The organism is Achromobacter sp. 46006 (genome assembly GCF_059761975.1).
Window position 1 is genome coordinate 1 of sequence record NZ_JCBANN010000040.1, and the last position, 49889, is coordinate 49889.

Below are 49889 nucleotides of genomic sequence, written 5' to 3' on the forward strand. Positions count from 1 at the left end.
GTTCGGCCGGGCGGGCCGGCGCGTCGGCCAGCGCCGGCGCCTGGTCCGGTGCGGGCGCGGCCTTGGGCGCGCGGGCGGCGCGCACCACGCGCGCCCCGAGCCAGAAGGCGGCCAGGATCGCCAGCGGCAAGGCGAACAGATATAGCCCGATGTCGACGCCGGTGGGTAGTGTGCGGGATTCCTGCCACCAGATGATGACGGCCAGCCACACCACGGCGAACAAGGCCAGGACCAGCAGCCCTTTCTTGAGCACGCGAACCATTATTGCGTGGCCTCCCGCGCGCGTTGCATGACGCCCGGCCGGCGCAGTTCCACGTGGCCGAAGTCCATCATCTTCCAGCGACCGCCCCAGGTCAGGCCGACCAGTTCGGCCGTCTGGCCGAACAGTTCATAGCCGCGCATGGCCCACGGATCCTTTTCGGAGATCACGATCTTGCCGTCGCGATAGAACGCGCTGTCCGCGGCCAGGCCAAACTGGTGGTAGCTCTGGAAGGCGCCGGCGTTCGTCACGTGCGATCCCAGGCCCGCCAGTCCTTCCTGGCGCTCGGGGCTGCGATAGCCTTCGATCAGCGCCATTTCGTAGCCGTGCTGTTCCCGCATGATGCGATAGGCCAGCAGCAGCCGCTGGCGGAAATCGGCATCCAGCAGATCCCAGTTGCGGCTCGCGCCGCCCAGCTTCGGACGCACCAATTCGACCTCGCGCGTGGTGAAGGCTTCGGGCGGCAGGGCCGGGGGTGGCGCCAGCCGTTCGCCCTCCAGCAGGGCCTGGATCCGGCGGTCCGGACCGGTGGTCTGGGTGCTGTAAACGAATGTGTGATTGTGTCGCATGACGAAAGCAAAAAGTGACGGAAGCGACACAACTGCCAGCCCGATCGCCACCTGCCAGCGATACCTTCCGACCCAGTCCAACGATGCGCCGACCCTCTTGCCAATCGCGCCGGCGGTGCCGCCGACCGCGCCGCCAGCCTGGCTCGCGCCACGCGTCGCGCCCCTTGCCACGCCCGCTACGCACGCGCGCACACCCCGGACCGCGCCTTGGCGCAGAGCCGGGAAAAACAGGAGAGCGGAGACGCCCACCGCCAGTAAAAAATACAGAGGCAGCAGTAACAGCAAAGTAGGTCCCTCATGTGAAGGCGTAATCTTTTGTTCTATTCGCGCATGAGGCAAGCGATCCGGCGTTGCAAACAGCGTCCGACCCTTAGGAATCGTAACAAGGAGCAATGATCGAGATAAGCCTATCGGGTATTCTCGTCGGGCTTGGTTACAGGGGGGCTGCACACGCCTCCTGCTGACACGGGAATCCGCATGGCAGAAGAGAAAGAAAAAGCTCGCCCTACGATGACCGCGCCGAGTCTGCTCAGCGCCTCTCCGGCCGCGCGTGGCGAGGCCGACTCGTCGCGCATCCTGGCCGCGCTGGAAGGACGCGCGCCGGAAGCCGAGGTCAAACACATGGCAACGCCGCGCGCTTCGCGAGCGCGGCGCTGGACGGCGCTGGCATTGGTGCTGGCGTTGCTGGCGGGGGGTATCACCTGGGTGATCCACGACGAAGGCGCGGCGCCCATGGTGGCGCTGGCGCCCGCTGCCGCGCCCGCGCCGGCCGCTAGCGCTTCGGCTGGCGCGTCGTTGCCGCGGGCGGAGCTCGCGCCGGCGGCCGCTGGCGACAATCCGCTCGGCGCCCTGATCGCGCCGCCCTCGGTGGCGTCCATCATCGACGAGGCGCCGCCCGCGCGCGATGCGGATGTGGGCCGTGGCGAACCCGAGCCGGCGCGCGAGCCGACCAATCCCCTGTCCGTGCTGGCCATGACGCCGCCGGTGGCGGCCGCGGCGCCGGCGCCGCCCGGCCCCACGCGCCAGGCCGCGCAAGCGGCGAATGCGTCGCGCGCGGCCAAGCCCGCCGCCGGGCCGCGCAAGAGCGCCAAGCCCGCCGATACCGATGCCGCGCTGTTGTCGGCGTTGATGAGTTATGGCCTGCCGCCCGCGTCGCCGCCCGGCACGCGCGTGTACAAATCGGAGGGCATCTTCATGCGCGAGATGCCGGGCTCGCCCTTGTCCGAGCGGCTGAAGGAATGCCGCCGCCTGAGTTTCATCGAGAGCGAGCAATGCCGCCTGCGCGTGTGCGCGGGCCAATGGGGCACCGCGGTGGAATGCCCGACACCGCAGGCCAACATCGAACCCTGAACTTTTTCCGGCCGGCAGTGGCCGGCAATGCTCACGTCCGCACGAGGTTTTTGTTCCATGGCTGTCAACGCTAGCAACGGCAGTTTCAGCGCCGAGTCCCGTCTCTACCGCCTCGATGGCGAGGGCGCGCTGTCGACTCTGCAGGTCGAAGGCTGGGTGGCGCGCGAGGGCCTGTCCACGCTGGGCGAGATGCGGGTGGTGGCGCTGGCCGAAGACGCCGCGCTGGATCTGAACGACATGGTGTCGCGCCCCGCCACCCTGTGGACCACGCGCGCCGATGGCAGCGAGGCCGGCCGCAGCGGCGTGGTGCGCGCGGCCGAAATGCTGGGCGGCAATGCGGGCATGGCACGCTACCGCCTGACGCTGGCGCCATGGCTGTGGCTCGCCACGCAGCGGCGCGACAGCCGCATCTACGAAAACCAGTCCGTGCTGGACATCGTGCGCCACGTGCTGGACGGCTACGAGGGCTATACCTACAAAGTGTCCCCTGACGTCGAGGACCACCTGGCCGGACTGCCCGCGCGGGCCTACACCACGCAGTATCGCGAAACCGATTACGCCTTCCTGTCGCGCCTGCTCGCGGAAGCCGGGCTGGGCTGGACCACGGTCGAAGACGACAGCGCTCCGGCGCGCCACGCCGTGCTGATCTTTGCCGACAGCCGCGGCCTGGCCGAGGACGCCGAGTCGGCGGGCGCGGGCGTGCGCTTCCAGCGTGCCCATGCCAGCGAATCGCGCGATGGCGTGCAGGCCATTGCGCGCCGGCGCCGCCGGACCGTGGAACGGGTGACGGTGCTGGCCTGGCACGAGAGCGGCAAGTACGCCATCACCGGCCAGGCTTTGGCCGGTCCCGCCAGTGGCGCCGATGACGAGAGCGCGGGGCTGGAGTGGTTCGAGCCGCTGGGGCAGGGCGGGCTGCTGAACCAGGCGCATGCCCAGTTCCAGGCCAACCTGCTGATGCAGGCGGTGCAGGCCAGCGCCGAGACCTTTATCGGGCGTGGCAATGTGCGCACGTTCCGTTCGGGTACGCGCTTCACGTTGCGGGATATGTCGCCGTTGGGGCCGGCGGGCGAGCCGGGGTTTGAACCCGTCTTCGCGCTGGATCGCGTGGAGCATGTGGGTGTCAACAATCTGCCCGGGCAGAACGACGCCAGCCTGGCGCAACGGTTGGGCGCGCTGGATGATTTTCTCTGCTTCGAAGACGAGGACGCATCGCGCGACGCAGACGAAGCGCAGGACGGTCCAGACCTGGCGCGATCGCGGGACGACGATGGGGCCGCATTCGACGCGCGGCGCCCGGATGCGGCCGTGCTGGCGCGCGCGCACGACATCGGCTATGCCAACCGCTTCCGCGCGCTGCGCTGCGATCGTCCCTGGCGCGCGCTGCCGCCGGCCGCGCGCGGCGCCAGGCTGGCGGGCGCGCCGTCTGCCGTGGGCGTTCACACGGCCATCGTCACCAATGCCGAAGGCGCCACCGAGGCCAGCGGCGAGGACGAGATCCACCGCAATGCGCGGGGCGATGTGCGGGTGCGCTTTCATTGGCAATCGACAGGCGAGGGGCTGGCTCCAAGCCGCTGGGTGCGGGTGGCGCAGCGCCAGGCGGGCGCCGGCATGGGGATGAGTTTCGTGCCGCGCATCGGCCAGGAAGTGCTGGTGCGATTCCTGGATGAAGACATCGACCAGCCCCTGGTTGTCGGCGCGCTCTACAACGGGCGCGGCGAAGGCGGGATTCCGTCCACGCCCGGTGGCAGGGCGGGCGAGCCGATGAATACCGAGGTGTATGCGGCTGCCTCCGATGGCAAACCCAGCGCGCAGGCCAATCTGGCCAGCGGCAATGCGCCCGCTTGGCACGGCGCGGCGGCCGGTGACGACCAGCATCGCAACGCGGCCGCCCTGAGCGGTTTCAAGAGCAAGGAATTCGGCGGCGACGGCCATAACCAGATCGTGTTCGACGACAGCGACGGCCAGTTGCGCATGCAGATCAAGTCGACGCAGGCCGCCAGCGAATTGAATCTGGGACACCTGATCCACCAGAGCGGCAACTATCGCGGCAATGTGCGAGGCGTGGGCGCCGAACTGCGCACCGACGCGTTCGGCGCCGTGCGCGGCGGGGGCGGCGTGCTGCTCACCACGTATGCCGCCAGCGGCAGCGAGCCCGCGGGCGACGCGGCCGCGCCGCTGGCGCTGGCCGGCCAGGCCGACATCATGGCGCAGTCGTTCGATGGGGTGGTCGGCGCGCACCAGGGCGTGCGGCTGGCCTCGGCGCGCGGCACCGCCGCGGCGGGCGCGAGCCGGCTAGATGGCGAACACCCGCCATTGGCCGCCATGACGCGTGCGGTTTCTGGCACCGTGGCGGGCGAGGCGGTGGGCGGCGCGGTCGGCGATGCGTCGGCCAAGCATACCGAGGTGGCCGACGGCAAGGTGCCGCACCTGACCGATCCGCTGGTGTTGATGGCGGGCCGAGCGGGCCTGACGCAGGCGGCGGGGCGCAACGTGCAGGTCGCGGCCGGCGAACTGGTGCACTGGTCTGCGGGGCAGGACCACAACCTGGCCGTCATCGGCGCGTTGCGCGTGCATACGGGCCAGGCGCTGGGCATCGTGGCGGGGGTGCAGAAAGGAGGCGCGGAATCCGGGCTGGATCTCATCGCCGGCGGCGGCGAGATCGATGTCATCTCGCAACATGACGTGTTGACCGTGCAGGCGTGGCAGGATCTGCGCATGGTCAGCGCCAATGCCGGCATCGAATACGCCTCGCCCCAGCGCATCCGCATCGCGAACGCGGCGGGCGCCAGCATCGTGATCGAAGGCGGCAACATCACCGTGACGGCGCCAGGCCGCATCGATGTCAAGACCGGCAACAAGCAATTCGCCGGGCCGACGCAGATGCCTTACCCGTTCCCGCAGTTCACCGTCTGCAAGACCTGCATTCTGGACGCCCAGGAGAGCGTGCAGTCCATCACCGACAAGGCGTGACGGCGATGCCTTATTCCTGGCAGGACGCGCTGCTGTCCACCTTCGCGGAATTGCCGCATCATCGCGGCCCCCACGGCGAAGCCGCGCGCGCCTACGCGATCATTGACTTCCGCGGGCACCCCGATCTGCTGGCGCGCATCCGCGCCACGCAGGACTTGAGTTTCGGTTCGATCTGGGGGCAGACCGGGCTGGACATCTACGCCGACGTGGCGCCCCTGCTGATCGAAATCGATGGCGCGTCGCAGGGGGTATTGCGGGGACCGCGCTACGCCGGCTTCAACACCGTGCTGGTGCGCGTGCTGGAAGCGCTGCACGAGCGCGCAGGCGGCCGCTACGCGATGCTGTGCTTTGCGTCGGCGGTTCCGCTGGAAAAGCTGATCGCGCACTTCGGCCCGTTCTGCGACTACGCACTGCCGGACGCCAGCGAGTTCTTCCTGCATTGGTATGACAGCCGTATCCTGGCGCGCGCGCTGCAGGTCTGGAGTCCGGAGCAGCGCGCGCGGTTCGTGGCGCCCGTGGTCACGCTGCGCTATGCACTGCGCGATGGCTCGCTGGCCGAACTGGCTGGCATGGGCCGGCTGCCCGCGGCGCGCGCGCCAGGCATCGAGCGCTTCACGCCCGAACAGCACCAGATGCTGTTCGATCTGGATTACCCCGACAAATTGGCGGTGCAGTTGCGCCGCCTGTATCCGGGCCTGTTGCCGGGAAATCCCGACCAGGATGCGCTGGTGCCGCGCGTGCAGGAACAGTTGGAGCGCGCGCGGGCGCATGGCGTGGCGGGCGACAAGGACACGTTCGACTATGTTGCGTGGGGCGTGTCGATTTCGCCGCGCTTTGACGAGCACGCGCGGATCCGGGAATGCCTGCGCGGCTATCGGCCGGGCGCCGACGGCGCGCTGGCCAAGGCGCTGCAAGATGTGCCGGACGCGGTATGGGACGAGGTGCAGGCGCGGCAGCGCGCCGGCCAGGAGATCGGCGATGCGTGAAGAACCGTCGCGGCAACGAGATGGCGTGTGGCAGGAAAATTCGGGAGCAAGGTATGCGTAAAGGCTTGATCGGCGTGCTGATATGGCTGGGCCTGTTGGCGGGCTGCAATGGCGAACCCACCTATCAGGGGGTCAGTTTCGTTGCGTACAACTACACGCCGTGGGAGCTGTCCTCGGTACGCCTGGTTGACGCGTCGGGGGGCGCCGCCGGCACGTCGGCCATTGCCTCCGGCGGAGGCGAGGGCAGCGTGACGTGCTGCTACACCCTCAAGGGCACCGAATTCACCGTCAGGTGGCGCGGCGGCGACGTGGACGAGATGCGCAAGCACCTGTTCGACGGCAAGCTCGACGAGGTCGTGTTCAACAAGGAAACCAAGGTGCACTTTCCCGCCACGAAAGTGCCGGACGGCGAAGGCCCGGTGATCCTGGAACTGCATATCTATCCCGACGAGCACATGGAACTGGCATTGAGCCGCAAGCTGTTCGGACAGGTGCGGATTCCGATCGTCGACACCACGCGCTGGCTCTATGAAAACCATCGCGATGCGCTCGGCGCCTACCGCAGCATCCATGAAGTCGGCAATGTGCTGGGCAAGGTCGCCAAGCAGGCCTGGACGCGTTATCGCATCGAGAATGGCGAGGACATGCGCGCCTACATGTATCTGTATTTCGTTGTCGCGTCGGATTTCGACAAGGATGCGGCGCTGGCCGCCCTGTTGAAGGACGACAAGCGCAAGCCTGGCGACTTTGGCCGCGCGGTGGCCGGGCTGTCCAAGGACAGGATTGCGCAAATCAAGGCGGCGGGAAGCGCGCCCGGAGACAAGAATGTCTGAACTGCAAGTGCCAGAGCAGGACCGCACGCCCGCGTCGGTGTTGAAGGCAATGGCCGAGAATGCGGCTGCCTATCCCAAGGATTCCTGCACCGAGTGCGGGTTGACGCTGCGCATGGGGTTCTTTTTCGACGGCTTCGGCCGGAACAAGGATCTGGATGAAGCCAACCCCACTTTCCTGTCGAACGTCAGCCGGCTGTGGATGGCGCACTTCTCCGAGGCTGACCGCGACCGGCCGAAGAAGCAGCATTGGCTGCGCTTCTATTATTCCGGCATCGGCGTGGAACTGAACGAGGACGCCAAGCGGGATGTGATCATCAACGCCATGGCGATCGCGGGCGGGCAGATGGCCGACAAGGCGGTGTCCAGCGTGAAGGACGCGGCGAAGAACATTACGCGGCTGGACGAAGTGCCGGACATGGATGGCACGGGGCGGCTGAAGAAGGCCACCAAACAGTCGATCAAGGATGGTTCCTACCAGCCGATGGTGAAGGCATACAAAGACGTCATCAAGGACGTCAAGAGCCTGCCCGAGAAGACGGTGCGGATCTGGAACGCGATGGATCCGGAACGGCTGGGCAACCGCGCGCGGGCCACGGTGCGCGGGTTCTGGTCGGACTTCAAGAAAAATCCGCTGAAAGTCGCCTGGACCGTGGCCAAGAACGCCGCCAAGGCCACGCTGCTGGAGGGCGTGCCGGTGGTGCGGGACAACGAGACTGTGGCCTACCTGATGGGAACCGGCGTGGACACGCGGCTGGAGGCCGCCAAGCGCCAGTTCGAGCAGGCCTACGAGCAGGCCAATGCCGGTACGGAAAAGGTCGTGCGGATCGAAATATCCGTGTTCGGCGGCGACCGGGGTGGCGTCATCGCCAAGCAGTTCGTCAACGATATCGTCAAGAAGTACAAGCGCCGCCATGACCAGGACCTGGCGATTCCGGGGAAGGACGGCGCGCCGAATGCGCAGATCCGCGTCCGCTTCCTGGGGCTGTTCGATTCGGTGGCCTCGATCATGGACGAGAACACCTTCCTGGGGTTCCTGCCGGTTACCGACCTGATCAAGCAAAGCCACAAGGACCGCACGCTGACGGTGCCCGCGGCGGTGGAAAAGGCGGTGCACTTCGCGGCCGCGCATGAACTGCGCCGCAACCAGCGGATGGATTCGCTGGAAAAGACGCGCGGCCTGCAGTATCTGTATCCCGGTTCGAGTGGCGATGTGACGGGCGTGGCGCCGCAGGGGTCGCTCGGGACGCGGGCCTCGCTGTCGCGCGTGCCGCTGCGTGAGATGATGAACCTGGCGATCGCCCAGGGAGCCGCGATCCATTGCATGGAGTCGCTGTACGAGAGCAACATCACGGCCTACAGCCTGCTGTCGCTGGCCAGCCCGATCGAGGCCGAAGGCCAGAAGCACTATGTGCAGGAGCTGGTGGCCGCCTATCGCGAACTGGTCAAGTACGAGCCAGGCTGCGATTTCGCGCCGCACATGGAGGTGTTCCTGCGCTGGCTGGCGGTGCGCTACCAGGACCCGGTGTTTCGCGCCGGCCTGTCCGATCCGGCCGAGAAATGGATACAGGACCGCGATTTCTTCACCCCGGAACAGGAGCTGATGCAGGAGCAGCGCCGCCTGTCGATGCTGTCGTCGGAGGAACTGGCCAAGCCCGAGACCACGGCGCGCGCACGCGAACTGGAAGCGCTTGTCAAGGAGCGCCGCGAACGCGCCGACGCCAGCCGGGGCGAGGCGCCGCCGCAGCGGTTCAAGCCGCTGTGGGAGCGCCTGGAGGCGGAATACAAGCACCTGGAAGACAGCGAGCGCCAGGACGCGGCGACCGAACAGCGGCGCCAGGACCTGGAGCGCAATCACCCGCAGGTCCTGCGCAGCATGGAACAGATGGAACAGGACCGGCGCGACCGCGAGGCCATGCGCGATGAGATGATCCGGCGTGGCGGCGGCACGCCTGAAAAGCGGGCGGATCCGCTGGCCGACATGAAGGCCGAGCGCGCGCTGCAGCAGCGCCTGCTGACGGCCTGGCGCGAGGCGCGCGATGGCAAGACGCAGTTGCCGGCCAAGGTCATGACGCTGTTCGACTGGCTGGTGCACGATGCCATGCTGAGCAGTTGGCCTGACCATCTGCTGGCCAGCACCACCCTGTATTTCCGCGTACGCGACAAGGACGTGTTCGCCAAGACCGATACCAAGGGCGAAATGGAACAGCGCGCCAGGGACATGCGCACCGCCGAGAGGATGGAGGAGCAGGCCGCGCGCACTGAGCAGAACCTGCGGCAGATGACCCCGGCGCGGCCCTGAGCGCGGCACGGCGGCGAGGATTGCGGCCCCGGTCACCGGGGCCGCTTTTGCTTGGTCGGCGTCTTAGCCGGGGCCGCTCTCGACCTCGATGGTCACCGTATTCGATTTCACGTCCTCGGCCTCGATGTAGACCTCGTACGTGGCCGGCGTGGCCGGCAGGCGCAGCACGCCGGCCATGTCGGTGGTGAAGCGCGTTTCGACCGTCATGCCGGGAGGCAGCGCGATCCTGGGCGGTTTTGGGCCGTTGCTGGGATCGACGGCAACGTTGGGCAGCTTGGGGCGCGCGTAGTTGAACGCGATGCCGCGATAGACCTTGCCGCTGCGCGTATCCACCGCCACGAAGCGCGGCAGTTGCGGGTTGTCGACCGCGGGCAGGATGCCGCGCGCGCAGATGGGAATCGTCAGGGTATTGCCGTCGCGGATCTTCACACGGGAAGGCGCGGCGATGCGCATCTGCGCGTCATAGCCTTGCAGCGGCGGCATGCAGGCGTGCTCTTGCTGCGAATGCGAGGGCACCGAGGCGAAGGTGGCGGGTTCGATCCAGTCGGTAGTCATGATGGGCATGTCGTTATCGTGTCAGGCGGCGAGGCGCTGCGGTAGCGGGAGTGACGGCATCAGAATGAAGTCCAGCCTTCGGAGCAGTCCACCTTGCGCACGGCTTTGCTGCAGCTCGGGCAGAAGTGGATGTTGGCGCAGGTGATGCCGTACATCACGCATTGCCCGATCTCGTCGCTGTATTCGCCATTCTGGTCGGGCAGGCCAAAGTGGCAGTGGCCTCCCATGTTGTAGTAGAAGTGCGAGGGCGGGTCCAGTTTGGAATCGTCGGCCGAAGGGTCTTCGTTGCGCAGTCCGGGCCAATCGGGGCCGCTGGGCACCATGCCGAGCAGGTGGCCCATTTCGTGCGCCAGCGTTTCCGTCAGGTAGGCCTGCGAGTTGGGTTCGTAAGGGTCCAGCGTGGACACGAACAGCAGGTTGGTGCCCGTGATGGCCAGGCCGGCGTAGCTCGCGGCCACGGTGTTGAACTGGATATTGAGTATGCCGCGCAAGGGCGTGGGCGAAATCTGCGTCAGGTCGACGGTGACGGAGAAGACGGCGCCGGAGCTGTCGCGAACCGGCGTCATCAGGTGGCGCGGAATCGGGATCGACCGCTCCACGCCCGAGGCGTCCGTATGGATGTAGCGGGCATGCACCAACCAGTCGTCGCTGTCGTCGAATTCGTACCAGAGGCTGGCATACGTGCGGTCTTCGTTGAGGATGGGGACGGTCATGACGCGCCCGCCCGGCCCGGCGGGCACGGGCAGGCGCATGTCGCCGCTGGTGCCGGGGGCGGCCAGTCGGTCGACGTGGCACACCACCAGGGTGTAGGGCTCGCGCTGCTTGCCGGGGGAATTGGCATACACGCGGCGCACGGCGTCCATGATGGCTTGCTGAGAGGCGGCGCTGTCGGCCGCGTCGACCGCCGAGCGGCCACGGAATTGCAGGCGCGGCAGTTGAATCATGTCGATGCCGTGCAGCGCGAACTCCGCCGTGACCGGGGTGACGTCGGCCAGGTGGCCCGCCGGACGCGCGCTCATGCACATGACTTCCTGGATGTACAGGCGACGCGCGGTTTCGACGCGCTCGGTCTTGATGAGCTGGCCGCGTTCGTCGCGCACCTCGAACAGGTAGACATTGCGGCCGGCGGCGGGCAGGGCGATGTCGTCGACGATGCGGGTGCCGTCCGCATCCGTGACGTAGCTGCGCGGATTGGCGTGCGGCTCCTGGTAGCTGGCGCGGCGGCCGCGCTCGCGGCCGGAGTAGGCGATGTTGCCGGGGTCGGCCTTGACGGTGATGGTGAACCGGTGCGCGCCGGGACGGTTGAATTCCACGTGGATGCGCGGGCGGCGGGTTTGGCGCTCGGTGGTGGTGAGGACGTTGCCGTCGTTCCAGCGTTCTTCGGCGCGTTCCAGGTTGACGTATTGCAGTCGCGCGCCGTCCTGGCGGCCGCGATAGGTCGAGACGCCGGGCACGACCCGGCCGGCCTCGCCGGCCGAGGGCGCACCGCCAGGCAGGTTGGTGCCCTGCGTGCGCGCCACGGGGCCCAGGCCGATGGTGTCCAGGACATCGCGGGCGATCTGCGGCAGGGGCGAATCGGCCACGCCCGGAATCTTCATCAGCACCTCGGCCACCTTGGGCAGTGTTTCGGTGGCCAGGGTGGGCGATTGCAGGATGGCGCCGACCACGCCCGGCACCGCGGAAGAGGACAGCCCGGGCATGCTGAGGATGGCGCCGGCCACGGCCGGGATGTTGGCCTGCTTGACGTCGGGCAGCGTGAACAGGGTGTCGACGGCGGACCCCAGGGCGGCGGCCCGGTCTCCGGCGCTGTTCAGCGCCTGCGTCATGACGGGCACGATGGCCGCGCCCACGTTGGCACTGACGCCGCCGGACAGGAACGTCGATGCGCCGCTCATGGCCGTGGAAGCGGCGCTGGCCTGTTGCGCAACGGTGGTGAGGCCGCCGCCAGCGGCCACGGCACCGCTGGCCGTGGCGGTGCCGGCGATGGCACTGGCGCTGCCAGCCGCGCCCGTGCTGGCCACCGCGCTCGCGCCGCTCGTGGCGGACAGGTCGGTGGCGCTCTTGGCCGGCGCGCTGGCGCTCATGCCGGCCGCGCGCGCCGTGGTGCTGCCGAGGACGGTATCGGGACTGGCGGCGGGGGAGGCGGCGCTGGCGGTGTCCGTGGCTGCGGCTGGAGACGCGGGGATCGAAGCGCCGGAGGCCACGGCAGTGGCGCTTACCGGCGAGGCGCCGCCGGCCGCGCGCGCGGTACTCGCCGCGGGATTGGCCGCGACGGCGGCGCTGCCTTCGAGCCCGGCTCCCGCGCCAGCGCTGGCCGCGCCCAGGCCTGTCGTCGCGCCGGCGTCCGTGCCTGGCGCGGATGCCATGGTCGGCGCCGCGCCTGCCGTCGCGTTGCCGCCCGACGTCGCGGCATTGCCGGCGACTCCGGCGGCGGCACCGCCGCCAATGCCCGTGATGCCGGCGGCAGGCGTCGATTGCGCGCCGGGCAGTCCCGCGCCTTGCGGCAGGGCCGACGCGCCGGAACCGGGCACGAAGCCCGGCGTTTGCACCGAGGCTTCCGCCAGCGACGGCGCGGCGCCGGCCTGCGCGTCAGGGGCGCCGAGGGCGGGCGAGCCCCCGCCGGGCGTGGCGTCCGGCGCGGGGATCGCGGAAGCGCCCAGCACCTTCGCGTCGGGAGCGGACAGGGCGGCTGACGCCTCGCCTTGCGGTACGGCGGTGGAGAGGGGGAGTGACGCCTCGCCTTGCGGTACGGCGGCGGAGAGGGGGAGTGACGCCTCGCCTTGCGGCATGGCGGCGGAGAGGGGAGGGACCGTTTCGCCTTGCGCCATGGCGGCAGGCGGGAAGCCGCTGCTCACGACGCCGTGCGCAGCGGCGCCTGACGGTGCGGAGAGGGCTGCCGGGTCCGCGGCGCCAGGCAAGCCGCCAGCGGGCGTCGGGGTGGCGCTTGCCCATTGTCCCGCTTCGCTGGCGGCCGATACCGTGGCGCCGAGCAGGCCGCTCGCGCCCACGGCGAGCGATGCGAGCAATGCCGCGTCCGGCGCCGTGGCCGCGGGCGGCCGGACAGCGCTTTCCGATGCCGCATGTTGCGCATGGCGGGCGGGGTTGTGTGGCCGGTCGTTGGCAGTCGGCGCGGACCCGGCGGCGTCTTGGCGGGTGGGCTGGCCGGCGGCCGGCGAAGCCGGCGCGTGGGCATGAGCGGGGGGATGATCGGCGGTGAACCGTTGCAGCGCGGCCTGCGTGGTTTGCCGGGCCTGCCCCGATCCGGCTGTGGGCGCGTGGGCGGGCGGGATGGCGCCGGCGTGTGCGGCGACAGCGGCTGGCGTCGCGCTGGCGGAGAGGGCGAAGGCCGCCGGCGTGGCGCCTGGTGCCGGCGTGGCGAAGGCGGCGGTGGCCGAGGCGGGTGACGTGCCCGCCTGCGTGTCGGCGGTCATGCTCGTGGCGACGCCGGGCGCGGTGCGCGCGGCCGGGGTGGCCGGTCCGCCCGAGGCGCCGTGGGCGTGGGCGGTACCCGCAGCAGCGTCGCGCTTGCCAGCGGTGCCGTCGCCGTCGTCTGCGGCGCGCGCGCGCACGGGGCCGCTGGCTGCCATGGCGGCGGTCAGCATGCCGGCCGCCGCTCCCGGCGCACCGGCGTGGTCCGCAGCGCGCGAGGTGGCGCCTTCGAGGCGGGCTGTGGGGAGCCCGGCGCCAGCGGCGGCGGAGTCCGGCGCGGCAGCGGGATCGATAGGGGGCGAGGGCGCGGCGAGCATGCCGGTCGCCGGATTGGCGGTGGCGATGAGCGCGGCCGGAGCCAGGCTCGCGGCGTTCGCCGCGAATGCGCCGCCGCTCGCGGGCGCCTCCGGGGCGAGCCCGGCCTGGGCCGCGTCGCTGCTGGAATCGATCATGGATGCCGCCTGCGAAACGTCGCCATCCGTTGCCCAGACCAGCTCCGCCGGGGTACGGGCGCCCGCGGTTGCCGAGGCCAGGTCCATGCCGCCGTTGGCATCAGCGAGAACCTCCGCGGCGTTGTGGAGGCCAGGCCCCGAGGGGGGCAGGCCAGCGCCCGCCAGGGTGGCGCTGGCATCCGAAGAGAGGTTCGCTTCAGTGCCGGCCGCCAGCGCGCCAGCGGCCAGGCCCGCGCCGGCGCCTGCCGGCGGGGTGCCGGCAGCGCCTGCCGATGCCGCGCCCACGGCGGCGAAGGCAGATTCGCCCGCGCTGGATGTTGTGGCGGCTGTGGCGGCGGTGGGGCCGGCGCTTGCGCCGCCGAAGGCGGTGTCCGCCGCCGCCGAGGCCGGGATGGAGGAGGAAGGCGTCATGGCTGCCTGCAGCGGCGTCGTGGCGGGTGTCGCGAAGGCCGTGGCGCTTGCTGCCGGGAGAGCCGAAGGCGCCGTGGCGTCGGAAGCCGTTGCCGGCGCGGCGGCGAACGCCGTTGCCGAAGCCTGGGCAGGCGTCGGTGCGGGTGCGGCAGCCGCGGCGGCAGTCGCCGTGGCGGTCGTCGCGTTGCCCGGCGCGCCGTTCGTGCCCGCGCCGGTTGCGGTAGCGGTGCCGGTGCCGGCGCCAGCGTTGGCGTTGGCGCCGGCGCCGGCATCGGCGTCGGTGGAGGCGGCGGAAGAGCCAACGGCGGCGGAAGAGCCAACGGCGGCGGAAGAGCCAACGGCAGCGGAAGAGCCAACGGCAGCGGAAGAGCCAACGGCGGCGGGAGAGGCACCTGCCGCTGGAGCGGCGGCTCCGGCGCGCGTCGCGGTATCCGCGCCCATGGCGGTGCCTGCGCCAGCGGTTGCCGCATCCATACCCGCCAGCCCTGCCGCGCCGCTGATCATCGAGGACGCGCCTTCTGGCGCGGCCGCGGCCAGCATGTCGGTGGTGGCTGGCAGCGCGGACATCGGGTTCTCGATGAGCGCGGCCGCCTTGGCAACGGCGCCCGCGGTGGAGGCGGCGCCGTCCAGCATGCCGCTCGCGCCGGGCGCCATCGTGCCAAGCAGGCCTTGGGCCGCCGGCAGCGCCGACATCGGATTCGCGGCCATCGCCTGCGCTTGCGACACCAGGCCCATGGTGTTCCTGGCCTTGGCCAGCAGGCCGCTGGCAGCAGGACTGGCCTCGCCCAGCAGGCCGGGGGCAGCCGACAGCGCGTTCATCGGATTCTTCGCCAGGCCGGCCAGCGCATTCGCCTGGCCAGCCAGTTGCGACAGCTTGCCGGCGGCGGTCTCGCCCAGGCCATCCGGCACGATATCGCCCAGGGCGCCGGTTGCGCCGCTGAAGCCCGCCATCAGGCTGGCCCCGGCTTTCTTGGCGGCCGTGGCGAAGGCGCCGTCCTTGTGCACCAATTCCGCGCTCACGATGAGCGGATCATCGACGGTGGTGCTGGGTAGGGCCGGCAGGCTGGCGGCGTCACTGCCGGGGCCGACGAAGTTGTGCGTCGCGCCCTTGACCGAAAACAGGCCGGGGCCCTTGAACACGATGTCCGCGCCATCCAGCGTCACGCTGCCACCCGCCGCCTGCAGGGTGACGCGTTGATTACCCAGGATTTCGATGCCCTCGGCCGATGACGTCACGGTGATGTCCTGCCCCGCCAGCGCTTCCAGGATATCGGTGTGCGCATGCAGCGATACGGGCGCCTGCGCCGAGATTGCGCGGATCGGCCCTTGTTGCGCGAACACGCTCGCGGACCGGGCCGAGACAGCGGCGTACGTCTGCGTGGCGGCCACATGCGCATCGGATTGCGCGGTGGCGTGCAGATGCTCGCCCGCATGCAGCACGGCGCTGGCCGGCGTGGCCAGGTTCAGCGAATTCGGGGCGTCCACCAGCAGGTGCGGGCCGTTGATGCGTTCGATGGGGGCCGCGGCCGAGCGTTGGCCGTTGACGGCCTTGCCCGCGGCCTGGCCATTGACTTGGGGCGCATAGCGGCCGTCCTGTTCCGGGTCGAGGGCCTGGATGAGTGCGTCGTAGCCCGCGGCGGCGGCCAGGGGGCGGGCCTGATGCTGGCCGGCGCTGTCGTTGAGCCGGCGCGAGGCATCCTGCGCGCCGCGCAGCAGCAGCAGTGCCTCCTGGGCGTCGGCCTGTGTCGACTTGCCTTGTTCGCGTGCCGTGGCCGACACCAGCATGCCCTGGCCCGAGCGCGCGACCGCCCAGGCGTCCGAGCGCAGTTCGAAACCCGTGCCGCGCCACGCCCCCCGGCTGGCGTCGTCCAGGCCCTGCTCCACCAGATAACCCAGGCCCAGTTGTGTGGACGCGGTGGAGCTGGCCAGGCGCGTGCGCAGCTTGCCCTTGGTGTCGTCAAAGAGCCATTGATTGCGGCCCGCTCCATCCAGCCCCTGGCTATGCCAGCCGCTCAACACTCCCGCGTGATTGGCTTCGCCATCCTCGCCGGCGGACCAGGGCGGCAGGTCGGCGTCGTTGTAGAGCTGGCCCGCGACGACAGGCTGGTCGATATCGCCGTCGAGGAACTCGACGATGACTTCGGTGCCGCCGCGCGGCAGATGATGGGCGCCCCAGTTCGGTCCCGCCTGGGCGCTGACCACGCGCAGCCAGGTGCCGGAGCGGTCGTCGCCGGGCGCGTTGCCGCTGCTGTCGCCATGGGTGCGGTGCGGCAGGCCGCCGCTCAGCGGCTTTTCGCCGCGCTGCCAGGGGAACTGCACCTTCACGCGCAGGTCGCGGTCGGAGGTGATGGGTGCATCGTTGGCGCTGACCACCACGGCGGCCAGGCCCTCGGGCGCGGTTGGGCGCGGGCGCCAGGCCGGCACCAGCGCCGCCGCTTCGGGCTGCGCGCTGAACCGGTTGCGGTAAGTGCCGCGCTCCATGTCCGGGGAGGCAAGGACCTGCGCGGCCTTGCCTCCCAGGTTGTTGGTGGCTTCATGCGTGACCTCGAGCAGCACGTACCGATTGTCGGCAAGCTCGTCAATGGCCTGCCCGCCGCCGCCTTGCGCGTAGCGGTCGTGCTGGCTCAAGGCGAATATCCGGCCGGGGGCCAGCGAACGGGCCGTGCCGGCTCCCTCGAAGCGCACCAGCCGCGACTCGTGCGCGCGCAGTGAGCGCGCCGCGCTGCGCTCGGCGGCGTCGTCGTCGGCAAAGCGGCCGTGGCCGGCGTAGTCGTAGTCTTCCAGTTCGGGCAGCGCCTCGACCCGGACCCGCGATTGCGATTGGGCCGCATGCGCAGTCAATGCGCGGTCATTCCAGGCCGCGCGCGCCACGCTGCCCGGGCGCACCGATTGCGCCGCGGCAAAATGCGTGATGCTGTCGCGGGTTTCCGTGGCATCGCTGCGATGGAAACGCAGTGGCGAGGCCGGGTCCTGCGGGCGCGCCGCGTCGGCGTCGAAGATCACCACGCGATGGCGCGCGCCGCCGCCATCTCCCTGGCCCTCATCCTGCTGGTGTTCGAAGCGGTAGCACAGGCCGGCTTCCGCCAGGATGCGCTGCACGAACTCCAGGTCCGATTCGCGGTATTGCGTGCAGAGGGGGCGAGGCTTTAGCGCCTCGGTGAGTTCGAAGGCGAACGCAGCCTGGGGATAATCCGAAAAGATCTCGCTGACGATATCCTGCACCGACAGGTCCTGATAGACGAAGCTGTCGCGGCGCAGGGCCAGCGCCGCCATCCAGGGGGCGGCGTGCAGCCGGTAGCGCGCCAGCCCGCCGTCGGCGCCCAGCGCGTCCACGCCTTCCACCACGGCGTGCCAGCGCCGCATCGAGCCATCGGCCTGCAGCAGGCTGACGCTGATCTCCTGGCCGAGCAAGGCCGCCACGTCCAGTTCGGCGCTGGCCGCCAGGCAATCGAGCGTCAGCGAAAACAGGCGCGAAACTCCTTCGCGCAGGCACATGTGCTCGACCACCAGTTCGGCGTCCAGCGCGGTGCTCAGGCGCAGCATGCGAGCTTGTTGCGACAGGGTGGCGATGTTCAGCGAAGAGTAGGCCGGGGCGTCGGAAGGCAAGGCGTTCATAGGACTGGGCGGTAATCGATCGGCGGGGCCGGAGGCACGTGGGGCGCGCCGGAAGGGTCGGAAACTTGCGTGCGCGCCCCGCGCGGAATGCTGCCGGTGCGCCGATTGCGCGGATGGCGTGATCGGCGCGGGACGCGCGGGACGCGGCTGCTGCCGCTAGGGCAGCGATATCGTCAAATGGGCCGCGCGCGGACCCAGCTTGACGATGTCGTGATAGGGAGCCATCGCGGTCTGCATTTCGCTGTTCAGGAAGTGGCCCATGCCCAGGAACGCAAGCAGGCCGAGCAACGCGAACAGCGCCATGATCGACCAGAGCGGCACATCGCGCTTGAGCGTGTGCGCCACCTTGTCGGGCAGGGGCCAGTGCGGCGCGAAGCCGGTGCGCTTGCCGCGCAACAGCGCGATCTCGTCGCCGAGCCGCGCCGTCAGGTAGCCCAGCTTTTCCTGGCCCTCGATCAGGTACTTGCCCTGGAAGCCCAGCAGCAGGCACATGTAATAGACCTCCAGCGACTGCAGGCGCGGCGCGCCCTGCGCGCGCAGGTCTTCGAGGCGGTTGAAAAAGTTCTCGCCCGCCAATTGTTCTCCGAACAGCGTGAGCTGCAACGGCTGCAGCATCCAGGCGTCGCGGATCGCGAAGCGGGAATTCAGCACGGTTTCGTCCACGGCGGCGCAGAACGCATACTTGGTGGCGTAGACGTCCTCGGCGGCCGCGTCCATTTTCTTGGCGGCGCGCTCATAGTCCGCCAGGAACTGCTGCACGCGCGCGGAGAAGGCGGCCGCGTCGGTGGGTTCCTGCCCGCTCTTGAGCAGGAACAGCATCAGGAAGCCGTCATACAGCAGGTCCAGCAATGACCTGGCGGGGCGGCTGGCGTGAAATTCCGCCGCGCGCGGCGGCAGGGTTGCTGCTGGCATCAGGGAAGGGGCGTCAGCGGTCATGGCGGTATCGTTCCTGTCAGCGGGTCACTGCGATCAGATCCAGTTTGAGTTCGGGAATGCCGGCGGGGGCATAGATGGCGATGCTGCGCGCCTGCAGCATGCGGTCATAGAGCGAGCCGCGGGTCTGCAAGGCGAAATAGACGGCGCCGGGCTTGACCGGCACGGCGGGCGGCACCTGTGGCGTGTAGGCGAGCGGCACGCCCGGCATGGCGGACAGCACCAGCTTGTCGACGTCCTCGGGCGCGCCGACCTTGAAGCGCATGGGCACGCTTTCGGCCAACTCGGCGGCGGGCATCGCGGCCTGCACCGACAGATACAGCGAGGTGGTTTCGTCTAGCTTTTCCGAGTCGAGCCGGCCCATGTGGAACGAAGGGCGCAGTTCTTCCAGGACGATGGAGAAGTACCGTGTCGAGATAACGGTTTCGAGCAGGTCGCGCAGGATCTCGTCCATGCGTGCAAAGGCCGGTCCGGGTGCGTCGTGGCGATACACCGGCAGATCCGCCAGTGTGTGCACCTTTGAGAACGTCATCAGCGCGCCCGCCAGCCGCGCCAGTTCCTGGAACAGACGCTCGGGATGCAGTTGCGGGTGATGGAACAGGTGCGACAGCGTGGCATAGGCCTCGTTGGCGGTGTGCAGCAGCCAGAAGGAGGCGACGTCGCCCGAGCGGAACTCGATGATGTTCTTGCTGGGTTCGCGATGAAAGCCATAGAGCGCGTTGACCTTGGCCTGCAGGGCGTCCAGCAACCGGCGCAACTGCTCGTGCAACGCGCCCGAGGCGGTCAGCGACAGGCTCGGCGGGATGAACGTGCCGTCCAATTCGTAGCCCGCGCTGGCTGTGCGCCGCACGCGCGCGACCGGGATCGCCAGCAGGTCGTCGCGCGGCTCGAACTCGGAAATCAGGCGAACGTCCTTGCGCAGGAAGGCCAGTTCCGCAGTGGTGGCGCCGGTATAGAGGTCGGGCGCGGGCGTGTTGCTGTGCGTGTAGCGCGTGTCGAAGCCGCCCGCGGCCTGGGCATCGCGGTAGTTGCCGCCGATCGCCTTCAGCGGATGGATCGCCAGATAGAACACGGCCTCGGTCACGCCGTCCAGCGCCGTCAGCGCGACCGGGGGCGGCAATTCGTCGCCGTGCGGCGCGCTGTAGAGTTCGCCATCCGGAAACACGGCGCTCATTTCGGTGGCGCGCAACATGCCGTTGGCGAGCGCCGAGACATCGAAGCGCGCGGCGCGCAGCCCCCACGCATAGGGGTGCAGCGCCCGGGCCATCTCGGCCAGCCGGTCTTCATGATATGCGTCCTGCCGCTGGAAGTGCTGCGGACGCAGGAACAAACCCTCGCCCCAGAGGACTTTGGCTGAGTAACTCAAAATAAGCGCTCCCTCTCTCGTCTTTCTCGGTTTCTATGTCGCTATATGTATAGGAGGTTGGATGGACAGCGATGGCGGCGATGCGCGTCAACCCGGGCACTGCACACCGGACAGGCGCGCTGGATCGTAGGCGGGCACGCCCGCCGGCAATGCGGGAACGCCCGTGGCCACGGTCAGCGCGCACGCGTGCGCGCCCAGGACAATACCGCTGTCTTCCACGTCTTCGACCTTGAATACGTACTTCCAACGCATCGGCGCGGGGGCGTAGAACAGCCCGGCTACGCCGATGTAATCCGCCTGCTTGGGGACTTTCTCGACGGTTTCGTAACGTTGCCCCGGCGTGAGCGTGAGCTCGCGCGAACCCAGCATCGATTCCCCCAGCGCCGTTTTCTCCCCGGCAGTGTCTATCAATTGCGTGAGCGGTGCACGTTGGAATGGCTCAGGATTCTTCAGGTAGTATATTTTTGTAACTACAGCCATCGATTGGCCGCTGCCGGCATTCAGATTTTCTCCGGCGTGAATCGCCAGATTCACTTCCACCGGCGCGTTTTCGGGCTTTTTCAGGCCTGCCATCTCCATCGCATTGCCGGTCAAACCGGCGACCGCGCCAATGGCCGATACAGCCGCACATCCAGTAATGGCGCCGCTTGCGAGCATGCAGGTCATCACCGCGAACAAACGTGATAAATGGATATGTTTGGTCATGGCCCTTTATACCGGAAGTGTGTGAAGCAATACAGATCGCGGCATGATGCGTGCAAAATCGACGCAAGTAACATGAAGACACTCGCTGTAGCGCTGCACTAACAAAAGGTTGTTGAAATACGGCCCCTAGTTACAACCTTGCTAGGTGCTTAAAAAATGCCCTTTTCCCGCCTCGTTGTTATTGCAGGTCTCGTTGCATTAATGGCCGGATGCGCATCCGTCAAACCGCAGTCGGAAGCCGAATACAAACAATCCATGGCCGCGGCGCAAAAGACGCTGGAACAGAAAGGCGTCGACCAGGCCGTCGCGCAGTTTGAAGAGATTGCGCAGCGCAATCCCTCCAAGGGCGAGCCGTGGTCGTACATCGCCAAAATCCGTTTCGACGAGCAGAAATACGGCGAGGCCATCGTGGCCGCCGATGAAACCCTGAGCCGCGATCCGGATGACTTCGTGGCCAAGACGGTGCGCGCTGTCGGAGGCCTGCGCGTGGCCATGCAGTCACTGGCCGACCTGCGCGCCGACGCGCTGCTGGCCGGCAATGCCCGCGCCGATGCCGTGGCGCTGGCCGCGTCGATGCGCGAGACGCTGGGCCAGGACGTGCTGTTCCCCGAAGGCCGCCGGCCGCGTCCGCGCCAGCCACGCAAGGCTGAGCCGGCCCCGGCCTCCGCGCCGGTGCCCGCCGCCGGCTCGGCCGCTGCGGCGCAATCGCTGGATCCGTCCGCCGGCGCGCCCGCGAGGGCGCCCGCCGCCACGTCGCCGGCCCAGCCTGCCGCGCAGCAACCGGCCAGCCCGCCCGCCCAGCAGCCCAACCGCGCGCCAAATCCGTTTGGCGACCTGCTTACCAAGTGATTCGCCCGGGAGCGCCGCCCCGCGTGGCGCGCCCGGTCCGACAGACCCGATCCTTTGCACGGAGCCTTCCATGGCCAAGAAAGAAAGCGTTCAGAAACGATTGCAGAAAGTCCGTCCGCCGCGCGTTCAGCTCACGTATGACGTGGAGAAGGGCGACGCCATCGAACAAAAGGAGCTTCCCTTCGTCGTCGGCGTGGTGGGCGATTTCTCGGCGCAGTCCGAGGCCGAGCTGCCGCGCCTGAAGGATCGCAAGTTCGTCAACATCGATGTCGATAATTTCGACGATGTGATGCGCGGGCTGGAACCGCGCGCGGCCTACCGGGTGAAGAACCGCCTGACGGAAGAAGGCGGGACGTTCGGCGTCGACATGAAGTTCCGCTCCATCGAGGACTTCCGTCCGGAAGCCGTGGTGCAGCAGGTGGATCCGCTGCGCGAGCTGCTGGATATCCGCACCAAGCTGGCCGATCTGCGCAACAAGCTGGCCGGCAACGACAAGCTTGAAGACCTGCTGGGCGAAGTGCTGACCAGCACCGAAAAGCTGCAACAGTTGACCAGCGAGACCGACAAGGGAGGCCGCAATGAGTAATTCCGCCGCCGCGCAAAACACCGCCGCTGCCGCCGCCGATGCCCAGGGCGGGCTGCTGGACCAGATCGTCGAGCAAAGCCGCGTCGCCAAGTCCACCGCCGAGCACGATCGCGCCAAGGACATCATTGGCGAACTGGTGCGCGAAGTCATGAAGGGCACCGTGGTGGTGTCCGATAACCTGTCGGCCATGCTGGACGCGCGCGTCGCCGAGCTGGACCGCCTGATTTCGGCCCAGCTCAGCGAAGTGATGCACGCGCCGGAATTCCAGAAGCTGGAAAGCACCTGGCGCGGCCTGCATTACCTGTGCCAGGAGACGGACACCAGCCCGATGCTGAAGATCAAGGTGTTGAACGTCACCAAGCGTGACCTGGTGCGTGACTTCCAGACCGCGATCGATTTCGACCAGAGCCTGATGTTCAAGAAGGTGTACGAAGAGGAGTTCGGCACCTTCGGCGGCGCCCCGTTCGGCGCGCTGCTGGGCAACTTCGAGATCACGCGCCAGCCCGAGGACATGTATTTCATCGAGCAGATGTCGCACGTGGCCGCCGCCTCGCACGCGCCGTTCATCGCCTCGGCTTCGCCAGAACTGCTGGGGCTGGACAGTTTCGCCGACCTCGGCCGCCCGCGCGACCTGGCCAAGGTGTTCGATACCGTGGAATACACCAAGTGGCGCAGCTTCCGCGACTCCGAGGATTCGCGCTACGTCGGCCTGACCATGCCGCGCTTCCTGGGCCGCCTGCCGTACGACCCGGTGGAGGGCACTACGGTCGAAGGCTTCAACTTTGTCGAGGATGTGGACGGCACCGACCATTCCAAATACCTGTGGTGCAACGCCGCCTGGGCTTTCGGCGCGCGCCTGACGGCGGCATTCGCCGACTTCGGCTGGTGCGCGGCGATCCGCGGGGTGGAAGGCGGCGGGCTGGTGGAGAACCTGCCCACCCACACCTTCAAGACGGACGACGGCGAAATCGCGCTGAAGTGCCCGACCGAAATCGCCATCACCGACCGCCGCGAAAAGGAACTGAGCGACCAGGGCCTGATCCCGCTGGTGCATTGCAAGAACTCGGATTACGCGGCTTTCTTCGGTGCCCAGTCGGTGCAGAAGGCCAAGAAGTACAACACGGACAGCGCCAACGCCAACGCGGTGTTGTCGGCGCAACTGCAATACATCTTCTCGGTATCGCGCGTGGCGCACTACCTGAAGGCGATGATGCGCGACAAGATCGGCAGCTTCGCGTCGGCGCAGTCCGTAGAGAGTTTCCTGAATCGCTGGGTGTCGCAGTATGTGCTGCTGGACGACAACGCGACGCAGGAACAGAAAGCGCAGTTCCCGCTGCGCGAAGCTTCGGTGCAAGTGGCCGAGGTGCCCGGTCGTCCCGGCGTGTTCCGCGCCGTGGCGTTCTTGCGGCCGCATTTCCAGCTTGACGAACTCTCGATCTCCCTGCGCCTGGTGGCCGAATTGCCAGCCCAGGCCCAGAAATCCTGAGCGTCATTGCACTGACAACTCATCCATTAAAAGAGGTTATCGACAATGAAGGACATCTACGTCAAGTTCGGCAATCCTGCGCTCAAGGGCGAGTCGCAAGACAAGGACCATCCGGATTGGATCGAAGTCAGCTCGTGGCGCCACGAGATCATCCAGCCGCGTTCGGCCACCGCCTCGACCTCGGGCGGCCATACCGCCGAGCGCACCGAACATGGGGAAATGGTCTTCACCAAGGATCTGGACGTCGTCAGCCCGCTGCTGTATCAGCACGCGTCGGGCGGCACCACCTTCGACGAAGTCACCATCGACTTCCTGCGCGCCGACGGCGAAGGCAACCGCGTCAAGTACCTCGAGATCAAGCTGAAGTACGTGATCATCGCCCGCGTGGCGCCGGAAGTGGTCGCTGAAGGCCTGCCGCATGAGTCCTTCTCGCTGAAGTACGCCGCCGTGCAGTGGAAGTACACGCAGCAGAAGGTGGGCGGCAATCAGGGCGGCAACGCCCAGGGCGCCTGGAGCCTGACCAAGAACGACAAGACCTACTCGGTCTGATCGCGGCCAGTCTGGCTGGAAGACCGCGGCCCGAGCCGGGTCGCTGTCTTTTCTTATTCGAGGCCCCCATGAAAGGATTCGAGCCAAGTCTGTTCGACAAGTTGTTCGAAGCGGAGGGCCAGTCGCCCTATGCGCTGCGGCGCCTGTCGATCGAGGAAATGAAGGAGACGGTGGCGCGCGATATCGAAGCCCTGCTGAACACCCGCATGGTGTTCACCGAGGACGATCTGCGGCGCTACCCGAACTGCCAGCGCTCGGTGCTGACGTATGGGCTGTCGGACTTCTCGGGGCTGAGCCTGGCGAGCCACTACGACCGCGAGTTCATCTGCCGTTCGCTGGAGCAGGCGATCGCGCGGCACGAACCCAGGCTGACGCACGTGCGGGTCATGCTGCAGGTCGACAGCCGGGCGACTTCGGTGCTGTATTTCGCGATCACGGCCATGCTGGACGTGGGGCCCGCCCACGAGCCGGTGACCTTCGACGCGACCTTGCAGCCGTCGACGCTGCAGTACTCCGTGACCAAGGGCTGGGCCAAGAGCCCGGCCACGGTCTGACGCATCGGTCCGTGGCGCAGGCGCGCCGGCGCCCGGGACAGGAAGACATGAATGGAAGAATTGCTGCCCTATTACGAGCGCGAACTTGGTTTCCTGCGCACTTCGTCGCGCGACTTCGCCGAGCGCTATCCGAAGATCGCGGCGCGGCTGGGGCTGTCGGGCGAGACCTGCGAAGACCCGCACGTCGAGCGCATGATCGAGTCGTTCGCCTTGCTGAGCGCCCGCATCAACAAGAAGCTGGACGACGATTACCCGGAATTCACCGAAGCGCTGTTCGAGGTGATGTACCCGCATTACCTGCGGCCGTTTCCCGCTTGCAGCGTGGCGCAGTTCGATCTGGGCGGCGCCGGCGCGCAACTGACCGCGCCCGTGCGCATCGGCCGTGGCACCGAATTGAAATCCCACCCCGTGCGCGGGGTGTCGTGCCGCTTCCGCACGGCCTATGAGGTTACGCTGGCCCCCATCGAGGTACAGCGAGCGGGGTTTGTGTCCAGCGCCAATGCCCCGGCCACGGCCAAGCTGCCGGCCGGCGTCACCGGCCGCTTCTCGGTCACGCTCGGATGCCTGGGCGAGAACTCGCATTTCGGCATGCCGGGCGTCGACCGGCTGCGCCTTTATCTGCATGGCGAGCCGTCGTTCGTGGCGGCGCTGCGCGATGCCTTGTTCCTGCGCGCGGCCGCGGCCTACGTCGAGCTGCAACCGGGGCGCTGGGAGCGCTTGCCGGCGATTCCGCTGGCGCAGGTCGGCTTGGCCGAGGAAGATGCGCTGATCGACTTCCCGGCCAGTTCGCACCCGGCCTATCGCCTGCTGGCCGAGTATTTTGTCTTTGCCGAGAAATTCAATTTCGTCGACATCGACCTGGCGGCGCTGCGCCCCTACCTGGGCAGCGCGCGCCAGTTCACGCTGCACCTGCCGGTGAGCGGGCTGCGCGCCGATTCCAACACCGCACGGTTGCTGGAGTCGACATCGGCCGACAATCTGCGGCTGGGCTGCACGCCGGTGGTGAATCTGTTCAGCCAGCGCGCCGACCCGATCCGCGTGACGCACGCGGCCGAGTCGTATCCCGTGGTGGCCGATGCGCGGCGCGCGTATGGATACGAGGTCTATTCCATCGACCGGGTGCGCCAGGTAAGGCAGAACGCCCAGGGCGACGCGGTGGTGGATTTCCGGCCCTTCTACTCGCTGCATCATGGCGAGTCGCCGGAGTCCGCCGGCCACTACTGGACGATGCGGCGCGATGCCGCCATGGCGCAGCGCAGCCCGGGATACGAGACCGAGATTTCGATCGTGGATATCGATTTCGATCCGTCGGTGCCGCAGACCGAAACCCTGAGCCTGGACCTGACTTGCACCAATCGCGATCTGCCAGCGCAGATCGCGGTGGGGCAGGCGGGCGGCGACCTGTTCCTGGAGGGCGGCACTGTCGCCCGCGCCATCCGTATGCTGCGCCGGCCGACCCATTCGCACCGGTTCCAGCAGGGGCGCGCGGCGCATTGGCGGCTGATTTCGCACCTGGCGCTGAACCACCTGTCGCTGGTGCAGAGCGGGCTGCCAGCCTTGAAGGAAACCCTGCGGCTGTACGACCTGTCGGGGTCGGCGGTGGCGGCGCGCCAGATCGAAGGCCTGGTCGGCCTGGACTACAAGCCGGCCACGCACTGGCTGCCGGGCGAGCCTTTCGCCACCTTCGTGCGCGGCATCGAGATCCGGCTGACGGTCAACGAAGACCACTTCGTGGGCACGAGCCTGCATACCTTCGTGGCGGTCATCAACCGGTTCTTTGGCTTGTACGTGCACGCCAACAGTTTCGTGCAATTGGTTGTGTTGTCGCGCCGCGGCGCGGAGGAATTACTACGATGCCCCCCATGCAACGGCGACGCCATACTAGCGTGATGGAAGCGCTGCTGGCAGAGCCGCAGCGCTTCAAGTTTTTCCAGGCGGTGCGGCTGCTGGAGCAGTGCTTCTCGCGCCAGGAGCGGGGCGCGACCCGCCACCCCGTGCCGGTGCACCTGCGCTTTCCCAATGCGCCCGGGCTGGGCTTTCCGCCCAGCGAAATCGTCGACGCCGTGGCGTACGACAAGAACGGCGAGGCGCTGGCCGACGAGGCGGCGCGCCGGGCCGCCGTGGCCGAAGGGCGGCTGGGCCGCGTGGACGTGACGCCGGCCTTCTTCGGACTGCTGGGCGGCCAGGGCGCGCTGCCGCTGCATTATTCCGAGATGCTGGCGCAACGGGAAAGCCTGCGGCGCGACCGGGGCGCGCGCGCCTTCTTCGACATCTTCTCGAACCGGGCGGCGGCGCTGTTCTACGCCGCCTGGAAGAAGTACCGCATGTCGCTGCGGCATGAAGCCGAACAGGACCATCATTACCTGCCGCTGTTGCTGTCCCTGGGCGGCCTCGGCCATCCGGCGCTGCGCGACCGCTTGCACAACGGCGCCGGCCGGGTGTTCGACGAGTCGGTGGCCCACTACGCCGCGGCGGCGCGCCAGCGGCCGGTGTCGGCGCCTTTCCTGCAGCGAGTATTGCAGGATTATTTCGGCGTGCCGCTGCGGGTGGAGCAGTTCGTGGGCCGCTGGTATGACGTGCCGCCGCAGAACCGCACGCAGTTGGGCCAGCCGGGCGCAGTATTGGGCGTGTCCGCGCTGGCGGGCGACCGCATCTGGCAGCGCGACCTGCGCATCCGCCTGTGGATCGGTCCGTTGTCGGGCCAGGCGTTCGCCGATTTCCTGCCGGGCGGCGAGCGGGCGCAGGCGCTCGAGAAGCTGCTGACGATGTTCGGTGGCATGACCTTCGAATACGAGGTGCGTTTGGTGCTGGCGCGCGAGAGCGTCACGCCCAGCCAGTTGGGCGAGGGCGGCCAGGTACGGCTGGGCTGGAATTCGTTCCTGTGCAGCGGGCCGGCGGCGCAGGATCGCGACGATGCCAGCTACGAATTGCACACCATTCATTGACCCATAAAAACATAGAGATCCATGGCCACACCGTTGAAGACCTTGATCGGGAAGTTGAACCAGACCTGCCGCCAGGCCGCCGAACGCGCGGCCAGCCTGTGCATGGCGCAAGGCCACTACGAGGTGGACCTGGAACATCTGTTCCTGGCGCTGCTGGAAAAGCCGGCCAGCGATGTCTGCATGATCGCGCGGCGCTGCCACATCCACACCGATGCGCTGGAGGCCGACCTGAAGGCCGAGATCGGCCGCTTCAAGAATGGCAATACGCGCACACCCGTGTTCTCGGCGCATTTGCCGAAATTGTTCGAGCACGCCTGGTTGATCGCATCGCTGGATACGCAGACTACCCGCATCCGCTCGGGGCATCTGCTGCTGGCGCTGTTGACGGAGCCCGACCTGGCGCAGTTGGCGCGCCGCGGTTCGCCGTTGTTCGAGTCGTTCCGGCTGGACGAGCTCAAGCATGATTTCGCCGCGCTGACGCAGGGCTCGGAAGAGGCGGGGCAGGCGGTGGGCTTTGCCGATGGCGCTGCGGCTCAGGACGGCGCCGGGCAACCCGCGCCGTCCCTGTCACAGACGCCGGCGCTGGACCAGTACACCACCAACCTCACCGAGCGCGCGCGCGAAGGCCGGATCGATCCGGTGATCGGCCGCGATGCCGAGATCCGCCAGATGATCGATATCCTGACGCGGCGGCGCCAGAACAACCCCATCCTGACGGGGGAGGCGGGCGTGGGCAAGACCGCGGTGGTCGAGGGGCTGGCGCTGCGGATCGTCGCGGGCGACGTGCCGCCGGCCCTGGCCGGCGTGACGCTGCGGGTGCTGGACCTGGGCCTGCTGCAGGCGGGCGCCAGCGTCAAGGGCGAGTTCGAGAACCGGTTGAAGAATGTGATCGATGAGGTCAAGCAGAGCCCGTCGCCGATCATCCTGTTCATCGACGAGGCGCACACGATGATCGGCGCGGGCGGGCAGGCCGGCCAGAACGATGCCGCCAACCTGCTCAAGCCCGCCCTGGCGCGCGGCGAGCTGCGCACCATCGCCGCCACCACCTGGAGCGAGTACAAAAAGTACTTCGAGAAAGACGCCGCGCTGGCGCGCCGCTTCCAGGTCGTCAAGGTCGAGGAGCCGGACGAAGCGTTGGCGGCGTCGATGCTGCGTGGCATGGCGCCCTTGATGGAGCGCCATTTCGGCGTGCGCATCCTGGACGAGGCCATTGTCGCGGCGGCGCGGCTGTCGCACCGCTACATCACCGGCCGTCAATTGCCCGACAAGGCCGTCAGCGTGCTGGATACTGCCTGCGCGCGCGTGGCGCTGGGCCGCAGCGCCACGCCGGCGCTGATCGACGATGCGCGCCAGCGCCTGGCGCGGCTGCGCACCGAGCGGGAGGCGCTGCGGCGAGAAGCCGCCACCGGTGGCCCGCAGGCGCGGCTGGGAGAACTGGACGCGGAGATCGCGGCGGAGGAGGCGGCGCTGGCCGAGGCCGAAGGCCGCCACGCGGCCGAAACCGAGCTGGTCGAAAGGATTCATGCCTTGCGCGCCGAGCTGGAAGCCGCTGCCGGCCAGGCGCAGGACCCGGGAGCCGCGGCGGACAAGGCGCCCGTGGCCGGCGCGAACCGGCGCAAGGCGGCGCCCGCGCCGCTGACGCCCGAGCAGCAACGCCTGGCGGGCCTGATGGACGAATTGCGCGCCTTGCAGGGCGAACAGCCGCTGGTGCCGGCGTGCGTGGATGGGCAGATCGTGGCCGAGATCATCGCGGCCTGGACCGGGATTCCGCTGGGCCGCATGGTGAACGACGAGATCCGCACCGTGCTGCAATTGCAACCGCTGCTGGCCGAGCGCGTCATCGGCCAGGATCACGCGCTGCACGCCATTGCGCAGCGCGTACGCACGGCCCGCGCCGGCCTGGAGGATCCGGACAAGCCCAAGGGCGTATTCCTGTTCGTGGGGCCGTCGGGGGTGGGCAAGACCGAGACCGCGCTGGCGCTGGCCGACATTCTCTACGGCGGCGAGCGCAAGCTGGTCACGATCAACATGAGCGAATACCAGGAGGCCCACAGCATCTCCGGCCTGAAGGGCTCGCCGCCCGGCTACGTGGGCTATGGCGAGGGAGGCGTGCTGACCGAGGCGGTGCGCCGCCAGCCCTACAGCGTGGTGCTGCTGGACGAAATCGAGAAGGCCCATCCCGATGTGCTGGAGCTGTTCTTCCAGGTGTTCGACAAGGGCGTGATGGACGACGCGGAAGGGCGCGAGATCGATTTTCGCAACACGCTGATCATCCTGACGTCCAATGTCGGGTCCGGCGCCATCATGCAGGCCTGCCTGAACAAGCCGGCCGCCGAGCGCCCGTCGCCCGAGCAACTGTCGGAGCTGCTGGCGCCGCAACTGTACAAGGCCTTCAAGCCCGCGTTCCTGGGGCGCATGAAGACGATTCCGTATTTTCCGGTGGATGACGACGCGCTGGCGCACATCATCGGCCTGAAGCTCGGGCGCATCGCCCGCCGCGTCCAGGCCACGCACCGCGCCGTGTTCGAATGGGACGAGGCGCTGGTGGAAGCCGTGCTGGCGCGCTGCACCGAGGTGGATACGGGCGCGCGCAACGTGGACCATATCCTGAACGGCGCCCTGCTGCCGGAGATCGCCGAGCAGGTGCTCGGCCGCATGGCACAGGGTGAAGGCATCGCCAGGGTCCGCGTAAGCGCGGGCAAGAATGGCGAGTTCCGGTTCCGGATGAGCTGACGAGAGGAGACGCCGACATGGCTCTTGAATCCGCCGCCGCCAGCCTGTTGGGCGCAGGCTTCACCCAGGCCGACCGCCTGCTGGACCTGGCCACGCCGCTGGGGCCGGACAGATTGCTGGCGGAGCGGCTGCATGGCACGGAACAGCTTAGCGACGGTGGTTTCGTGCTGCACCTGGACGCCCTGTCCGACGATGCGCACATTCCACTGAAGTCGCTGATCGGCCAGGCCGCGCAGGTGAAGCTGCAGACGGCGCTGGGACGTGATGAACACCGCGTCTGGTGCGGGCTGGTGACCGAGGCGCGCTTCGAAGGCGCCAATGGCGGCTTTGCCCGTTACCGCCTGCGCATCGAACCATGGCTGGCACTGCTGCGCCAGCGTCGCGACAGCTATGCGTTCCAGGATATGTCAGTGATCGACATCGTCGACAGCGTGTTTGGCGACTACCAGGGCCAGGGGGCGCTGGCGCCCCAATGGCGCTGGGAAGTGAAGGATCGCGAAGCCTATGCCAAGCGCAGCCTGACGATCCAGTACCGCGAAACCGACTACGCCTTCGTGGAGCGGCTGCTGGCCGAAGAAGGGCTGTTCTATTGGGTCGAGCACGAGGGCAGCGAGGACGGCCCCGGCACCCATACCCTGGTCATCGCGGACCATAACGGCGCATTCGCCGCGGGTCCGCAGGACAGCATTCCGTTCCAGCGCGCCGACGCCACCGAGGCGCAGGACTCGATCCAGGCCTGGCGCCAGGGCCGCGCGTGGCGCACCAACGGCGTGCGCCTGGCCACCTGGGACTACCGCGCCAGGCAGGCGCGCCAGGCCAGCGCCCAGGTCGAGGACACGTTCGCCAATGCGATGGAGCTGGTCGACTCGGATTACCCCGGACAGTATCTGTTCGAGGATGGCGCGCAAGGCGAGCGACTGGCGCACAACGCGCTGGCGGCGCAACGCGTGCGCCAGTCGCGCTATGAAGGCGAGGGCACCGCGCGGACCCTGGCGCCGGGGCAGCGCTTCACCCTGACGGGGCACTGGGGGCCGTCGCAAGACGCGGGCGCGGAGTTCGTGGTGATCGGCATTGGCCACGAGGCCCGCAACAATTTCGACGAAAGCCTGGGCCGGGCCGTGGCGCAGGCCCTGGGAGCGGCGGGCGGTGCCGGCGACGGCGGGACGGACTTCTACCGCAATCGCTTCGAGGCCATTGCCGCCACGCTCGAATACCGGCCCGCCACGCGCGACGGCTACGGCGCGCGGCTGCATCCACGCCCCACCGTTCATGGCGCGCAGACCGCGCTGGTGGTGGGCGCCGGCGATCCTGTGCATACCGATCGCGACCATCGCATCAAGATCCAGTTCCATTGGCAGCGCGGCAGCGCGTCGAGCAACCGCCAGGGCCATCCGGCCGGCGACGACAATGCGCCGGCCAGCGAGGCCCTGGGGACCTGGGTGCGCGTGGCCGAGCCGGTGGCCGGATCGGACTGGGGCGGACATTTCGTGCCTCGACTGGGGCAGGAAGTGCTGGTGCAGTTCCTGCATGGCGATATCGACCGGCCTGTCGTGGTGGGCGCGCTGTATAACGGCGCAGGCGCCGACAACGCCGCCAACAATCAGGTGCAGGGCGGCGCGGCCAAGGCCACCGGCAACGCCCCGGCCTGGTTCGCGGGCAGCGAGGCGGGGCATGCGCACAACGTGGTGATGTCGGGCTTCAAGACCCAGGCGCTGGCCGCGAGCGGGCAGGGCATGGGCGGCTACAACCAGTTGGTGCAGGACGATACGCCGGGGCAAGCGAGGTTGACGGCATCCACCTCGCAGGCCGAGGCGCGGTTGAATCTGGGACACCTGAAGCAGCAGCGCGACAACGAACGGCTGTCGGATCTGGGCCATGGCGCCGAGCTCGCCACCAGCGAGGCGCTGGCGTTGCGGGCCGGAGCCGGCCTGCTGATCAGCGCCGACAAGCGCGAGGACGCGGCCGGCGGCCTGCTGGACAGCGAAGAGGCCATCAAGCTGATGGAAAGCGCCATCGGACAAGCCGGCGAATTGTCCGCCAGCGCCGGCCGTCAGCAAGCGGGGCTTCCCGGCGACGCGGACAAGCCGCGCGCCCTGAATGAACTGGACGCGGTGCGCGGGATTCTCGAAGGTTCGCAGGCCGAGGCGCAGACCCGTGTGCCCGCCTACACCGTGCCGCACATCCAGGTAAGCGCGCCCAAGGGGATCGGCCAGTACACGCCGCGCAATGCCTACACGGTGGCCGGGGCAACCTTGTGCCAGGTGGCTCCGGACGTGAATTGGGCCGCCGGTGCGCACCTGTCGATGTGCGTGGCGCAAGGGGTGGTGCTGTTCACCAAGGGCCTGGGCGGCGACGGCCGGGCGGTGGACGAGCAAGGCATCCGGCTGCATGCGGCGGGTGGGAAGTTGCGGCTGCACAGCCATAAGGCGCGCATGCGACTGGCGGCGGAGAAGGCGGTGACGCTGGTGTCGGCGCAGGGGGCGGTGGACGTGAACGCGGCCCGCAAGGTCCTGGCCACCGCCGCCGGCGCGTATATGCGTATCGAGGGGGGTGGCATTCAACTGCATGCGCCTGGCAAGGTGGAACTGAAGGCGGGTGTGCACAACTGGGTTGGGCCGCAGAGCGGCGCCGGGCCGGCGCAGCCGCCGCAGGGCGATCTGGAAGGCTGCGCCGCGGCGCTCGAAGACGCGGCCGGCAGCGGCGCGTTGGCGGCATGACGATGGACGTGACGCAACGCCACCCCGATTACTGGACGGCCGGCGCCGAAGCCTGCGTCGAGCGCGCCATCGCGGGCCTGCGCGCGGTGCTGGACGCACGCGCCAGCCGACGCGTGCTGCTGCTGTGTGATTCGACCCTGGCCGATCCGCTGGCCGGGGCGATTGAATCGGCCGGCCTGGCGCGCCGCGCAGTCGACCTGATTTCGCAGGGCGCGACCGCGCCGCCCCTGTACCTGGCCGAAGTGCCGGATGAAGAGCGCCACGAGCGCCTGGTCAACGCCAGCCTGCGGCTGGCCGTGGATGAAGCCGTGCGTCCGGCGCCGGCCGCCAGGCGGGCGCGCTCGATGTCGGCCTGGCTGGCGACGGATCTGCCGCTGGCGGAAGTCGCGCAGCGCCTGATTCAGCGGGCGCGCCTGCGCGATGCGCAGGGGCGCGTGCGCATCCTGCGTTTCTGGGATCCGCGCACCACGCAATTCCAGGCCGAACTGTACGCCGGCGCGGCGCCGGGCTCATGGATACCGGGCGCGACTTGGATGAGCCTGGACGGGTTCGGCCAGTGGCAGGCGCTGCCGGATACGCCCGGCCCGATGCAGACCGTCACGCCCGACTGGCCGCGCCTGGCGCGGCTGGGCCGCGTCAACGCGGTGCTGCAACGGTTGAACGCGGACGGCCTGCGCTATGGCTCGCCAGCGCTGGAGGCGGTGCGGCGCGCGCTGGATGCGGGCGCCGGCTGTGGCATCGACGATGACGAGGACGTGGCGCTGTTCGCCGCCTGGCGCGTGCGCCTGGCAGCGCCGCTGGAGCGCGCGCCTTCGTTCGAGGCCCTGTTGCGCGAAGTGCGCGAGGAAGGCGGCCGCCTCTACCGCGCCGCCGAAGACATGGACGACGAGGATTGGCGGGTGTTCGCGCAAGAGGCGCGGGCACGGGAGGAGCTGCAAGCATGACGACTGACTACGACGCGCTGCCCTGCAAGGGCAAGTTCTGCGGCCGGCCGGGGCTGCCCATCCTGCCGATGCGGATCGCGTACGTGCCGGGCGGCAAGAACGACCTGCCCGACGGCGTGTACATGGACCCGGAGCTGTATTACGAGACCATGCGCCAGGGCGCGTATATGCTGCGCGCGATCACGGCCGGGTACGTGTATATCTGGGACCCGCGCCGCAGCTATGGCTGGCGCGCGTTCGCGGCGACGGCCACGGGCCAGATGAAAGAGGTGCCGGTCGACGACGATAACCGCCCGTCCGAGCAGCCGACATTCACCTGCACGCGGGAAGGGCACGGCCTGGAATCCACGCTGATCAATGTCGAAGCGCCCGCCAACGCATCGCGCACCGTGTGGGTGGGCTATTCGCGCGTCTGGTGGACGCGCGATATCCGCCGCGACCTGACGCGCAACGAGCGCTGGCGCAAGAAGATCATGGTGGAGCTGGACGCCAAGGCGGTGTGGGCGGGGGGGCATCCCAAGCCCGAGACCGGCTATCGCGTGGCCGAAGACGGCGCCAACCTGGCCAGCCACGCGATCGAGTTCCGCGATGCGGCGGGGGCCGCCACCCTGTTCGCCAACACCCTGGCGCCGGCCGTAAGCGTATTTGGCGGGCAGGGCGCGGCGGTTGCGGCCAAGATGCGGCAGATGACGCCCAAGGGCGGCGTGGTGCTGGCGTTGCGCGATCCCGTGGGCGTGCTGGCGGATGTGTCGACCTGGCGCAACAAATGCATGGGCGAACTGGCCGAGCACCATCTCGACCCGACACGCCTGCGCGAAGTGGGCGTGGCGCAGATCATCGATGGCCTGCAAAAGCAGATGGGCTCCAGCGGCGACGAGATCCGGCGCCTGCGCGAACGGGTCGACACCGGCAAGGTGGCCAAGACGCTCAGCGACAACAAGGCCGCCATCGCCCGCATGCGCGAGAAGATCGAGGCGGCGGGCAAGGACTGGGCGTGGTGGTATGGCCGCGATACGTTCTGGCTGGCGCTCAAGGCCTACTCCCCCAAGGACGCGGCCGCCGGTGAGCGGCTGGAAGAAGACATGGCGCTGTGCGTGGATGGCGCGGGCGCGGTCGAAAGCGAGCACAAGGCCATCGACGATTCGTTGAAGGACGAAGACAGCGACAGCACCTATGCGGCGATCTGGCGCGCGCTGGCGGCGAACGACGGTGAGCTGCTGGGCTTCCTGGACCGCGAGGCCAAAGGCAAGGTCATTTCCAAGCAGGTCGCCAACGTCCGCAGGATGGTCAAGAACTACAACGATTGGCTCAAGGCGCGGGCGGCCAAGGGCCAACTGCCGCCGATGCGGGCGGCGGGCGCGGCGATCGGCCGTTTCATGGCGACGCAATTGCTGCGGCTGACCTTGTCGGGCGATCCCATCGCCGAACGCGTCGCGGCGCGCGTCACGCTGACGATGTCGGCGCGCATGAACATCGTGGTGGCCGTGCGCACGCACACCACCACGCTGCCCCGGATGATCGCGGACATGCACCAGATCGTCTGGGAGCCGAAGCAGGTATCGTTGACCGTGGGCGGGGGCGGCATCTCTGCGAGCACGCAGATGCAGTCCGGCTGGGTAGGCACCCAGGCGGAGCGCTCCACGCCGGTCACGCTCAACTACATCATTCCCGAGGAAGTCGACGCGCAATTGAACGCGGCGCCCACGGCGCGTCCTCGGCCTGGCGGTGGCTCGCCGCATTTGTCGTTGCCGGCGCCAACCCCGGTGCTGGCCCTGCCCGCGCCCACCATGTCGCCGCTGGCGGGCCTGGTCAAGTGGGCCAAGAGCAAGGACGGGGCCAATGCCGGCGCGACGGGCGTGTTGACGCTGGTGGCGCTCTATTCGTCGGTCACGGATCTGCGCGAGGCGCAAGTCATCCACGACGCCAAGGCCGCGCGCAAGGCCTGGTTCGGCATCACCTCGGGGGTGCTGGGCGTGGGCAGCGTGGCGATCGAAGTGACGGCGGGCGGGATCGGCGCGCGCGTGGCCAGCAATACGGCCTTCACCATGAATCTGACGCTGAACATGCGCCTGACGGCTGTGCGCACGGCGGGCGCGGTGTTCGCGGCGGCGGCCACCTTTGTCGACGGGGCCAACAACGCGCTCAGCGCCATCGATCAATACGATGTAAAGAACTACGAGGCGGGCGGCGCCTATGCGACCTCGTCCGTGTTCCTGTTGCTGTCCGGGCTCACCGGTGTCGCCGCGTCCCTGATTTCGCTTGGCGGGGCTTTCAGCACGGCCGGCGTGGTGGCGGGCGCGGGAGGCTTTGGCGGCGCCATGGTTGGCCTGACCAGCGGCGGCACCGTGTTGCTGGGGATTCCCGTATGGGGCTGGATAGCGCTGGGCCTTTGCCTGCTGGCGGCCGGGCTGTACTTCAAATTCTGGGGCGACAGCGCCAAGGACAGCGAGCTGGAGATCTGGTTCACGCGCTGCTGCATGCGCTCCGGGGAGTTTGCGGATGTGGAAGACCGCACGCTTTACGCATCGCGGGAAGAGGAACTGGATGCGTTCAACCGGGCCGTGTTCGGAGTGCGCGTGACGCTGGACTGGAAGGGGCTCTGGGATGGAGAGATCTTCGGCCGGGATCGCCTGGTGCTGGAAGTTGTCATGCCGGGCTATTCTGAACACAGCGACTATGCGTATAGCCTCAAACTGGTCGGGCAGCGCGGCAGCGCGGTGGTGTCAAGCAAGGGGTCGCTGCATTCGGCGGATCCGGAGTTGCAGCCGCGCGGCCCGTCCAATGCGCAGATGGTAGAGAGCCTGCCGTCTGAGGAGACCACGTTCGATCGTATCGACAAATACGTCGACAACATGAGCTCCCGCCCGGGGTGGGCGGATGCCTGGCGCTGGATACGTAAGGATCGCAGCCAGTCGATCGAGTTCACGGCCAAGCCTTGGGAGGAGTCTGTACAGTTTCATGTGAGCAACGGCTGCGCGATCCTGCGCACCGAAGTGCTGGTCGATGACGATATCTTCCAGGAAGCGATCATCAAGGTGGAATTCTGGCCCGACCCAGATCGCATGCCCGACATCCGTTCGGTGCCGACGGCGGGCAATGGCTCAAACCTCGTGAAAGCGAATGACTGACAAGGTTCAAGCATGAATAGCAACGGAGGGATCCAGGCATCGGTCTATACCCGATGGCACCAGTTGTCGGTGCCGCTGGCGTTCGCCCTGGCGGTGGGCAGTTTCATGCTGGTGGTGTTCAACCGCGGGCCGCTCGGCCTGGCGGCTACGCTGGCGGCGCTGGGCTTGCTGGTGCCGCCGTTGGTGGCGTTCAGGGGCTTTCCCACGCGCAACGCCGTCAGGGTGACGGCCGAGGGGCTGGAGTTTTCGCGCCGCGCACCGGTCGCCTTCGCCGATCTGTCCAGTTGGGGCACGGACGATTATCTGAAGCTGGTCCGTCCCGGCCTGCCGACGCTGCTGGTCAGCGCGGCGGACCTGCCCAGCCGCGAACGCCTGCTGCGCGAGTTCGAGCAGGCCTTGGCGGCATGGCAGAAGCGCCAGCCGGCCGGCACCGCGGCGGCGCGGCGCACGCATTTCTATGGCTCCACGGGCGGACGCCTGGTGGGCCTGTGCATCACCGCGGTGGGGGCGGCGGCCGCGGTCATGGCGCTGAACCTGCGCGAGCCGTCGCTATCGCTGGCCGCCGTCGGCGGGCTGGGGGCGCTGTTCGGGTTGGCGCTGCTGTTCGGCAGGCGCGGCTGACGCGCGCGGGGGCGCCGACCGCGGCGCCGCAACAACAGGATTGGCCGAAATCGGCCCGGCCGGTTGTGAGCGCGCGGATGTAACCGCGGGCGCTAGAAATCCCGCGCCAGTGCAACGGCGCGGGCCTTGGCCTGTTCGATGGCCTGGACGGCCCGCCCGTCCCAGGTGTGTTCCACCATGACCCGGCGAACCTCCTGGACGCCGATGAATCCGAGCCAGAAATCGAGATAGTCGGCCTGGTGCGCAAAGCCGGGGTTGGCCGGGGCGGCGGCCGGATCGTGGCTCTGGCCGCGTACGTGGACCACCAGCGCGCGCGGAATCCGGAGCAACGGGCCATAGTCCTGTCCGTCGAAGCTGAACAACAGGCCGCGCTGGCTGACCAGGTCGATGAGTTGCTTGAGCTTGTAGGGCAGGCCGAAATTCCACATCGGTACGCCGACCACGATCCGGTCCGCCTGCTGGAAGCGCCGGGCCAGGTCGGTGATCCGCGTCCAGGCGGCGGCTTCGGCGTCGTCCAGCGGCAGGTTGGCGACGGCCTTGTACTTGGCGCCGATGGCGCGGGCGTCGAATTCGGGCAAGTCGGCCCGCCAAAGGTCCAGGGTGTCGACCTCCAGGGCCGGGCAGGCCTTGGCATAGGCCTGGAGAAAGGCATTGGTGATGGCGAACGAGGCCGAGCGGGGGCCGCGGGGCGAAGACACGATGTGCAAAAGACGCATGTTGCAGGTTCCTGTGGTGCGGTACGGGGGGCTTTCGACGGCGCCGCGCGAAAGTCCGGGACTATTTAATTGCAATTGCAATCGTACGGTTGGCAGATTGTATCGGCAGGCGATGTAATTGCAAATGCAAATAAACGGCCCCGGCTTGGAGGCGGCGGATTGCCGGCCGGCTGGTACAAACTGTTGCGCGCGTCCGGCTGACATGGCGGGCGGCCCAGGGCGTAACATGATTCCGCCGGCATGGTGCCGGCGCACCGACAGGATCGTGGAGGTTGTCATGTACTCGAGAACCATGCTCAAGCGTATCGTTGTAGTCGCGGCTGCAGGAGCCCTGGTGGCGGGGTGCGCCACCCAGCAACAGACCAATACCGCGGTGGGGACGGGTGCGGGGGCGGCAGTGGGGGCCGGCATCGGCGCCCTGATCGGCCATGGCACGGGCGCCGCCGTGGGGGCTGGCATCGGCGCGGTGGCCGGCGGCCTGATCGGCTACAACTGGAAGGTGGTGAAGGACGACGTGCAGCGATCGGGAGCGACTTCGCTGGGTATTGACGTGGTCGAAATGCCGGATGGCAGCCTGAAGGTCAACATCCCCAGCAATGTGTCCTTCGACACCGACAAGACCGCGCTCAAGCCGGCGCTGTTGCCGGTGCTGGACAGCGTGGCGCGCGCGCTCAACCAGCATCCCGAGCTGCGCGCCAAGGTGGTGGGGCATACCGACAGCACGGGCGCACTGGCGCACAACCAGACGCTGTCGGTGAACCGCGCGCGCAGCGTCACCGACTACCTGGCCAAGCAGGGCGTGGCGGCGACGCGCCTGTCCGTCGAAGGGCGCGGGCCAAGCGATCCGATCGGCGACAATGCCACCGCCGAGGGCCGCGCGCTCAACCGCCGCGTCGAGATCTACCTGTACGCGGTCAGGCAGTAGCGGCCGGAGCCCGTCATGGCGGCCGCGCGCATTCTGCGCGCCGGTTGGCCACTGGCCCGCCCCGCCCTGGCGGCGTGCGCCGCGGGCCTTTCCTGGAGTTCGTCATGAGTATGTTTCCCCCAGCGCGCATCGGTACCGACATTGCGCTGGCGGCCCTGCCGGGCTGGCAGGCCGTCGCCATGCGCGATGCCATCGAAAAGCGCTTTCGCTTCGCCAATTTCAACGCCGCGTTCGGCTTCATGGCGCGGGTGGCGATGTTCGCCGAGAAGCTGAACCACCATCCCGAATGGACCAATGTCTACAACCGGGTCGACGTGATGCTGACCACGCATGATGCCGGCGGGGTGACCGAACTGGACGTGCGCATGGCGCAGTTCATGGACGAAGTGGCGGCGCAACTCGGCGCCACCGCGCCGAAGGCGGCGGGCTAGCTGGACGCCGTGGGGAGCCGGTCAGCCCCGCTGATGGGCGATCAGGCGGTCGAGCATGTCGCCCAGCTGGCGCTGCTCGTCAGCGCTCAGGCAAGCGAAGATTTCCTCATTGCGGCGCGCGATCAGGTCCATGATGCGCCGGTACTGCGCCTGGCCGGCGGCGGTGGGCGACAGCACGACGCCGCGGCCGTCGGCGGCCGACTCCTTTTTTTCTATCAGCCCGCGCTCGACCAGCGCCTGCGCCGAGCGGCTGGCCTGGCCTTTGTTCAGGTTGGCCGCCAGGGCCAGATCGTTGACCGACAGGGGCGCATAGCGGCCGATGGCGGCCAGGCAGCGCGCTTCGCCCAGCGGGATGCCGCAGTCCCGCAGATAGGCGCGATTGGTGTCCCGATCCGTGATCTTGTTGATCGTGTGCAGGCGGTAGGTCAGGAAGCGTTCGAGGGCGGGCGAAGTCACGTCGGGTGGTCGGCGGTGGGGGCGGGGTAGTGTGCCACAGGGGCGGCGCTGGCCGCTTCGGCCTGTGCCAGCAGGGCGCTGGCGGTCGCGGCATCCGGCAGCCGCGCCAGCGCGGCCAGGCCCAGGATCGACAGGAACAGCGGCGCCTGGGCCGGACCGATGCGCGTCAGGGCCTGCGCCATGCGGGTATAGACCTGATCCAGTTCATCGTTGCTCATGCGTGGGGCTCCGGCACAGTGGCAAGGATCATCGGGTAATAGGGCGCCAGGGCGGCGCGCAGGACGAATTCGTCGGGCTGGTCCCAGCGGCCCAGCACGTAGCCATCGGGGCGCAGCAGGTATACGCTGCCGGGCCGCGCGCCGAAGCGGTCGCGCAGATGGCCGTGGGGATCCTCCCAGGCGTGGGGCGCCGCGCCACCGACGGGCAGCAGCCGCAGCGGTTCCGGCGCGGTCAGGGTGGCGTCGGCAAGCGCCTGCAGGCATTGGGCCTGCGCGGCGCCGGGCGCGCTGGCCAGCAGCACGAAGCCCCGGCCGAAGCAGGCGCTGAGATAGCACGGGGCCGCGTCGGCGTCGGCCAGCAGCAGGTCGGGCGCCGGCTGGCCGGGAGCGGCGCCGGCGGACTGGCCCGGCGCGCCATCGGCCAGGTTCAAGGGCGATCCGTCGTAGGCGATAGGCGCCGATTGGCGCGGATTGATCAGCGGGCGCACGCGCTCGTCCGTCAGCGCCAGCCGCAAGGCGGCTTCGCGCATCAGGCCGAAGCCGTAATCCGGCGGCGCCATGAATTCGGTGCTTTTGGCGCCGTAGGCCAGGTTCTGGCGGGTGGCGTGGACGCGCTCGTCGCTGTAGCTGTCGAGCAGCCCGGGCCGCGCTTGCCCGCGCAGCACCCAGGCAAGTTTCCATGCCAGGTTGCCGGCGTCATCCAGTCCCGAGTTCAGGCCGCGCACGCCGAAGATCGGCACCAGGTGGGCGGCGTCGCCGGCGAACAGCACCCGCCCGTGGCGGTAGCGTTCCAGCGTCAGGCACTTGGCGCTGTACAGCGAGATCCACAACGGCTTCCAGGGCGCCGTCTCGCCGATCATGTCCAGATGGCTCTGCACCCGCGGCAGCACGTTTTCGGGTTTGACGGCCTCGGCCGCGTCCTCGTCGTCGCGGATCTGGTAGTCGACCCGCCACACATTGCCGGGCTGACGATGCATCAGCAGGGTCGAGCCGGGGTTGGAAGGCGGGTCGAACCAGGCCAGCCGTTCGACCGGGCGACTGGAGGCCTGCTCGATATCGACGATGACGTAGCGGCCTTCGTACTGCATGCCTTCGAGCTTCAGGCCCAGCGCCTCGCGCACACTGCTGCGGCCGCCATCGCAGGCCACCAGCCAGTCGGCCTGGATAGCGTGGCGCTGTCCGTCGATCTCCGCCTCGACCCGCGCGCCATCCGCCTGCGGTGTCACCGCGACCGCGCGGGCGGACCATTGCAGCGCCGCCTGGCCCGGTTGGCGCAGCATGGCCTGGTGGGCGTATTCCTCGACGAAGTACTGCTGGATATTGACCATGGGGGCGAAGCGCTGGAGCGGATCGTGCGGCATGTCGAAGCGCAGCACTTCGCGGTCTCGGTAGTAACTGCGGCCGCCGGTCCAGGGCAGGCCGGTGGCGGTGAGCGCCGCGTCGGCGCCGGTCCAGGCCAGGATTTCCTGCGAGCGGCGCGAGATGCAGATGGCGCGGCTGCCGCTGCAATAGCCGTCGTCGGCCTCCAGCGTGAGCGAGGCAATGCCGTAGCGTGCCAGCAGCGCGGCCAGGGTGAGCCCGACCGGACCGCCGCCGACTATCAGGACGGGCACGCGGGAAGGCGGTGTCATGCTGTCTCCGGGATTGGTTGTTTACGCAACTATATCGCCCTGTTGGTTGTGTGCGCAACCATTTCGCGAAGACAAAAAAAACCCGCCGATGCCGGCGGGTCTTCGGGCGGCGGCGCCGCTCAGTTGCGCACGTTGTAGATGCGCATGGCTTGCTGCTTCTGATTGCCGTCCATGACGCGCAGCACCACCACTCTTGGGGTGAAGCCATCGGGAAGCTTGAGTTGGCCCAGGGCGTAATCGTAGCGGTCGACATCGAGGGCCGGGCCGTCCGGCGTGACGGTGGCGGCGCGGCCATTGGAGTAGCTGCCTTCGATCGCGAAGGTGAGGGTGCCCTTGAAGGCCGGCGCGCTGCGGTCTTCGCGCATGACCAGCACCTGGTAATCGAGCAGGCCCGGCTGGCGCTTGAAGGTGGCCGAACGGATGCCCAGGTTGCCGCCGCGGGGGTCGGGCGGCATGGCGTCCTGGAACAGCACCAGTTCCTTGTTCAGGGTTTCCAGCTTGGCGCGGGCGTCCGCCAGGTCGGCGGTGAGTTTTTCATGGCCGGCCTTGTTGGCGTCGCGCTGCTGGGTCGCCTCTTCGAGCTGGCTCTGCAGGCGCTGGTTCTCCAGCTTGGAGGCGCTCAGTTCGGTGTGCAGTTGTTCGGATTGCTCCACGGTCAGCCGTTGCGGGCCGTAGTTGGTCTGCAGGAAGAGCACGCCCCCCGCGCCCAGGGCGATGCCCACCAGCAGCAGGACGAGCCAGCGCGGCATGCGGCGCGTACGTTGGCCCGGTTGGTATACGGAGGGCTTGAATACGGCCCGTTGTGATCTGCCAAACATCCCCATTCCTAGAAAACGTCCTTTGGTATTGCCTGGCCGCGCGCCGCGCGCACTGGCCAAAGCGTCTGAGAATACCCGGTTAACCGGGCGCGTTGGGCGCGCGGACAAGCCTGGTTGCGCACCTTGATATTGTGAAATATGTGGGCATCGGCCCGGCCTCAGGCCAGGCCGGAACCCAGTTCGGCATCGAGGTCGGCGAGCCGCTGGGGGGTGCCGACATCGACCCAGCGGCCGGTGTGGCGCGCGCCGCGCACGCGGTTCTGTTGCATGGCCTGCCGCAACAGCGGCGCCAGCCGGGCGGCCGTGCCGCGGGCCACGCCCGCGAATAGCATGGGATGGTAGACGCCGATGCCGGAGAAGGTCAAACGCGGCTCGCCGTCGGCGTCGACCCGGCCGTCGCGGTGCAGGGTGAAATCGCCCGCCGGGTGCTGAGGCGGATTGTCGACCAGCAGCAGCCAGGCGCCGCCGGCGGGCAGCCGCGCCGCCTCCTGGCTGGCGGCGGCCGGATCCCAGTCGCACCAGACGTCGCCGTTGATCACCAGGAAGGGGGCCTGACCGAGCTGCGGCAGGGCCTGGGCGATGCCGCCGGCGGTTTCCAGGGCCGTGCCTTCGGCGGAATAGCGCAGCCGCAGGCCGAAGGCGGAGCCGTCGCCCAGGGCGCGTTCGATCTCGTGGCCGAGCCAGGCATGGTTGATGACCACCTCCTGGAAGCCGGCCGCGGCCAGCCGTTCGAGATGCCAGGCGATCAGCGGCTTGCCGCCCACCGGCAGCAGCGGCTTGGGCAGGCGGTCGGTCAGCGGGCGCATGCGTTCGCCGCGGCCGGCGGCGAGGATCATGGCGCGCATCAGAAGGTGTATCCGACGCTGACCTGGCGGTCGTCGAGCTTGTCCAGCAGGCGCAGCAAGGGCGTGAAGACGCCGTAGCGCTGCGCCACCTGGCGCACGTAGGCATTCACCCGTGGCATGTGGGCCAGGTAGTGGGCCTTGCCGTCGCGGTGGTTCAGGCGCGCGAACACGCCCAGGATCCGCAGATTGCGCTGCAGGCCCATCCATTCGTAGGCGCGGTGGAACTCGGCGAAGTCGGCGTCGACCGGCAGGCCGGCCGCGCGCGCCATTTCCCAGTAGCGGATGGCCCAGTCAAGCTGCTGCGGCTCTTCCCAGGTGGTGCGGGCATCGGTAACCAGCGAAGCCAGGTCGTAGGTGATGGGGCCGGCCAGGGCATCCTGGAAGTCGATCACCCCGGGGTTGGGGCCATACTGCGGCTGGTCGCAGACCATCAGGTTGGGCGAATGGTAGTCGCGGTGGACCAGCACGGTGGGCTGGCCGCCATTGCTGGCCGACAGCAGGGCGAAGATCTTCTCCAGGGCCTGCGCGGTCTTGTCGTCGATCGTGGCGCCGTGATGCTTTTGCACGTACCACTCGGGGAACAGCTTGAGCTCTTCGGCCAGCCGCGAGGTGTCATAGGTGGCCAGGCCGGTGGTGCGGGCCTGCTGCAGGCGCACCAGCGCCGCCAGGGCGTCGCGGTACATCGATTGCAGGCGGGCATCGTCCACGCCGTCCTGGATGCGCTGGTAGTAGGTCTGCTCGCCCAGGTCCGACAGCAGCAGCAGCCCCTGGCCCAGGTCCTGCTCGATGACGGCGGGCACGTTCAGGCCGGCGTCGCGCAGCAACTGGCCCACATGCAGGAAGGGACGGCAGTCCTCATGTTGCGGCGGGGCGTCCATCACAATCAGGGTGCGGCCGGCGGCGTCCAGGCGGAAATAGCGGCGGAAACTGGCATCGGCGGACGCGGGGCGCAGCGTGTCCAGCGCCAGGCCCAGGGCCGCGGGCAAGCCTTGCAGCCAGGCGCGGATCTGCTCCAGGCGGGGGTCGTGATCGTTTTTCAAGGAAGATCCGTGTCAGAAGAGCAATATTGCGGAAAAATGGGGCACGCGCACATAAGGCTGGGCGTTGGGCGCGGCTTCTCTATAATACCGGCTCGTTTCCGTTAGCATTGGCCCTTTCCAGGCGCCTTTGCCTGGTTCCCCCATCGTCAAAAAAGGGCTGTTTTCACTCGTGCGCAAGGTTCGGTGGTTGATCCTATCTGCTATCAGCGTCGCCGGGGCCGTTCAGGCCCAGGGCAGCCAGGGTTCGGCTCCCTCGTCGACGTCGATCACCGCGGCCCCCGAGCTGCGCACGTCTCCCGGCCTGCGGATGCACCGCCTGCCGGACGGCAACATCCCCGCCTATATGGAAGCGGACACCATCGAGGGTGATCCGGATTCCGACCTGACCCTGACCGGCGCGGCCCAGGTGCGCCGTATCGACGGCGTGATCAAGGGCGACCGCATCAATTACCGCAAGGACACCGGCGAGGTCGACGTGCAGGGCAATGCGCGCATGATGCGCGACGGCACCCTGGTCACCGGGCCGAACGCCAAGTTCAACGTCGACAAGTATTCCGGCGAAGTCGAGAAGCCGAGCTTCTGGCTGGGCGCCACCGGCGGCTTCGCCGTGGCCGAAAAGGCCGACATCTTCAGCAAGTCGCAGATGCGGCTGCACACCGTCACGTACAGCGGCTGCTCGTGCGAGACGCCGTCCTGGTACATCAAGGCCAAAACGGTCGACATCGACTTCGACGAAAACGAAGGGGTGGCCCGCAACGGCGTGTTGTATTTCAAGGACGTGCCGATCCTGGCCTCGCCCTACATGACCTTCCCGGTCAAGAAAGAGCGCAAGTCGGGTTTCCTGATGCCGACCTACGGCACCACCAGCAAGGGCGGGTTCGATTTCTCGATACCTTACTACCTGAACATTGCGCCGAATTACGACGCGACCCTGCAGCCTCGCTACTTTTCCAAGCGCGGCCTGCAACTGGGCGGTGAGTTCCGCTACCTGGGATCGAGCTATGCCGGCAGCATCTACGGTGCCTATCTGCCGAACGACAACGTCACTGGCCAGGACCGCTGGATGTACTGGTGGCGCCACCAGCAGTTGTTCGGCAACGGCTTCTATGCCGATTGGGACGTGGCCAAGGTCTCGGACAACGATTACTTCCGCGACATCTCCCAATTGGGCCTGAACCAGGCATCCACCACCTATCTGCCGCAGCGGGCGAGGGTGGGCTGGTCGTCGACCTACTGGAGCGCCTATGCGCAGGTGTACAAGTACCAGACGCTGCAGGATCCGGACGCGCTGCTGACGCCGCCCTACGACAAGCAGCCCGAACTGTACCTGCGCGGCGCCCGCTACGACTGGGGCGGTTTCGATGTGGACTGGACCTCGACGGCGGTGCGTTTCAGCAAGCCGCTGTTCCTGGGCAATCGCAATGGTCCCAATGGCGACCGCTTCCAGACCTATCCGACGGTGTCTTACCCCATCGTCCGTCCGGGGTGGTTCCTGATTCCCAAGGCCGGGGTCAACTACACCCAGTACCAGACCAATTGGTACAACGGCGACTGGCTCGGCCTGAATTCGGGCACGGCCAATGCCGGCACCGCGTTCGGCTACCCGCGTTCGCAGTCGCGCACGGTGCCCATCATGTCGCTGGATGCCGGGCTGATCTTCGAGCGCGACACCACACTGTTCGGCAAGTCGTCGATCCAGACCCTGGAGCCGCGCCTGTATTACCTGCGCGTTCCGTACCGCGACCAATCCAAGATCCCGGTCTACGATACTTCGCTGTCCGACTTCAGCTTCTCGCAGGCCTTCGAGGAAAACATCTATTCGGGCGGCTGGGACCGTATTTCCAATGCCAACCAACTGACTGCCGCGCTGACCACGCGTTGGCTCGACGCCTCGACCGGCTTCGAGCGCGCCTCGCTGGCGGTGGCGCAGCGCCTGTATTTCGCCGACCAGCAGGTGACGCTGCCGGGCGAGACGCCGCGCGAGAATGTGCGTTCCGATTTCCTGGTGGGCGCCAGCGCCGCGTTGACCGACACCTTCAGCACCGACGCGGCAGCCCAGTACAACCCTTACGACAATCGCTGGTCGCGCGCGTTGCTGAGCGGCCGCTGGTCGCCGCAGCGCCTGACGACCGTGGCGCTGGCCTATCGTTACCAGCGCGATCCGCAGGCTGGGGTGCAGTACCAGCCGCAGGGCCAGAACCAGATCAGCCTGGCCGTGCAGTGGCCCTTCACCAAGCGCTGGTACGGCGTGGGCCGTATCGATTATTCGCTGCGCAATGGCCCGTCGAGCACGGTCAGCGGCACCAACGACTCGCCCCGCATCACGCAGGCCATCGCCGGCCTCGAATACAAGGGCGACTGCTGCTGGGTCGGCCGGATGGTGTTCCAGCGCTATGCCGTGTCCGCCACCGATGCCAACACGGCCTTGTTCTTCCAGCTGGAACTGACCGGACTGGGTTCCCTCGGGACCGATCCGATGAACCTGCTGAACAGAAGTATCCCCGGTTACTCGCGCATTACCCCGCCTGTGCCCACCGGGACCACATTTGAAAGGTATGAATGATGCGTAGGTTGCACTCTTTGCGCCGCTTTGCCGGCAACGCGCTCTTGCTGGCCATTTGCGCCGCTTTCCCGGCCGCGCATGCGGCGGAGCCGAACGGCAAGGGTGCCAGGAGCGCACCCGCCGCGCAGAAAGGCGCGCCGGCGCCCGCCGGGGAGCAGTTCGTCGACGGCATCGCCGCCGTGGTCGACAAGGATGTGATCACCCTGCGCGAGCTGCGCGACGCCTCGACGCGCATCGCCGGCGAACTGAAGGCGCGCGGCATCCAGGTGCCCGACGACAAGACCTTGCAGCACCAGGTGCTGCAACGCCTCATCATGGAGCGCGTGCAGCGCCATGAGGCCGACCGCCTCGGCATCCGCGTCGACGATGCCCAGGTCGACCAGGCCATCACCACCATCGCCGGCCGCAACAAGATCAGCGTGGCGCAACTGCGCCAGGAGATCGAGAAATCCGGCGTTACCTGGGACAACTACCGCAAGTCGCTGAAGGATGAGATCCGCCTGGATCGCCTGCGCCAGCGCGCGGTGGATTCCACCATCGTCATTTCGGACGCCGAGGTCGACGCGTTCCTCAAGGACCAGCGCCGCAACCCGGCCTTCGCCGCCGCGGCCCAGCGCGCCCAACCGCAACCGCAGCCCGAGGCCGCGCCCGAGCAGGCCGCCGCGGCCGGCCCGATGCTCTATGCCGTTGCCCAGATCCTGGTGCGCGTGCCGGAAGGGTCGTCGCCCGAGCAGTTGGCCGCGTTGCGCCGCAAGGCCGAGGACTTGCTGGCGCGGGTCAAGCGCGGCGATGACTTCGCCAGCCTGGCCGCCGCCAATTCCGATGGCCCCGAAGCCCTGCAAGGCGGCGTCATGGGCGTGCGTCCACTGGATGGCTGGCCCGATCTGTTCGCCAAGGCCATCGCCAACCTGCAGAAAGGCCAGGTCAGCGGCCTGCTGCAGAGCGGCAACGGTTTCCACATCCTCAAGGTGATGGATCGCGGCACCGCCCAGCCGGCGCCAGGGCGCACCGCGCGCGCGCCGGTGCCCGCGCAGGCGCCCCAGCCGCAACCGCAGCCCCAGGCGCAGCAGGGACCGGTGGAAGTGATGCAGACGCATGCGCGTCACATCCTGATCAAGACCTCCACCGTCATGAGCGATGCGCAGGCCCGCCAGCGCCTGGAGCAGGTGCGCCAGCGCCTGGTGGCCGGCGATGCCAAGTTCGCCGACATGGCGCGCCAGTACTCGCAGGACGCAACCGCGCCGCAGGGCGGCGACCTGGGCTGGCTCAACCCCGGCGAAACCGTGCCGCCGTTCGAGGCCGCCATGAACGCGCTCAAGCCGGGCGAGATCAGCCAACCCATCCAGACGCCGTTTGGCTGGCACCTGATCCAGGTCGAAGCGCGCCGTCAGCATGACGCCACCGATGACCTGGCCCGCATGAAAGCTCGCCAGACCCTGTTCGAGCGCCGCGCCCAACCCGCTTTCGAGGACTGGCTGGATCAACTGCGTGCCCAAGCGTACGTGGACAACCGGCTGGAGAAGCAGGACCGTATCAACCAGAACAACCGCTGATTACAGCCCGGGTTTTTCATGTCTCAACACCAGGCGCGCAAGCGCTTTGGCCAGAACTTCCTGACCGACGAGAGCGTGGTCGAATCGATCGTGCGGGCGGTCAACCCCGCCCGTGGCGATACCGTGGTCGAGATCGGTCCGGGCCTGTCGGCGCTGACGCGGCCGTTGCTCGAGCGGCTCGATCACCTGATCGCGGTCGAGATCGACCGCGATCTGGCGGCGCGCCTGCGCAAGCAGTTCGAGGCCGGCCGCCTGACCGTGGTCGAGGCCGACGCGCTGACGGTGGATTTTTCGCAGTTCGGCGCCGGGTTGCGGGTGGTGGGCAACCTGCCCTACAACATCTCCAGCCCGCTGCTGTTCCACCTGATGGCCTGGGCCGATCATGTCCGCGACCAGCATTTCATGCTGCAGCGGGAAGTGATCGACCGCATGGTCGCGCAGCCGGGCAGCGGCGATTTCAGCCGCCTGTCGGTGATGCTGCAAGCGCGGTATCGCATGCACAAGCTGTTCGACGTGCCGCCCGAAGCGTTCGATCCGCCGCCCAAGGTGGTGTCGGCCATCGTGCGCATGGTGCCCTTGCCGGCCGAGCGCCTGCGCCCGGTCAGCGAGCGCGCCTTCGAGACCGTGGTGGCGCGCGCCTTCTCGCAGCGCCGCAAGATGCTGCGCCGGGTGCTGGCCGACTGGGCGCAGCAAGTGCCCTGGGAGGCGCTGGACATCGCGCCCACCGCGCGCGCCGAGGACATCTCGGTGGATCGCTACATCCGCCTGTCGGACGCCCTGGTCGAGGCCGGCGTGTTGCAGGGCGGCTGACCCCGCGCCTGCGCCACGAAAAAAGCCCGCGTCGAGCGG

Annotated in this window: 35 protein-coding genes and 1 pseudogene; 22 read left to right on the plus strand and 14 right to left on the minus strand. The window is 68.3% G+C overall.

What is annotated here, in order from left to right; translation table 11 throughout:
* Together AC6LKG_RS18125 and AC6LKG_RS18130 are read right to left on the minus strand one after the other, a co-directional pair.
* Positions 1 to 262, minus strand: a pseudogene (locus AC6LKG_RS18125) (hypothetical protein); the annotation flags it as partial.
* A complete protein-coding gene (locus AC6LKG_RS18130) occupies positions 262 to 1113 on the minus strand; it encodes a M15 family metallopeptidase (RefSeq protein ID WP_498166483.1) in 852 nt (283 codons plus the stop codon). The gene AC6LKG_RS18130 and the pseudogene AC6LKG_RS18125, both read right to left, overlap by 1 nt.
* A gap of 225 nt (positions 1114 to 1338) precedes the next feature.
* Between AC6LKG_RS18130 and AC6LKG_RS18135 the strand changes: the two genes are divergently transcribed.
* Genes AC6LKG_RS18135 through AC6LKG_RS18155 form a run of 5 tightly spaced genes read left to right on the plus strand, consistent with a single transcriptional unit; the run spans position 1339 to position 9266 of the window.
* On the plus strand, positions 1339 to 2178 hold the full coding sequence (locus AC6LKG_RS18135; RefSeq protein WP_498166486.1) for a hypothetical protein: 840 nt from the start codon (positions 1339 to 1341) through the stop codon (positions 2176 to 2178).
* Between the two features lie 57 nt (positions 2179 to 2235).
* The gene (locus tag AC6LKG_RS18140) at positions 2236 to 5148 is read left to right on the plus strand and encodes a type VI secretion system Vgr family protein (RefSeq protein WP_498166489.1); all 2913 of its coding nucleotides are present in this window, start codon (positions 2236 to 2238) and stop codon (positions 5146 to 5148) included.
* Between the two features lie 5 nt (positions 5149 to 5153).
* Positions 5154 to 6134 (plus strand): DUF4123 domain-containing protein, encoded by a 981-nt coding sequence (locus AC6LKG_RS18145; protein WP_498166491.1) that lies wholly within the window; start codon positions 5154 to 5156, stop codon positions 6132 to 6134.
* Positions 6135 to 6187: 53 nt separating this feature from the next.
* Positions 6188 to 6967 carry a DUF3304 domain-containing protein gene (locus tag AC6LKG_RS18150; protein WP_498166493.1) on the plus strand — a complete coding sequence of 260 codons (780 nt, stop codon included), beginning with the start codon at positions 6188 to 6190 and terminating at the stop codon, positions 6965 to 6967.
* Entirely contained in the window at positions 6960 to 9266 is a 2307-nt protein-coding gene (locus AC6LKG_RS18155; protein WP_498166496.1) for a phospholipase effector Tle1 domain-containing protein, read from the plus strand. Before AC6LKG_RS18150 ends, AC6LKG_RS18155 begins: the two co-directional genes overlap by 8 nt.
* 63 nt (positions 9267 to 9329) lie before the next feature.
* On the opposite strand, the gene AC6LKG_RS18160 is transcribed toward AC6LKG_RS18155, so the two are convergent.
* The 5 genes from AC6LKG_RS18160 to tssJ all read right to left on the minus strand — a co-directional run bounded on the left by AC6LKG_RS18160 (position 9330) and on the right by tssJ (position 20732).
* Positions 9330 to 9830 carry a hypothetical protein gene (locus tag AC6LKG_RS18160; RefSeq protein WP_498166498.1) on the minus strand — a complete coding sequence of 167 codons (501 nt, stop codon included), beginning with the start codon at positions 9828 to 9830 and terminating at the stop codon, positions 9330 to 9332.
* A gap of 50 nt (positions 9831 to 9880) precedes the next feature.
* A complete protein-coding gene (locus AC6LKG_RS18165) occupies positions 9881 to 17728 on the minus strand; it encodes a type VI secretion system Vgr family protein (protein ID WP_498166500.1) in 7848 nt (2615 codons plus the stop codon).
* A 156-nt stretch (positions 17729 to 17884) separates the two neighbouring features.
* Positions 17885 to 18664, minus strand: coding sequence for a DotU family type IV/VI secretion system protein (locus AC6LKG_RS18170; protein ID WP_498166503.1), 780 nt, complete (start codon positions 18662 to 18664; stop codon positions 17885 to 17887).
* A 16-nt stretch (positions 18665 to 18680) separates the two neighbouring features.
* The gene (gene tssK / locus AC6LKG_RS18175; RefSeq protein ID WP_498166506.1) at positions 18681 to 20027 is read right to left on the minus strand and encodes a type VI secretion system baseplate subunit TssK; all 1347 of its coding nucleotides are present in this window, start codon (positions 20025 to 20027) and stop codon (positions 18681 to 18683) included.
* 87 nt (positions 20028 to 20114) lie between these two features.
* Positions 20115 to 20732 carry a type VI secretion system lipoprotein TssJ gene (gene tssJ / locus AC6LKG_RS18180; RefSeq protein WP_498166509.1) on the minus strand — a complete coding sequence of 206 codons (618 nt, stop codon included), beginning with the start codon at positions 20730 to 20732 and terminating at the stop codon, positions 20115 to 20117.
* A gap of 255 nt (positions 20733 to 20987) precedes the next feature.
* On the opposite strand from tssJ, the gene AC6LKG_RS18185 reads away from it, so the two are divergent.
* The 12 genes from AC6LKG_RS18185 to AC6LKG_RS18240 all read left to right on the plus strand — a co-directional run bounded on the left by AC6LKG_RS18185 (position 20988) and on the right by AC6LKG_RS18240 (position 37844).
* Complete coding sequence (locus AC6LKG_RS18185; protein ID WP_498166511.1) at positions 20988 to 21581, plus strand: tetratricopeptide repeat protein; 594 nt, start codon at positions 20988 to 20990, stop codon at positions 21579 to 21581.
* 70 nt (positions 21582 to 21651) lie between these two features.
* On the plus strand, positions 21652 to 22167 hold the full coding sequence (gene tssB / locus AC6LKG_RS18190) for a type VI secretion system contractile sheath small subunit (protein ID WP_105237420.1): 516 nt from the start codon (positions 21652 to 21654) through the stop codon (positions 22165 to 22167).
* Positions 22160 to 23653, plus strand: coding sequence for a type VI secretion system contractile sheath large subunit (gene tssC / locus AC6LKG_RS18195; RefSeq protein ID WP_498166514.1), 1494 nt, complete (start codon positions 22160 to 22162; stop codon positions 23651 to 23653). Before tssB ends, tssC begins: the two co-directional genes overlap by 8 nt.
* Positions 23654 to 23698: 45 nt before the next feature.
* On the plus strand, positions 23699 to 24202 hold the full coding sequence (locus AC6LKG_RS18200) for an Hcp family type VI secretion system effector (protein WP_006226591.1): 504 nt from the start codon (positions 23699 to 23701) through the stop codon (positions 24200 to 24202).
* Between the two features lie 68 nt (positions 24203 to 24270).
* The gene (tssE, locus tag AC6LKG_RS18205; RefSeq protein WP_498166515.1) at positions 24271 to 24756 is read left to right on the plus strand and encodes a type VI secretion system baseplate subunit TssE; all 486 of its coding nucleotides are present in this window, start codon (positions 24271 to 24273) and stop codon (positions 24754 to 24756) included.
* Between the two features lie 51 nt (positions 24757 to 24807).
* Positions 24808 to 26646, plus strand: a complete 1839-nt coding sequence (tssF, locus tag AC6LKG_RS18210; RefSeq protein ID WP_498166518.1) for a type VI secretion system baseplate subunit TssF — start codon at positions 24808 to 24810, stop codon at positions 26644 to 26646.
* Positions 26610 to 27701 (plus strand): type VI secretion system baseplate subunit TssG, encoded by a 1092-nt coding sequence (tssG, locus tag AC6LKG_RS18215; protein ID WP_498166520.1) that lies wholly within the window; start codon positions 26610 to 26612, stop codon positions 27699 to 27701. The genes tssF and tssG overlap by 37 nt, the downstream gene beginning before the upstream one ends.
* A gap of 21 nt (positions 27702 to 27722) precedes the next feature.
* Positions 27723 to 30434: a type VI secretion system ATPase TssH gene (gene tssH / locus AC6LKG_RS18220; RefSeq protein WP_498166521.1), complete on the plus strand. Its 2712-nt coding sequence runs from the start codon at positions 27723 to 27725 to the stop codon at positions 30432 to 30434.
* A 17-nt stretch (positions 30435 to 30451) separates the two neighbouring features.
* Complete coding sequence (locus AC6LKG_RS18225) at positions 30452 to 33151, plus strand: type VI secretion system Vgr family protein (RefSeq protein ID WP_498166522.1); 2700 nt, start codon at positions 30452 to 30454, stop codon at positions 33149 to 33151.
* A complete protein-coding gene (locus AC6LKG_RS18230; RefSeq protein WP_498166523.1) occupies positions 33148 to 34095 on the plus strand; it encodes a DUF4123 domain-containing protein in 948 nt (315 codons plus the stop codon). The genes AC6LKG_RS18225 and AC6LKG_RS18230 overlap by 4 nt, the downstream gene beginning before the upstream one ends.
* Positions 34092 to 37223, plus strand: a complete 3132-nt coding sequence (locus AC6LKG_RS18235; protein ID WP_498166525.1) for a T6SS effector BTH_I2691 family protein — start codon at positions 34092 to 34094, stop codon at positions 37221 to 37223. The genes AC6LKG_RS18230 and AC6LKG_RS18235 overlap by 4 nt, the downstream gene beginning before the upstream one ends.
* A gap of 12 nt (positions 37224 to 37235) precedes the next feature.
* A complete protein-coding gene (locus AC6LKG_RS18240; RefSeq protein ID WP_498166529.1) occupies positions 37236 to 37844 on the plus strand; it encodes a hypothetical protein in 609 nt (202 codons plus the stop codon).
* A gap of 92 nt (positions 37845 to 37936) precedes the next feature.
* Here AC6LKG_RS18240 and AC6LKG_RS18245 read toward each other — a convergent pair whose 3' ends face one another.
* Positions 37937 to 38560, minus strand: coding sequence for an FMN-dependent NADH-azoreductase (locus AC6LKG_RS18245; RefSeq protein ID WP_498166531.1), 624 nt, complete (start codon positions 38558 to 38560; stop codon positions 37937 to 37939).
* 277 nt (positions 38561 to 38837) lie between these two features.
* Here AC6LKG_RS18245 and AC6LKG_RS18250 point away from each other — a divergent pair, with 277 nt between their 5' ends.
* Both AC6LKG_RS18250 and AC6LKG_RS18255 read left to right on the plus strand, forming a co-directional pair.
* Entirely contained in the window at positions 38838 to 39485 is a 648-nt protein-coding gene (locus tag AC6LKG_RS18250) for a YiaD family glycine zipper/OmpA-like lipoprotein (RefSeq protein WP_498166533.1), read from the plus strand.
* Positions 39486 to 39589: 104 nt separating this feature from the next.
* On the plus strand, positions 39590 to 39916 hold the full coding sequence (locus AC6LKG_RS18255) for a 4a-hydroxytetrahydrobiopterin dehydratase (RefSeq protein WP_498166536.1): 327 nt from the start codon (positions 39590 to 39592) through the stop codon (positions 39914 to 39916).
* Positions 39917 to 39937: 21 nt separating this feature from the next.
* On the opposite strand, the gene AC6LKG_RS18260 is transcribed toward AC6LKG_RS18255, so the two are convergent.
* The 6 genes from AC6LKG_RS18260 to AC6LKG_RS18285 all read right to left on the minus strand — a co-directional run bounded on the left by AC6LKG_RS18260 (position 39938) and on the right by AC6LKG_RS18285 (position 44924).
* A complete protein-coding gene (locus AC6LKG_RS18260) occupies positions 39938 to 40372 on the minus strand; it encodes a MarR family winged helix-turn-helix transcriptional regulator (RefSeq protein WP_498166538.1) in 435 nt (144 codons plus the stop codon).
* A complete protein-coding gene (locus tag AC6LKG_RS18265; RefSeq protein ID WP_498166541.1) occupies positions 40369 to 40590 on the minus strand; it encodes a hypothetical protein in 222 nt (73 codons plus the stop codon). Before AC6LKG_RS18265 ends, AC6LKG_RS18260 begins: the two co-directional genes overlap by 4 nt.
* Positions 40587 to 42221 carry an FAD-dependent monooxygenase gene (locus AC6LKG_RS18270; protein ID WP_498166543.1) on the minus strand — a complete coding sequence of 545 codons (1635 nt, stop codon included), beginning with the start codon at positions 42219 to 42221 and terminating at the stop codon, positions 40587 to 40589. The genes AC6LKG_RS18265 and AC6LKG_RS18270 overlap by 4 nt, the downstream gene beginning before the upstream one ends.
* 119 nt (positions 42222 to 42340) lie before the next feature.
* Positions 42341 to 43039, minus strand: coding sequence for a DUF6776 family protein (locus tag AC6LKG_RS18275; RefSeq protein WP_498166545.1), 699 nt, complete (start codon positions 43037 to 43039; stop codon positions 42341 to 42343).
* Between the two features lie 158 nt (positions 43040 to 43197).
* Entirely contained in the window at positions 43198 to 43884 is a 687-nt protein-coding gene (murU, locus tag AC6LKG_RS18280) for an N-acetylmuramate alpha-1-phosphate uridylyltransferase MurU (protein ID WP_498166548.1), read from the minus strand.
* Entirely contained in the window at positions 43884 to 44924 is a 1041-nt protein-coding gene (locus tag AC6LKG_RS18285; protein WP_498166550.1) for an aminoglycoside phosphotransferase family protein, read from the minus strand. Before AC6LKG_RS18285 ends, murU begins: the two co-directional genes overlap by 1 nt.
* Before the next feature lie 169 nt (positions 44925 to 45093).
* Between AC6LKG_RS18285 and AC6LKG_RS18290 the strand changes: the two genes are divergently transcribed.
* The 3 genes from AC6LKG_RS18290 to rsmA are packed head-to-tail and all read left to right on the plus strand — an operon-like array spanning position 45094 to position 49850.
* A complete protein-coding gene (locus tag AC6LKG_RS18290) occupies positions 45094 to 47487 on the plus strand; it encodes an LPS-assembly protein LptD (RefSeq protein ID WP_498166553.1) in 2394 nt (797 codons plus the stop codon).
* On the plus strand, positions 47484 to 49040 hold the full coding sequence (locus tag AC6LKG_RS18295) for a peptidylprolyl isomerase (RefSeq protein WP_498166556.1): 1557 nt from the start codon (positions 47484 to 47486) through the stop codon (positions 49038 to 49040). Before AC6LKG_RS18290 ends, AC6LKG_RS18295 begins: the two co-directional genes overlap by 4 nt.
* 18 nt (positions 49041 to 49058) lie before the next feature.
* Positions 49059 to 49850, plus strand: coding sequence for a 16S rRNA (adenine(1518)-N(6)/adenine(1519)-N(6))-dimethyltransferase RsmA (gene rsmA, locus AC6LKG_RS18300; RefSeq protein WP_498166559.1), 792 nt, complete (start codon positions 49059 to 49061; stop codon positions 49848 to 49850).
* Positions 49851 to 49889: the final 39 nt, after the last annotated feature.

Coding starts and splice junctions, on each gene's coding strand:
- AC6LKG_RS18135 (WP_498166486.1), top strand. CDS start 1,339: ATGACCGCGCCGAGTCTGCTCAGCGCCTCTCCGGCCGCGCGTGGCGAG.
- AC6LKG_RS18140 (WP_498166489.1), top strand. CDS start 2,236: ATGGCTGTCAACGCTAGCAACGGCAGTTTCAGCGCCGAGTCCCGTCTC.
- AC6LKG_RS18145 (WP_498166491.1), top strand. CDS start 5,154: ATGCCTTATTCCTGGCAGGACGCGCTGCTGTCCACCTTCGCGGAATTG.
- AC6LKG_RS18150 (WP_498166493.1), top strand. CDS start 6,188: ATGCGTAAAGGCTTGATCGGCGTGCTGATATGGCTGGGCCTGTTGGCG.
- AC6LKG_RS18155 (WP_498166496.1), top strand. CDS start 6,960: ATGTCTGAACTGCAAGTGCCAGAGCAGGACCGCACGCCCGCGTCGGTG.
- AC6LKG_RS18160 (WP_498166498.1), bottom strand. CDS start 9,830: ATGCCCATCATGACTACCGACTGGATCGAACCCGCCACCTTCGCCTCG.
- AC6LKG_RS18165 (WP_498166500.1), bottom strand. CDS start 17,728: ATGAACGCCTTGCCTTCCGACGCCCCGGCCTACTCTTCGCTGAACATC.
- AC6LKG_RS18170 (WP_498166503.1), bottom strand. CDS start 18,664: ATGACCGCTGACGCCCCTTCCCTGATGCCAGCAGCAACCCTGCCGCCG.
- tssJ (WP_498166509.1), bottom strand. CDS start 20,732: ATGACCAAACATATCCATTTATCACGTTTGTTCGCGGTGATGACCTGC.
- AC6LKG_RS18185 (WP_498166511.1), top strand. CDS start 20,988: ATGGCCGCGGCGCAAAAGACGCTGGAACAGAAAGGCGTCGACCAGGCC.
- tssB (WP_105237420.1), top strand. CDS start 21,652: ATGGCCAAGAAAGAAAGCGTTCAGAAACGATTGCAGAAAGTCCGTCCG.
- tssC (WP_498166514.1), top strand. CDS start 22,160: ATGAGTAATTCCGCCGCCGCGCAAAACACCGCCGCTGCCGCCGCCGAT.
- AC6LKG_RS18200 (WP_006226591.1), top strand. CDS start 23,699: ATGAAGGACATCTACGTCAAGTTCGGCAATCCTGCGCTCAAGGGCGAG.
- tssE (WP_498166515.1), top strand. CDS start 24,271: ATGAAAGGATTCGAGCCAAGTCTGTTCGACAAGTTGTTCGAAGCGGAG.
- tssF (WP_498166518.1), top strand. CDS start 24,808: ATGGAAGAATTGCTGCCCTATTACGAGCGCGAACTTGGTTTCCTGCGC.
- tssG (WP_498166520.1), top strand. CDS start 26,610: ATGCCCCCCATGCAACGGCGACGCCATACTAGCGTGATGGAAGCGCTG.
- tssH (WP_498166521.1), top strand. CDS start 27,723: ATGGCCACACCGTTGAAGACCTTGATCGGGAAGTTGAACCAGACCTGC.
- AC6LKG_RS18225 (WP_498166522.1), top strand. CDS start 30,452: ATGGCTCTTGAATCCGCCGCCGCCAGCCTGTTGGGCGCAGGCTTCACC.
- AC6LKG_RS18230 (WP_498166523.1), top strand. CDS start 33,148: ATGACGATGGACGTGACGCAACGCCACCCCGATTACTGGACGGCCGGC.
- AC6LKG_RS18235 (WP_498166525.1), top strand. CDS start 34,092: ATGACGACTGACTACGACGCGCTGCCCTGCAAGGGCAAGTTCTGCGGC.
- AC6LKG_RS18240 (WP_498166529.1), top strand. CDS start 37,236: ATGAATAGCAACGGAGGGATCCAGGCATCGGTCTATACCCGATGGCAC.
- AC6LKG_RS18245 (WP_498166531.1), bottom strand. CDS start 38,560: ATGCGTCTTTTGCACATCGTGTCTTCGCCCCGCGGCCCCCGCTCGGCC.
- AC6LKG_RS18250 (WP_498166533.1), top strand. CDS start 38,838: ATGTACTCGAGAACCATGCTCAAGCGTATCGTTGTAGTCGCGGCTGCA.
- AC6LKG_RS18255 (WP_498166536.1), top strand. CDS start 39,590: ATGAGTATGTTTCCCCCAGCGCGCATCGGTACCGACATTGCGCTGGCG.
- AC6LKG_RS18265 (WP_498166541.1), bottom strand. CDS start 40,590: ATGAGCAACGATGAACTGGATCAGGTCTATACCCGCATGGCGCAGGCC.
- AC6LKG_RS18270 (WP_498166543.1), bottom strand. CDS start 42,221: ATGACACCGCCTTCCCGCGTGCCCGTCCTGATAGTCGGCGGCGGTCCG.
- AC6LKG_RS18275 (WP_498166545.1), bottom strand. CDS start 43,039: ATGTTTGGCAGATCACAACGGGCCGTATTCAAGCCCTCCGTATACCAA.
- murU (WP_498166548.1), bottom strand. CDS start 43,884: ATGCGCGCCATGATCCTCGCCGCCGGCCGCGGCGAACGCATGCGCCCG.
- AC6LKG_RS18295 (WP_498166556.1), top strand. CDS start 47,484: ATGATGCGTAGGTTGCACTCTTTGCGCCGCTTTGCCGGCAACGCGCTC.
- rsmA (WP_498166559.1), top strand. CDS start 49,059: ATGTCTCAACACCAGGCGCGCAAGCGCTTTGGCCAGAACTTCCTGACC.